At 71.5% G+C, this 57,671-nt stretch carries 44 protein-coding genes, 1 tRNA gene and 1 pseudogene (2 of these 46 cut by a window edge); 21 read left to right on the forward strand and 25 right to left on the reverse strand.

Annotation, left to right across the window (positions count from 1 at the left end; genetic code table 11):
* Both thiC and IG78_RS0103920 read left to right on the forward strand, forming a co-directional pair.
* A protein-coding gene (thiC, locus tag IG78_RS0103915) for a phosphomethylpyrimidine synthase ThiC (RefSeq protein ID WP_030559746.1) crosses the window boundary here: on the forward strand, positions 1–1,721 show its 3' portion. The gene continues 67 nt to the left of window position 1, outside the view; only the last 1,721 of its 1,788 coding nucleotides appear in the window; the start codon falls outside the window, past its left edge; its stop codon occupies positions 1,719–1,721.
* Between the two features lie 112 nt (positions 1,722–1,833).
* A complete protein-coding gene (locus IG78_RS0103920; RefSeq protein ID WP_030559748.1) occupies positions 1,834–3,297 on the forward strand; it encodes a VWA domain-containing protein in 1,464 nt (487 codons plus the stop codon).
* Positions 3,298–3,507: 210 nt separating this feature from the next.
* Here IG78_RS0103920 and IG78_RS0103930 read toward each other — a convergent pair whose 3' ends face one another.
* The 3 genes from IG78_RS0103930 to IG78_RS0103945 form a co-directional block, all read right to left on the reverse strand.
* Positions 3,508–4,395: a hypothetical protein gene (locus IG78_RS0103930; RefSeq protein ID WP_030559749.1), complete on the reverse strand. Its 888-nt coding sequence runs from the start codon at positions 4,393–4,395 to the stop codon at positions 3,508–3,510.
* Between the two features lie 193 nt (positions 4,396–4,588).
* Positions 4,589–5,695: a metallophosphoesterase gene (locus IG78_RS41680; protein WP_078964790.1), complete on the reverse strand. Its 1,107-nt coding sequence runs from the start codon at positions 5,693–5,695 to the stop codon at positions 4,589–4,591.
* A 664-nt stretch (positions 5,696–6,359) separates the two neighbouring features.
* Complete coding sequence (locus tag IG78_RS0103945) at positions 6,360–7,481, reverse strand: LacI family DNA-binding transcriptional regulator (protein ID WP_030559753.1); 1,122 nt, start codon at positions 7,479–7,481, stop codon at positions 6,360–6,362.
* A gap of 488 nt (positions 7,482–7,969) precedes the next feature.
* Here IG78_RS0103945 and hisC point away from each other — a divergent pair, with 488 nt between their 5' ends.
* The 6 genes and pseudogenes from hisC (at position 7,970) to IG78_RS0103975 (ending at position 19,334) form a co-directional block, all read left to right on the forward strand.
* Entirely contained in the window at positions 7,970–9,049 is a 1,080-nt protein-coding gene (gene hisC, locus IG78_RS0103950; RefSeq protein ID WP_030559754.1) for a histidinol-phosphate transaminase, read from the forward strand.
* Positions 9,050–9,486: 437 nt separating this feature from the next.
* Entirely contained in the window at positions 9,487–11,031 is a 1,545-nt protein-coding gene (locus IG78_RS0103955; RefSeq protein WP_030559756.1) for a cytochrome ubiquinol oxidase subunit I, read from the forward strand.
* 32 nt (positions 11,032–11,063) lie between these two features.
* Positions 11,064–12,065 (forward strand): annotated as a pseudogene (cydB, locus tag IG78_RS0103960) (cytochrome d ubiquinol oxidase subunit II); the annotation flags it as partial.
* 265 nt (positions 12,066–12,330) lie between these two features.
* Positions 12,331–16,125 carry a thiol reductant ABC exporter subunit CydD gene (gene cydD, locus IG78_RS41685; RefSeq protein WP_037685041.1) on the forward strand — a complete coding sequence of 1,265 codons (3,795 nt, stop codon included), beginning with the start codon at positions 12,331–12,333 and terminating at the stop codon, positions 16,123–16,125.
* 294 nt (positions 16,126–16,419) lie between these two features.
* Positions 16,420–18,153, forward strand: a complete 1,734-nt coding sequence (locus tag IG78_RS0103970; RefSeq protein ID WP_030559760.1) for a GAF domain-containing sensor histidine kinase — start codon at positions 16,420–16,422, stop codon at positions 18,151–18,153.
* Positions 18,154–18,263: 110 nt separating this feature from the next.
* Entirely contained in the window at positions 18,264–19,334 is a 1,071-nt protein-coding gene (locus tag IG78_RS0103975; RefSeq protein ID WP_030559761.1) for a murein hydrolase activator EnvC family protein, read from the forward strand.
* A 404-nt stretch (positions 19,335–19,738) separates the two neighbouring features.
* Here the strand turns inward: IG78_RS0103975 and IG78_RS0103980 are convergent, their stop codons facing one another.
* From IG78_RS0103980 to IG78_RS0104005, 6 genes are all read right to left on the reverse strand, one after another.
* Positions 19,739–20,605 carry an HAD hydrolase family protein gene (locus IG78_RS0103980; protein WP_030559762.1) on the reverse strand — a complete coding sequence of 289 codons (867 nt, stop codon included), beginning with the start codon at positions 20,603–20,605 and terminating at the stop codon, positions 19,739–19,741.
* Between the two features lie 105 nt (positions 20,606–20,710).
* A complete protein-coding gene (locus tag IG78_RS0103985; protein WP_030559764.1) occupies positions 20,711–21,613 on the reverse strand; it encodes an LLM class flavin-dependent oxidoreductase in 903 nt (300 codons plus the stop codon).
* A gap of 220 nt (positions 21,614–21,833) precedes the next feature.
* On the reverse strand, positions 21,834–22,766 hold the full coding sequence (locus IG78_RS0103990; RefSeq protein WP_037685092.1) for a MerR family transcriptional regulator: 933 nt from the start codon (positions 22,764–22,766) through the stop codon (positions 21,834–21,836).
* A gap of 59 nt (positions 22,767–22,825) precedes the next feature.
* Positions 22,826–23,416 (reverse strand): metal-dependent hydrolase, encoded by a 591-nt coding sequence (locus IG78_RS0103995; protein WP_030559766.1) that lies wholly within the window; start codon positions 23,414–23,416, stop codon positions 22,826–22,828.
* The gene (locus IG78_RS0104000) at positions 23,413–25,194 is read right to left on the reverse strand and encodes an SDR family oxidoreductase (protein ID WP_030559768.1); all 1,782 of its coding nucleotides are present in this window, start codon (positions 25,192–25,194) and stop codon (positions 23,413–23,415) included. The genes IG78_RS0103995 and IG78_RS0104000 overlap by 4 nt, the downstream gene beginning before the upstream one ends.
* Positions 25,191–26,054 carry a M24 family metallopeptidase gene (locus IG78_RS0104005; protein ID WP_030559769.1) on the reverse strand — a complete coding sequence of 288 codons (864 nt, stop codon included), beginning with the start codon at positions 26,052–26,054 and terminating at the stop codon, positions 25,191–25,193. The genes IG78_RS0104000 and IG78_RS0104005 overlap by 4 nt, the downstream gene beginning before the upstream one ends.
* A 322-nt stretch (positions 26,055–26,376) precedes the next feature.
* On the opposite strand from IG78_RS0104005, the gene IG78_RS0104010 reads away from it, so the two are divergent.
* Genes IG78_RS0104010 through IG78_RS0104025 form a run of 4 tightly spaced genes read left to right on the forward strand, consistent with a single transcriptional unit; the run spans position 26,377 to position 30,020 of the window.
* A complete protein-coding gene (locus tag IG78_RS0104010; protein WP_037685043.1) occupies positions 26,377–27,450 on the forward strand; it encodes an ABC transporter ATP-binding protein in 1,074 nt (357 codons plus the stop codon).
* Positions 27,440–28,321 carry an ABC transporter permease gene (locus IG78_RS0104015; protein ID WP_030559771.1) on the forward strand — a complete coding sequence of 294 codons (882 nt, stop codon included), beginning with the start codon at positions 27,440–27,442 and terminating at the stop codon, positions 28,319–28,321. The genes IG78_RS0104010 and IG78_RS0104015 overlap by 11 nt, the downstream gene beginning before the upstream one ends.
* A gap of 53 nt (positions 28,322–28,374) precedes the next feature.
* The gene (locus IG78_RS0104020) at positions 28,375–29,286 is read left to right on the forward strand and encodes an ABC transporter ATP-binding protein (RefSeq protein ID WP_030559773.1); all 912 of its coding nucleotides are present in this window, start codon (positions 28,375–28,377) and stop codon (positions 29,284–29,286) included.
* Between the two features lie 11 nt (positions 29,287–29,297).
* On the forward strand, positions 29,298–30,020 hold the full coding sequence (locus IG78_RS0104025) for an ABC transporter permease (protein WP_030559774.1): 723 nt from the start codon (positions 29,298–29,300) through the stop codon (positions 30,018–30,020).
* 464 nt (positions 30,021–30,484) lie between these two features.
* Here IG78_RS0104025 and IG78_RS0104030 read toward each other — a convergent pair whose 3' ends face one another.
* From IG78_RS0104030 to IG78_RS0104070, 9 genes are all read right to left on the reverse strand, one after another.
* Complete coding sequence (locus IG78_RS0104030; protein WP_030559775.1) at positions 30,485–31,324, reverse strand: HAD family hydrolase; 840 nt, start codon at positions 31,322–31,324, stop codon at positions 30,485–30,487.
* Positions 31,321–32,610, reverse strand: a complete 1,290-nt coding sequence (gene serS, locus IG78_RS0104035; RefSeq protein WP_030559776.1) for a serine--tRNA ligase — start codon at positions 32,608–32,610, stop codon at positions 31,321–31,323. The genes IG78_RS0104030 and serS overlap by 4 nt, the downstream gene beginning before the upstream one ends.
* A gap of 615 nt (positions 32,611–33,225) precedes the next feature.
* Positions 33,226–34,161, reverse strand: coding sequence for a prephenate dehydratase (gene pheA, locus IG78_RS0104040; protein WP_030559777.1), 936 nt, complete (start codon positions 34,159–34,161; stop codon positions 33,226–33,228).
* A gap of 125 nt (positions 34,162–34,286) precedes the next feature.
* The gene (gene efeB / locus IG78_RS0104045; RefSeq protein ID WP_030559779.1) at positions 34,287–35,546 is read right to left on the reverse strand and encodes an iron uptake transporter deferrochelatase/peroxidase subunit; all 1,260 of its coding nucleotides are present in this window, start codon (positions 35,544–35,546) and stop codon (positions 34,287–34,289) included.
* A 4-nt stretch (positions 35,547–35,550) separates the two neighbouring features.
* Positions 35,551–37,776 (reverse strand): copper resistance CopC/CopD family protein, encoded by a 2,226-nt coding sequence (locus tag IG78_RS0104050; RefSeq protein ID WP_063760697.1) that lies wholly within the window; start codon positions 37,774–37,776, stop codon positions 35,551–35,553.
* Positions 37,777–37,792: 16 nt separating this feature from the next.
* Positions 37,793–38,443: a copper chaperone PCu(A)C gene (locus IG78_RS0104055; RefSeq protein WP_051852340.1), complete on the reverse strand. Its 651-nt coding sequence runs from the start codon at positions 38,441–38,443 to the stop codon at positions 37,793–37,795.
* Entirely contained in the window at positions 38,440–39,144 is a 705-nt protein-coding gene (locus IG78_RS0104060; RefSeq protein WP_051852341.1) for an SCO family protein, read from the reverse strand. Before IG78_RS0104060 ends, IG78_RS0104055 begins: the two co-directional genes overlap by 4 nt.
* 90 nt (positions 39,145–39,234) lie before the next feature.
* Positions 39,235–39,981 carry a YcnI family copper-binding membrane protein gene (locus IG78_RS0104065; protein ID WP_030559784.1) on the reverse strand — a complete coding sequence of 249 codons (747 nt, stop codon included), beginning with the start codon at positions 39,979–39,981 and terminating at the stop codon, positions 39,235–39,237.
* Between the two features lie 179 nt (positions 39,982–40,160).
* Positions 40,161–41,057, reverse strand: a complete 897-nt coding sequence (locus IG78_RS0104070) for a hypothetical protein (protein WP_030559785.1) — start codon at positions 41,055–41,057, stop codon at positions 40,161–40,163.
* Between the two features lie 204 nt (positions 41,058–41,261).
* On the opposite strand from IG78_RS0104070, the gene IG78_RS0104075 reads away from it, so the two are divergent.
* Positions 41,262–41,774 carry an ATP-binding protein gene (locus IG78_RS0104075; protein ID WP_030559786.1) on the forward strand — a complete coding sequence of 171 codons (513 nt, stop codon included), beginning with the start codon at positions 41,262–41,264 and terminating at the stop codon, positions 41,772–41,774.
* Positions 41,775–42,010: 236 nt separating this feature from the next.
* On the opposite strand, the gene pdxR is transcribed toward IG78_RS0104075, so the two are convergent.
* Positions 42,011–43,468 carry a MocR-like pyridoxine biosynthesis transcription factor PdxR gene (pdxR, locus tag IG78_RS0104085; RefSeq protein ID WP_030559789.1) on the reverse strand — a complete coding sequence of 486 codons (1,458 nt, stop codon included), beginning with the start codon at positions 43,466–43,468 and terminating at the stop codon, positions 42,011–42,013.
* Between the two features lie 131 nt (positions 43,469–43,599).
* On the opposite strand from pdxR, the gene IG78_RS0104090 reads away from it, so the two are divergent.
* The gene (locus tag IG78_RS0104090) at positions 43,600–44,106 is read left to right on the forward strand and encodes a carboxymuconolactone decarboxylase family protein (protein ID WP_030559790.1); all 507 of its coding nucleotides are present in this window, start codon (positions 43,600–43,602) and stop codon (positions 44,104–44,106) included.
* A gap of 174 nt (positions 44,107–44,280) precedes the next feature.
* Here IG78_RS0104090 and IG78_RS0104095 read toward each other — a convergent pair whose 3' ends face one another.
* Together IG78_RS0104095 and IG78_RS0104100 are read right to left on the reverse strand one after the other, a co-directional pair.
* On the reverse strand, positions 44,281–45,750 hold the full coding sequence (locus IG78_RS0104095) for an aminopeptidase P family protein (protein ID WP_030559791.1): 1,470 nt from the start codon (positions 45,748–45,750) through the stop codon (positions 44,281–44,283).
* A 194-nt stretch (positions 45,751–45,944) separates the two neighbouring features.
* Positions 45,945–47,423, reverse strand: a complete 1,479-nt coding sequence (locus IG78_RS0104100; protein ID WP_037685045.1) for a PP2C family protein-serine/threonine phosphatase — start codon at positions 47,421–47,423, stop codon at positions 45,945–45,947.
* A 624-nt stretch (positions 47,424–48,047) separates the two neighbouring features.
* On the opposite strand from IG78_RS0104100, the gene IG78_RS0104105 reads away from it, so the two are divergent.
* Both IG78_RS0104105 and IG78_RS0104110 read left to right on the forward strand, forming a co-directional pair.
* Positions 48,048–48,866 (forward strand): bifunctional DNA primase/polymerase, encoded by an 819-nt coding sequence (locus IG78_RS0104105; RefSeq protein WP_030559793.1) that lies wholly within the window; start codon positions 48,048–48,050, stop codon positions 48,864–48,866.
* Between the two features lie 55 nt (positions 48,867–48,921).
* Positions 48,922–49,524: a hypothetical protein gene (locus IG78_RS0104110; RefSeq protein ID WP_078964792.1), complete on the forward strand. Its 603-nt coding sequence runs from the start codon at positions 48,922–48,924 to the stop codon at positions 49,522–49,524.
* Between the two features lie 464 nt (positions 49,525–49,988).
* Here the strand turns inward: IG78_RS0104110 and IG78_RS0104115 are convergent, their stop codons facing one another.
* The 3 genes from IG78_RS0104115 to IG78_RS0104125 form a co-directional block, all read right to left on the reverse strand.
* Positions 49,989–50,972 carry a DUF5926 family protein gene (locus IG78_RS0104115; RefSeq protein ID WP_030559795.1) on the reverse strand — a complete coding sequence of 328 codons (984 nt, stop codon included), beginning with the start codon at positions 50,970–50,972 and terminating at the stop codon, positions 49,989–49,991.
* 492 nt (positions 50,973–51,464) lie between these two features.
* Positions 51,465–52,103, reverse strand: coding sequence for an ATP-binding protein (locus IG78_RS0104120; protein ID WP_078964793.1), 639 nt, complete (start codon positions 52,101–52,103; stop codon positions 51,465–51,467).
* A 53-nt stretch (positions 52,104–52,156) separates the two neighbouring features.
* Positions 52,157–53,029: a glycerophosphodiester phosphodiesterase gene (locus IG78_RS0104125; protein ID WP_030559798.1), complete on the reverse strand. Its 873-nt coding sequence runs from the start codon at positions 53,027–53,029 to the stop codon at positions 52,157–52,159.
* Positions 53,030–53,275: 246 nt separating this feature from the next.
* Here IG78_RS0104125 and IG78_RS0104130 point away from each other — a divergent pair, with 246 nt between their 5' ends.
* From IG78_RS0104130 to IG78_RS49030, 3 genes are all read left to right on the forward strand, one after another.
* On the forward strand, positions 53,276–54,871 hold the full coding sequence (locus IG78_RS0104130) for a S1C family serine protease (RefSeq protein ID WP_030559799.1): 1,596 nt from the start codon (positions 53,276–53,278) through the stop codon (positions 54,869–54,871).
* 48 nt (positions 54,872–54,919) lie between these two features.
* Positions 54,920–55,004: transfer RNA gene (locus tag IG78_RS0104135), tRNA-Ser, on the forward strand.
* A gap of 248 nt (positions 55,005–55,252) precedes the next feature.
* A complete protein-coding gene (locus IG78_RS49030; RefSeq protein ID WP_157855750.1) occupies positions 55,253–55,390 on the forward strand; it encodes a hypothetical protein in 138 nt (45 codons plus the stop codon).
* Positions 55,391–55,595: 205 nt separating this feature from the next.
* Here the strand turns inward: IG78_RS49030 and IG78_RS0104145 are convergent, their stop codons facing one another.
* The gene (locus IG78_RS0104145; RefSeq protein ID WP_078964794.1) at positions 55,596–56,597 is read right to left on the reverse strand and encodes a bifunctional DNA primase/polymerase; all 1,002 of its coding nucleotides are present in this window, start codon (positions 56,595–56,597) and stop codon (positions 55,596–55,598) included.
* 372 nt (positions 56,598–56,969) lie between these two features.
* On the opposite strand from IG78_RS0104145, the gene IG78_RS0104150 reads away from it, so the two are divergent.
* A complete protein-coding gene (locus IG78_RS0104150) occupies positions 56,970–57,281 on the forward strand; it encodes a hypothetical protein (RefSeq protein WP_030559802.1) in 312 nt (103 codons plus the stop codon).
* Positions 57,282–57,576: 295 nt separating this feature from the next.
* Positions 57,577–57,671: the 5' portion of a Zn-ribbon domain-containing OB-fold protein gene (locus IG78_RS0104155; protein WP_078964795.1), read on the forward strand. Its footprint extends 952 nt past the window's final position; only the first 95 of its 1,047 coding nucleotides appear in the window; it begins with the start codon at positions 57,577–57,579; its stop codon lies beyond the right edge, outside the window.

A 57,671-nucleotide genomic window follows, 5' to 3' on the forward strand; every position in this document is an offset into this window, starting at 1 on the left:
GCTGGCACAAGGCATACGTGACGGGCCCGGAGGGCTCGCGCACGGATCTGCGGGTGCCGGTCCGCCAGGTGCACCTCACCAACGGCAAGGCCGTGACGCTGTACGACACCTCGGGTCCGTACACCGACCCCGACATCGACACCGACGTCCGCCGGGGCCTCGCACCGCTCCGGGAGAACTGGATCATCGCCCGCGGCGACACGGAGGAGTACGCGGGCCGTCCGGTCCGCCCCGAGGACGACGGCATCAAGCACACCTCACCCCGCGGCGGCCTCAGGAACCTCGACGCGGTCTTCCCCGGCCGCCCGCGCCAGCCGCGCCGGGGTCGCGCGGGCCAGGCGGTGACGCAGCTCGCGTACGCGCGGCGCGGGGAGATCACGCCGGAGATGGAGTACGTGGCCATCCGGGAGAACATGGCGCCCGAGGTGGTGCGGGACGAGATCGCCGCGGGGCGGGCCGTACTGCCCGCGAACGTGAACCACCCGGAGATCGAGCCGATGGTCATCGGCAAGAAGTTCCTGGTGAAGGTCAACGCCAACATCGGTAACTCCGCGGTCACGTCCTCCATCGAGGAGGAGGTGGACAAGATGACGTGGGCCACCCAGTGGGGCGCCGACACGGTCATGGACCTGTCCACCGGCCGGAACATCCACACGACCCGCGAGTGGGTCCTGCGCAACTCCCCCGTGCCGATCGGCACGGTGCCGCTGTACCAGGCCTTGGAGAAGGTCGACGGCCGGGCCGAGGAGCTGAGCTGGGAGATCTACAAGGACACGGTCATCGAACAGGCCGAGCAGGGCGTGGACTACATGACGGTGCACGCGGGCGTGCGCCTTCCGTTCGTGCCGCTGACCGCGAACCGCAAGACCGGCATCGTCTCGCGCGGTGGTTCGATCATGGCGGCGTGGTGCCTGGCGCACCACAAGGAGAGCTTCCTCTACGAGCACTTCGAGGAGCTGTGCGAGATCCTCGCCGCGTACGACGTGACGTACTCGCTCGGCGACGGCCTCAGGCCCGGGTCGATCGCGGACGCCAACGACGAGGCGCAGTTCGCGGAGTTGCGCACGCTCGGGGAACTCAACCGGATCGCCAAGCGTCATCACGTACAGACGATGATCGAGGGCCCCGGTCACGTCCCGATGCACAAGATCAAGGAGAACATCGACCTCCAGCAGGAGATCTGCGAGGAGGCGCCGTTCTACACGCTCGGCCCGCTGACCACAGACATCGCGCCTGCCTACGACCACATCACCTCCGGCATCGGAGCCGCGATGATCGGCTGGTGGGGCACGGCGATGCTCTGCTACGTCACGCCGAAGGAGCACCTCGGCCTGCCCAACCGCGACGACGTGAAGACCGGTGTCATCACGTACAAGATCGCGGCGCATGCGGCGGACCTCGCCAAGGGGCATCCGGGGGCGCAGGACTGGGACGACGCGCTCTCGGACGCCCGCTTCGAGTTCCGGTGGGAGGACCAGTTCAATCTGGCCCTCGACCCGGTCACCGCACGGGAGTTCCACGACGAGTCGCTGCCCGCCGAGCCGGCGAAGACGGCGCACTTCTGCTCGATGTGCGGGCCGAAGTTCTGCTCGATGAAGATCTCGCAGGACATCCGGCGTGAGCACGGCACGACACAGACGGAGATCGAGGAGGGCATGCAGCAGAAGTCGGAGGAGTTCGCGGCGGCGGGGAACCGGGTCTATCTGCCCTTGGCGGACTGAGCCCACAGCCACGGGGCAGGAACACAGGGCAGGAGCACGGGACAGGAGCACGGGACAGGATGGAAGGCGGAAGACGGTACCCTCGCGCCGCGGGGCTGGGCAGACTGGCCGCATGACTGCCAGTTCCCTGAGCAAGGGTGCCAACCTTCCCGTCGCCTCTCCCGCGGTACGCGCCGAGCTCGCCTGGTCCGACGGACCGGGCGTGCCGGCCGCCGACGCCTCCGCGCTGCTGCTCACCGCGGCCGGACGCGTGCGTGACGACGGCGACTTCGTGTTCTACAACCAGCCGCGGCACGCGTCCGACGCCGTACGCCACCTGGGGAAAAAGAGTGCCGACGGCGTCACGACGGACACGGTCGAGGTGGACCTGCGTGCCCTGGAGGGTGCGGTCGAGCGGGTGTTGCTCTGTGCCTCCGCCGACGGCGGGACGTTCGGCCAACTGACCGGGCTCACGCTGCGGCTCCGGGACGCGGCGACGCACGCCGAGATCGCGCGCTTCGAGATGACGGCCACCACGGAGACGGCCTTCATAGGCGGGGAGCTGTATCTGCGCGGCGGGCAGTGGAAGTTCCGCGCGGTGGGGCAGGGGTATGCCTCCGGACTCGCCGGGCTCGCCACGGACTTCGGCATCACCGTGGACGACGACCCGGCCCCGGCGCAGGCCTCCCCGCAGCCCGCCCCCGCCCCGGCGGCTCCCCCGCAAGCGACCGCCACGTTGGCTCCCCCGCAGCGGCCCGCCCGGCAGGCCGCCCCGGCGGGCGCCCCCCAGCCGTCCGCCCCGCCCGCACCCCCCGCGCCCCCGGGACCCCGTCTCAGCAAGGGCGAGGAGCGGCTCCCCGTCGACATGCGCAAGCGGCTCTCACTGCGCAAGGAGCAGGTGGCGGTCAGCCTGCGCAAGCACGGCGCGGAGGGCGTCACCGCGCGCGTGATCCTGGTGCTCGACGCCTCCGGGTCCATGTCGTTCCTGTACTCCAAGGGCATCGTCGCCGATGTGGTGGAGCGCATGGCCGCCGTCGCGGCGCAGTTGGACGACGACGGGGAGATGCAGGCCTGGACGTTCGCCTCGAACCCGGCGCGGTTGCCGGACCTGCTCATCGGGGAGCTGCCGGACTGGCTGCGGCTGCACGTCCGGGTCGGCGAGGTGGGTGTCTTCTACCGGCCCGGCAAGCGCAAGAAGGGGCTGCGGGACGATCAGGTGGACATGCGGGCCGTAGGCATCCAGAACGAGGAACAGAAGGTGATCGCCGAAGTACGGGCCTATGTACGGGAGAACCCGACCGCCGCCCCCACGCTGGTCCTGTTCTTCTCCGACGGGGGCGTCTACCGCAACGACGAGATCGAGCGGCAGCTCAGGGACGCGGTGGAGGAACCGGTCTTCTGGCAGTTCGTGGGCCTGGGGAAGTCCAACTACGGGGTCCTTGAACGGTTCGACACGCTGCCCGGCCGTCGCGTCGACAACGTCGGGTTCTTCGCGGTGGACGACATCAGCACCGTCCCCGACACGGAGCTGTACGACCGGCTGCTCTCGGAGTTCCCGGACTGGATGGCCGCCGCCCGTCGTGCGGGAATCCTCTGACCGGACGGGCTGAGGGGGGGGCAGGGGCGCACGAAAGGCGGCAACACCGTGCTGGGGCGGGCTTTCGCGCCGCCGCCCGCCGACAGCGGCGCGACGAAGCCCCTGGCGTCCGGGTGAACCGGGAGGCGATCCCGGTCGATCCCGGAAGCGACCCCGGTCGATCCCGGAGGCGACCCCGGTCGAACCCCGGACCGGTCCCGGTCGATCCGGTCAGTCCGGCTGGTGCTCGGGTCCGCCGTAGTCCGGGCTGGAGAAGTCCGGACTGGAGTAGCTCGGACGGGTCCCGGTGGTCGAGCCGCTCTCCGGGCTGCTGAATCCCGGCCTGTGGTAGCCGAGTTGCGGCATGCGCCCGGCAGGTCCCGGCGACGGCGTGCGGGTCGTGGACGCCGCTGTGGTGTCCGGGTCCGCGAGCGCCTCGCGCAGGAAGGGCAGGAGGCCCCGCTCGAGGAGCGCCTGGCACCAGGCTTCCCTGGCCCGTTCCACCGCCTCGTCCCGCTCATGGTGCGAGCCTGCCTGGAGAGAGGTGGAGCCGTTGCGCAGGGCGGTGAGGAGCAGACCGACCGCGGCGACCAGGATGGCGCCCGCCGTGAGCGCGCCGAACAACCACCCGGCGGTGAGCAGGGTGTCCGCGAAGGCGGGCTCGGGGTCGAGCATCTTCAGGATGTAGCCGACGAGCAGGAAGATCGCGGCGGCCGTCCCGGCGAGGACGGGCGCGAGCACCGCGACCACGGCGACCAGACCGGCGCCCGCGGTTTCGGTGACCTCGCCCATGGTGGTGGCGAGGCCTATACCGCCGGAGCCCGACTCGGACGAGTCGGATCCGGATCCGCTCCTTTCACGCATCGTTGTCGCGGATGAGGGCCTGGGGTCGCGCAGTTCCTCCCGGGCCTTCACATAGTGGTGGTACTCGGTCGCGGCGGCGGCCGTGATCAGTGCGGTGGCGTTGAGAGCCATGGTGCGCAACTGCTCGGGGTTGAGTCGCTGGCCCACCGCGGCCAGCTCCGGGCGGTTCGGTGCGGTGCGCAGCGCCTCATCGAGGACCCGCTCGTACTGGGGGCGGTCCTCATTGAGCAGGTGTGGAGCGCTGTTCATGTGCATCCCCCGATGCTCCGTAGGGCTTGGGGCTCGCATGGTTACGAGCCGTCGGGCAGAAACGGAGGGGAGCCTGCTACGGATAAGGCGATGGTAGAGCGGTGACGGCACGCGGTGACAGGGGTTATCAAGAATTGGCCCTCTGGCCAGCGAGATCCTGTAAGGCGGCACGTGCCCCGTGAACGTTCGGAATGAACGTTCAGTTCCCCAGAGGAAGTTGGCAGACCAGTAGCTTTCCGGCCATGGTCACACCGCCGTCCATGGCGATGGCCAGGCCGTCCGCGTAGATGTGCGGGCCCTCGATGACCGGGCGCCCGTCGTCGTCCCCGTCGTACTCGGAGCCGACCTCGCCGAGGAGGTAGGGGATGGGGCTGTGGCCGTGGACGATGCGGCTGCCGCCGTAGACGTCGAGGAGTTCGCGTACGGCGGCGGGGCCCGAGTCGTCGCGGAAGGCGAAGCGCTTGGTGAACTTGCGGAACAGGTCCCAGTACTCGTCCGCGTCGTTGCGGGTGAGCGCCTCGCGGATGGTGTCGTTGACCTCTTCGATCGAGTCGCCGTAGTCGAGGTAGGCGGTCGTGTCGGAGTGCACGAGCAGATGCCCGTCCTCCTCCTCGATGGCGTCGAGGCGGGCCATCCACTGCAGGTGGTGGTCCTCCAGGCGCTCCATGTCGGCCCGCTGGCCGCCGTTGAGGAGCCAGGCGGCCTGGAACGTGGCGGTGCCCGCGCCGGAGTTGACCGGGGTGTCCCCGAACTTCTTGGCGCCGATGAGCAGCAGTTCATGGTTGCCCATGAGCGCCTTGCAGTAACCGCCCGCGGCCGCGGCCTCCGCGGAAAGCCGCATCACCAGGTCGATGACGCCGATGCCGTCGGGGCCGCGGTCGGTGAAGTCCCCGAGGAACCACAGGCGCGTGTTGCCCGCGGACCAGGTGCCGTCGGCGTCGATCAGCCCCTCGGCCGCGAGGGCGGTGATGAGCTCGTCCAAGTAGCCGTGCACGTCTCCGACGACGTACAGCGGGCCCATGCCGTCGCCATCCGGGGCGGGCGGCGGCTCCGGCATCTCCTGCACCTCGACCTGCAGGGTGTCACCGCGGTTGATGACCGGGAGGTCGCGCTCGGTGGGCGTGTAGCCCTCCGGGACCTCATCGGCGGATCCGGGGTGTGCGGAGGCCTGCGTCTCGGTCCGCGCCTCGGCCTGCGGGGCAACCCCTACCTCCGTCTGCGGGGCAACCCCGACTTCGGCCTGCGGGGTGACCCGTACCTCGGCCTGCGGGGCGGCCTGCGCCTCGGCCTGCGGCGCGATCCGCATCTCTGGCGGCGCCACGGGGGGCGCCTGCTGCGGGTTCACGGGGGGCTGCTGCGGCTGGACCGCGTGCGGCACTGGGAGCGGCTGCTGGGGCTGTACGGACGCTTGCTGGGCCTGTACGGGCGCTACGGGCGCTTGCGGGACCCGTACGGGGGGCTGCTGAGGTGGCACGGACGCCTGCTGCGGCGGTACAGGCGCCTGCTGAGCCTGCGCGGGCGGAACCTGCCCCTGCCCGAGCCCCTCAGCGGGCGGAACCTGCGCGAAGCCCTGGTCAGGAGCAAACCCCTGGTCAGGGGCGGGCTCTGGCGTACCGTCCTGCCCCTGCGTGGCGGGCAGGTCGGTCTCGCGGACGCCTTCATAGACGTACGCGGGCACGCGGAAGTCGCGCAGCGTCGCCGTCCGCACCTCGGGTCCCTGACCGGCCCCCTGAGTCATCGACCCCTCCACCACCATTGCGCCGCATCTGCACCGGGATCGGACTGCCTGGTCGCAGCGGCCCGCGGTGTCGTCCGCCCATCATAGGAATGCGGCTGTCGCTGTGTGGCGCACCAGGGGTGGTGAATCGGTGCGCGAAACCGGTTCACTGCGGTTTTCTCCCGAATTGGCCCGAGGTTTCCCCCTGCTTTCCCGCAGGTGGCGGGCCCCGGGCCGGTCGGAGGGAGCGGGGTCAGCTCTGGCCCGGTGACCGCGGCGGGCTGACCGTCGTACGTGGCGGACGTCGCTCGGACGAGGTGCGCACGATCAGTTCGGTCGGTATCACCTGCTCGACGGGTCGTCCGGTGTCGAGCCCCTCGATGGCGTCGATGAGGAGCTGGACGACGGCGGTGCCGATGCGCCGTGGCTTCAGCGAGAGCGTGGTGATGGGCGGTTCGGTGGTGGCGTACACGGTGGACTCGCTGCAGCACACGAGCAGCAGGTCGTCGGGTACGCGCAGGCCGTAACGGCGGGCGGCGGCGAGCAGGTCGGTGCCGTTCGGGTCGAACAGGCCGTACACCGCGTCCGGCCGGTCCGGGCGGGCGAGCAACCGGTCGGCCGCGACGGCGCCCGCACAGGGGTCGTGCGCGGGGTAGGACTCGTACACCGGGTCCTGGCCGACGCGCTCGCACCAGCGCAGATAGGCGGTGGTGGAGAGATGGGTGTAGGTGTCCGTGGTGGTGCCGGTGAGCAGGCCGATGCGGCGTGCGCCGGCCGCAGCGAGGTGTTCGAGGATCTCCAGGACGGCGGCCTCGTGGTCGTTGTCGACCCAGGCCGTGACCGGGAGCGAACCGGCGGGGCGGCCGTCGGAGACCACCGGAAGACCCTGCCGCACCAACTCGCTGACCACCGGGTCGTGGTCGGAGGGGTCGACGACGACGGTGCCGTCGAGGGCGACGTTCGACCACACGTCGACGGGGCTGCGGCGCGAGGTGGCGGGGAGGATGACCAGGGCATAGCCCCGGGCGAGCGCGGCCGAGGTCGCGGCTCTCGCCATCTCCGCGAAGTACGCGAATTCCGTGAAGGTGAAAGGTTCATCCCCGTACGTCGTCACGGTGAGGCCGATGAGGCCCGACTTACCGGTACGGAGGGTTCGGGCCGCGGCCGACGGGCGGTAACCCAGGCGGTCGGCGACCTCTCGGACATGGCGTCGCGTGGCGTCGGGCAGTCTCCCCTTGCCGTTGAGGGCGTCTGAGACAGTCGTGATGGAGACACCGGCTGCTGCGGCGACGTCTCTGATACCCGCTCGGCTTTGCCGGTTGGCCCGGCGGGAGGTCTCCGCTCGGCTCACCTGGTGCTTCCCTGCTGCTGTCATGGCGAGCCGATAGTAGGGCTCATGGGGGTGGGTAGTGCGGACGCATATGCACCCGTTGACAGGCACGTTTCTGCATGGTGGAAGTTGCGCAATGACCTTGGAAACCCAGGGAGTTGGCCGCATAGTGAGGCATCGGTACCTTGTCGTCGTGCAAGGGCCTGCCAAATGGCCCAGGTCTCGAAGAGGTCTCAACTCACCTTCACGGGTGATGCGCGCCACGGAGTGAGCCACCGGCGCGTGCCAGAGCGGGACGCGCTCCCCCTTGCGCCGCGCGCTGCCGCCCCCAGGACGATCCCCCTGCGCTGCGCGCTGCCGCCCTCCAGGACGGGCCTCCAGGACGTCCCCCAGGACGGGCCCCTTGGGTGGGTGCTCCCCGGGCGTGGGTCGGTGCCGTTGTCCGGACCGAGACCGACAGCCCATTCGCAGCGGCGCCGAATCCTCATAAGGTGAGAATCATTGAAGTTCGGATGATCACGAGGAGGACCGCGGTGAGCGAGACGAGCCCGAGGCTGCGCGCCGAGCTGGAGGGTATCCCCACCTACAAGCCGGGCAAGCCCGCCGCGGCCGGCGGCCCGGTGGCCTACAAGCTGTCCTCGAACGAGAACCCCTACCCGCCGCTGCCCGGCGTCATGGAGAGTGTGCTCGCCACGGCAGGAAGCTTCAACCGCTACCCCGACATGGCCTGCACCGGCCTGATGAGCGAGCTGGCCGACCACTTCGGCGTGCCCGTCTCGCACCTCGCCACCGGCACCGGTTCCGTCGGCGTCGCCCAGCAACTGGTGCAGGCGACCGCGGGTCCGGGTGACGAGGTGATCTACGCGTGGCGCTCCTTCGAGGCGTACCCGATCATCACGCAGGTCAGCGGTGCCACGTCGATACGGGTGCCGCTGACGACGGGCGAGGTGCACGACCTGGACGCGATGGCCGCCGCGATCACCGACCGCACGCGCCTCATCTTCGTCTGCAACCCCAACAACCCCACCGGCACGGTGGTGCGCCGCGCCGAGCTCGAACGTTTCCTGGACCGGGTGCCGGGCGACGTCCTCGTCGTACTCGACGAGGCGTACCGGGAGTTCATCCGCGATCCCGAGGTACCGGACGGCCTGGAGATCTACCGTGACCGGCCGAACGTCTGCGTGCTGCGTACGTTCTCCAAGGCCTACGGCCTCGCGGGCCTGCGGGTCGGCTTCGCGGTCGGCCACGAGCCGGTGGCCGCCGCGCTGCGCAAGACGGCGGTGCCCTTCGGCGTGAGCCAGTTGGCACAGGACGCGGCGGTGGCCTCGCTGCGTGCCGAGGACGAGCTGATGGAGCGGGTCGGCGCGCTGGTGGGCGAGCGCACACGGGTGGTCGACGCGCTGCGCGCTCAGGGCTGGACGGTCCCGGAGACGCAGGCGAACTTCGTGTGGCTGCGCCTGGACGACCGTACGGTCGACTTCGCGGCGGCCTGTGAGAAGGCCGGGGTGGTCGTGCGGCCGTTCGCGGGCGAGGGGGCGCGGATCACGATCGGGGAGACCGAGGCCAACGACATCTTCCTCCAGGCCGCGGAGACGTTCCGCAAGGAGCTGTAGCCGGAGCGGCCCGATCCCGGAGCTGCCGGACCCTTAGCGGCCCGATCCCGGAGCTGCCGGACCCGGAGCTGCCGGACCCGGAGCCTCCGGACCCGGAGCGGGCCGCACCTCGAAGTGGCCTGAACCAGAGCCGGACCGGAGCCGGACCGAAGCCGGACCGAAGCCGGACCGAAGCCGGACCGAAGCCGAGCCGAAGGGGCCGACGGCAGGAGACTGTGCCGTCGGCCCCTTCGGCGTGCCCGCTCCCGGGCGCCCGCGCAGCCGCCCACCTCGTTCCCCGCGGTAAGGGGGACCCCCAGTTCGGAGATCGTCCGCTCGTACGACATAATGCTTGTGAATGTGAACGCGTTCACAAGCGTGTCCTACTTGCTCCGAAGATGTCCCTGACAAAAGGAGCAAAACGCCGGTTCGGCCACGGCATGTAAGGAGAAGTCGACGTGGACCTGGCTCTGGCGCCGGAAACCCTGGCGCGATGGCAGTTCGGCATCACCACCGTCTACCACTTCCTCTTCGTCCCCCTGACGATCTCCCTGGCCGCCCTCACGGCGATCCTTGAGACGGCCTGGGTGCGGACGGGCAAGGAGCACTACCTCAGAGCCACCAAATTCTGGGGCAAGCTGTTCCTGATCAACATCGCGATGGGCGTCGTCACGGGCATCGTGCAGGAGTTCCAGTTCGGCATGAACTGGTCCGACTACTCGCGCTTCGTCGGTGACGTCTTCGGTGCCCCGCTGGCCTTCGAGGCGCTGATCGCCTTCTTCTTCGAGTCGACCTTCATCGGCCTGTGGATCTTCGGCTGGGACAAGCTCCCGAAGAAGCTGCACTGCGCCACCATCTGGATGGTGTCGATCGGCACCATCCTGTCGGCGTACTTCATCATCGCCGCGAACGCCTTTATGCAGCACCCGGTCGGCTACAAGATCACGGAGCGGGACGGCAAGAACCGCGCCGAGCTGACCGACTTCTCCAAGGTGCTGTTCCAGGAGACGGCGCTCGTCAACTTCTTCCATGTGATCGCCGCGTCGATCCTGGTCGGCGGCGCCTTCATGACCGGCATCGCGATCTTCCACCTGCGCAAGAAGCAGCACATCCGCACCATGCGGATGTCGCTGCGTCTCGGCCTGGTCACCGCGTTCGCCGGCACCCTGCTCACCGTCATCAGCGCCGACACCCTCGGCAAGGTGATGTACGAGCAGCAGCCGATGAAGATGTCGGCCGCCGAGGCCCTGTGGGAGTCCGAGAAGCCCGCACCGTTCTCGATCTTCGCGTACGGGGATGTCGCGGAGGGCCACAACAAGGTCGCCATCGAGGTGCCGGGCATCCTGTCCTTCCTCGCCAAGAACGACTTCAGCTCCGAGATCCCCGGCATCAACGACCTCAACCGGGAGGCGCAGGAGAAGTTCGGCCCCGGCGACTACCGGCCGAACATCCCCACCGCGTACTGGTCCTACCGCTGGATGATCGGCTTCGGCGGCGTCTCCATGGCCCTGTGCACCGCCGGGCTCTGGCTCACCCGGCGCAGGTTCTGGCTCGCCCCGGAGCACCGCACCGGCGCGGACGACATACCCAAGCTGATGCTCACCAAGAACAAGGAGCTGGCGCCCAGGATCGGCATCTGGTGGTGGCGTCTTTCGCAGTGGACGCTGATCTTCCCGCTCATCGGCACCGCCTGGGGCTGGATCTTCACCGAGACCGGCAGGCAGCCCTGGGTCGTCTACGGCGTCCTGCGCACCGAGGACGCGGTCTCCCCCGGCGTCTCGCAGGGCGAGGTGCTCACCTCGCTGATCGTCTTCACCCTCATCTACGCGATCCTCGCCGTCATCGAGGTCCGGCTGCTGCTCAAGTACGTACGCCAGGGACCGCCGCAGCTCACCGAGGCCGACCTCAACCCGCCCACCAAGATCGGCGGCCCGCCCGGTGGAGCGGGTGCGGACACCGACGCCGAGGCCGAGGCCGACCGGCCCATGGCCTTCTCGTACTGATGGCCTGCTCGTACTGAAGGAGAACAGGCGACATGGAACTTCACGACGTCTGGTTCGTGCTCATAGCCGTCCTGTGGATCGGCTACTTCTTCCTCGAGGGCTTCGACTTCGGAGTCGGCGTCCTCACCAAACTGCTCGCCCGTGACCGCACCGAGAAGCGGGTGCTCATCAACACCATCGGCCCGGTCTGGGACGGCAACGAGGTGTGGCTGCTCACGGCGGGCGGCGCGACCTTCGCCGCCTTCCCCGAGTGGTACGCGACGCTGTTCTCCGGCTTCTATCTGCCGCTGCTGATCATCCTGCTCTGCCTGATCGTGCGCGGTGTCGCCTTCGAGTACCGCGCGAAGCGCCCCGAGGAGCGCTGGCAGACCAACTGGGAACACGCGATCTTCTGGACCTCGCTGCTCCCGGCGTTCCTGTGGGGCGTGGCCTTCGGCAACATCGTGCGTGGCGTCAAGATCGACGCGCGGAAGGAGTACGTGGGCAACCTCTGGGACCTGCTCAACCCGTACTCGCTCCTGGGTGGCCTGGTCACCCTGTCGCTGTTCACCTTCCACGGCACGGTGTTCACGGCCCTGAAGACGGTCGGCGACATCCGGATGCGGGCACGGAAGCTGGCGCTCGCCCTGGGCCTGGTCACCGCGGTGCTCGCGCTCGGCTTCCTCCTCTGGACGCAGGCCGACAACGGCGACGGCAAGAGCCTGGCCGCGATGGTCGTGGCGGTGGTGGCCCTGGCCGCGGCCGTCGTGGCGATCAAACTCGGGCGCGAGGGCTGGTCATTCGCCCTCTCGGGCGTCACGATCGTCGCCGCCTTCGCGATGCTCTTCCTGACGCTGTTCCCGAACGTCATGCCGTCGTCGCTGAACGAGGACTGGAGCCTCACGGTCACCAACGCCTCGTCGACCCCCTACACCCTGAAGATCATGACCTGGTGCGCGGGCGTCGCGACGCCGATCGTGCTGCTCTACCAGTCGTGGACGTACTGGGTGTTCCGCAAGCGGATCGGTACGCAGCACATCGCGCCGGACCCGCACGCGCCGAGCCCCCGGACACCCGGACCGCACCCGACCGGCCCGCACGAGCCCGGGCCGCACGAGCCCGAGCCGCACGCGGTCGACGCCGCACGCTGACGACTTCGTGGCGAGGTCGTGCGTGGAGGTGACGAGGTAACGCGAGACTTCCGTGACGATGCCGCGCGTACAGCTAAGGTGACGAGACTGTGCACAGAGCTTGCGTGGCGAGGCCAAGTACTGACCCAACTCGACTGACGCACAAGCTCCTTGGGAGGGTGTGTTTCACGTGAAACCGATCGACCCGCGCCTGTTCCGGTACGCGCGTGCCACCCGGTTCTTCCTCACCGCCGTGGTGGTCCTCGGCCTGGCCGGCGCGGGCCTTGTCGTCGCCCAGGCGATGCTGATCGCCGAGATCGTGGTGGGCGGCTTCCAGGACGGGCTCGACGCCGGTGACCTGAGTAAGCCGCTGCTTCTGCTGGCGGTCGTCGCGGTGGGCCGGGCGCTGGTGGCATGGCTCACCGAACTCGCCGCGCACCGGGCGAGCGCGGCGGTCAAGTCGGAGCTGCGCGGTCGGCTCCTGGAGAGGGCGGGGGAGCTCGGTCCCAGTTGGCTGACCGGCCAGCGGACGGGCTCGCTGATCACGCTGGCGACCCGGGGTGTGGACGCGCTCGACGACTACTTCTCCCGCTATCTGCCGCAACTGGGCCTCGCGGTGGTGGTCCCGGCCGCGGTGCTCCTGCGTGTGGTCACCGAGGACTGGGTGTCCGCGGCGATCATCGTCGCGACGCTGCCGCTGATCCCCGTCTTCATGATGCTGATCGGCTGGGCCACGCAGGCGCGGATGGACCGCCAGTGGCAGCTCCTTTCCCGTCTCTCCGGCCACTTCCTGGACGTCGTCGCGGGTCTGCCGACGCTGAAGGTGTTCGGCCGCGCCAAGGCACAGGCCGAGTCGATCCGGAACATCACCGGGGAGTACCGGCGCGCGACGATGCGCACCCTGCGCATCGCGTTCCTGTCGTCGTTCGCCCTGGAACTCCTCGCCACCATCTCGGTGGCGCTCGTCGCCGTCACCATCGGCATGCGGCTCGTCCATGGCGACATGGAGCTGTACGACGGTCTTGTCGTCCTGATCCTCGCGCCCGAGGCGTATCTGCCGCTGCGGCAGGTCGGGGCGCGGTACCACGCGGCGGCGGAAGGGCTTGCCGCGGCGGAGGAGATCTTCGGGGTCCTGGAGACCCCGGTTCCGGCCGGGGGGACAGGGCCGGTGCCCGGGCGGGGCGGGCTGCGGGTGGACGACCTCACCGTGCGGTACCCGGGGCGGGCGGAGGACGCCGTCCGCGGGGCGTCGTTCTCGGTCGCGGACGGGGAGACGGTGGCCCTTGTGGGGCCGAGCGGCTGCGGTAAGTCGACCGTGCTGAATGTTCTGTTGGGCTTCGTCCGGCCTACGCGGGGACGGGTGCTGGTCGGTGACGGCGAGCTGGGTGCCAGTGATCTCGGTGACGTCGATCTGGAGCGGTGGCGGGAGCAGGTCTCCTGGGTGCCGCAGCGGCCGCACCTGTTCGCGGGGAGCATCGCGGACAACGTCCGGTTGGCTCGCCCCGGGGCGGACGACGCGGACGTGGCCGACGCGCTGCGTGCGGCGGGGGCCTGGGAGTTCGTGACCGGGTTGCCCCAGGGCGTCGAGACCGTCCTGGGGGAGGACGGGGTCGGGCTTTCCGCCGGGCAGCGGCAGCGGGTCGCTCTGGCGCGGGCGTTTCTGGCCGACCGGCCCGTGGTGCTGCTGGACGAGCCCACTGCCGCGTTGGACGGGGAGACCGAGGCGGGAGTTGTCGCGGCGGTCCGGAGGTTGGCCGTCGGGCGAACCGTGGTCCTTGTCGTCCACCGGCCTGCGTTGCTTGCTGTGGCCGACAGGGTGGTACGGGTGGGCGCCGACGTTGACGGTGCCCGGGGGGTTGGGCTGTGCCCACCCGTCCCACCCTGCGGGACGATCGCCCGTAGCGGGGGCGAGGTGGTTGCCCGCAGTGGGGGCGGCGGGGGCGAGGTAGTTGCTCGCAGCGCTCGTGGGAGCGGGGGCTTTGTTCGTGAGGGGAGTGAAGGGGTCGGCTCCGAGGGCGCGGGTGCCTGGGGGGAGTCGGAGCGTGGGGTGCTCGCTCGGGTCAGGGAAGCGGCGCGGGAGCGCAAGGGGCGGCTGGCGCTGGCGCTGCTGCTGGGAAGTCTCGCCCTCGGGAGTGCCGTGGGGCTCATGGCCACCTCCGGGTGGCTGATCTCGCGGGCCTCGGAGCAGCCCCCGGTGATGTACCTGATGATCGCCGTCACGGCGACCCGCGCCTTCGGCATCGGGCGGGCCTGCTTCCGCTATGCCGAGCGGCTGGTGTCGCACGACGCGGTCCTTCGGATGCTCGCCGATACCAGGGTCGCCGTGTTCCGGCGCCTGGAACGCCTCGCCCCCGCGGGTCTGCGGACGACCCGCCGCGGTGACCTGCTGTCCCGCCTCGTCGCCGACGTGGACGCCCTCCAGGACTACTGGCTGCGCTGGCTGCTGCCCGCAGGCGCCGCGGCCCTCGTCAGCGTCGGCGCCGTCGGATTCACCGCGTGGCTGCTCCCGGAGGCGGGGGCCGTCCTGGCGGTGGGGCTGCTGGCCGCCGGTGTCGGCGTGCCCCTCGTCAGCGGGGCCGTCGCCCGGCGCGCCGAACGCAGGCTGGCCCCCGCGCGTGGTGTGCTCGCCACCAGGGTGTCCGACCTGCTCACCGGCACCGCCGAGCTGACGGTCGCGGGCGCCCTGCGCGGCCGTACCGACCGGGCGAAGGCCGCCGACGCGGAGCTGACCCGGATCGCCGCGCGGACGGCGGGTGCCACCGCGCTCGGCGACGGGCTCGGCGCCCTGGCCATGGGCCTGACCGTGGCGGCGGCCGCACTCGTCGGCGTCCAGGGCGTGCACGACGGCCGGCTCAGTGGCGTGGCGCTCGCCGTGGTCGTCCTCACCCCTCTCGCCGCGTTCGAGGCGGTGACCGGGCTGCCGCTCGCTGTCCAGTACCGCCAGCGCGTCAAGAAGAGCGCCGAGCGGGTCCACGAGGTCCTCGACGCTCCGGAGCCCGTACCGGCTCCTGCCGCCCCCGCGCGGGGCGAGGCGACCGCCGCCCTCGCGCCGGGCCGGGCGGCAACCGAAGCCCCCGTGCCGGGCCAGGTGACCGGAGTCCTGGCGTCGGGCGAGGTGACCGGAGTCCCGGCGCCGGGCGAGGTGACCGGAGTCCCGGCGTCGGGCGAGGTGACCGGAGTCACGGCGCCGGGCCTGGCAACCGAAGTCACGGCGCCGGACCCGCGGGCACCCTTCCCCCTGCGGCTCCAAGCGGTGCACGCCCGCTACGACGGGCAGGACCGCGATGCCCTGGCGGACGTCTCGCTCACCCTGGAGCGCGGCCACCGCGTCGCCGTCGTGGGCCCGTCCGGATCCGGCAAGACGACGCTCGCCCATGTGCTGCTGCGCTTCCTCGGCACCGCGGGCGGGACGTACACGCTGGGCGGCACGGACGTGGCGGCGCTCGACGGCGACGCCGTGCGCCGCTCCGTCGGGCTGTGCGCCCAGGACGCGCACGTCTTCGACAGCACCGTGCGCGAGAACCTGCTGCTCGCCCGCAAGAACGCGGACGACGGCGAGCTGTACGCGGCGCTCGCGGCGGCACGCCTCGACGGCTGGGTGCGGTCCCTGCCCGACGGGCTCGACACGCCGGTCGGCGAGCACGGCGCCCGGCTCTCCGGCGGACAGCGGCAGCGCCTCGCGCTCGCTCGCGCGCTGCTGGCCGACTTCCCCGTCCTCGTGCTCGACGAGCCCGCCGAACACCTCGACCTGCCGACCGCCGACGCGCTCACCGCCGATCTGCTGGCGGCCACCGAAGGGCGCACCACGGTGCTCATCACGCACCGTCTCGTCGGACTCGACGAAGTTGACGAGGTGCTCGTCCTGGACGCCGGGCAGGTGGTGCAGCGCGGGACGTACGACGAGCTCCTGTCCGTCGACGGGCCGCTGCGGCGGATGCAGGAACGGGAATCGGCGGCGGACCTGCTGACCGCCGTGGGCGGCTGAGCGCCTGCGGTCGCGTGCCGGTAGCTGCGTGCCTGCGGCTGCGTGCCTGCGGTTGCGTGCCTGCGGTTGCGAGCCCGCGTCCGCGAACCGGCGGTTGCGAGCCCGCGTCCGCGAACCGGCGGTTGCGAGCCCGCCACCGCGAACCGGCGGTTGCGAGCCCGCCACCGCGAATCGACGGCTGCGAGCCCGCCTCAGCGATCCGCCTCCGCGAACCGCAGCCCAAGCAGATCGGTGGCTCACGGGCCGGTAAGGGCTCGACTTTCCCCGGCAAAACGGACTTACTACTCTCAAGGCATGCCCGTCCCCCCGGCCTCCACCCCCGCCCCGCCCCCCGACGGCGCCCCGGACCCGGCGAAGGCGGCGGCCCGGGCGACCCACGGTCCCCCGGGGCTTTCCACCGAGCTGACCGCGCGCGTACCGCAGCTCCTGGAGGCGATGCGTTCCGTCGGCACCGGGCTCGAACTGCACACCACCCTGGACCGCATCTGTGAGACCGCGGCCGAGCTGACGGACGCCCGTTACGCGGCGATCGGCGTCGTCTCCGAAGACGGCGACGGGCTCTGCGACTTCGTCTTCACCGGCATCGACGAGGCCACCGCCCGGCGCATCGGCCGACTACCCGACGGCCACCGCGGGCTCCTCGGTGCGCTCATCCACCAACCGGAGACGCTGCGCCTCGCCGACCTCGCCGGAGACCGGCGCTCCTGCGGCTTTCCCGCCCACCACCCGCCGATGAGCAGCTTCCTCGGGGTGCCGATCCGCGTGCAGGGCGAGATCTTCGGGAACCTCTACCTCACCGAGAAGCGCGACGGCGAGTTCAACGACTACGACGTGCACATGGTGCGCGTACTGGCCACGGAGGCCGGGATCGCGATCGGCAACGCGCGCCTGTACGAGGCCGCCAAGCAGCGCGAGCGGTGGATCGACGGGTCCGTGGCCGTCACCACGGCGCTGCTTTCGGGTTCCGACGCCGACGAAGCGCTCGCGGTCGTCGCGGAGCAGGCGCGCCAGTTGGCGGACTCGGCCGCGGGCATCGTGCTGCTGCCCGACGAGGAGGGCGGCATGGAGATTGTCGCCGTGTCCTCGGACCGGCCGAGCGCGGCCCTCGGCGTGACCGTGCCCCCGGAGAGCCGCATCGTCGCCGATCTGCTCGACGGGCGGGCCGTGTTCATCGACGACGCGGCCACGGACCCGCGCATCATGACCGACCTCGCGCGCGGCTACGGACCCGCCATGATGCTGCCGCTGCAGAGCGACGGCCGGGTCCTCGGGACGCTCGTCACGCCCCGCGCGCGGGGGGCACGGCCGTTCACGGAGGCGGAGCGGACCCTCGCCACCCAGTTCGCCTCGCAGGCCGCGCTCGCCCTGATGATGGCCGAGGCGCAGCGGGACCGGGAACGGCTGGCCGTCTACGAGGACCGCGACCGCATCGCCCGCGATCTGCACGACCTGGTCATCCAGCGGCTCTTCGCCACCGGGATGATGCTGGAGGGCGCCCAACGGCGGTCCCTCGTGCCGGAGGTCCAGCAGGGCGTCGGCAAGGCCGTGGACGAGCTTGACGTGACGATCCAGGAGATCCGCACGGCGATCTTCGCGCTCCAGCAGGGGCCCGCGGAGGCCCCCGCGGGACTGCGCACCCGGGTCCTGCGCGAGATCAACATGGCGGCGGTACCGCTCGGTTTCAAGCCCTCGCACCACTTCGCGGGCGCCGTGGACGCGCTCGTCGGCGAACTCACCGGCAAGAACCTCATCGCGGCACTGCGCGAGGCCCTGTCGAACGCGTTCCGGCACGCTCAGGCCGACCGTATCGACGTCGTCGTCGACGCCACGGTGCTCCTTCCCGACGGACAGCGGGGCGTACGCCTGACCGTCGCCGACGACGGCGTCGGCATCAAGGAGGGCGGTCGCCGCAGCGGCCTGAGGAACCTCAAGCGGCGCGCGGAGTCCCTCGGCGGCGACAGTTGGTACGGCCCTGGCATCGGTGCGCACGGGGGCGGCGCGACCGTGGTGTGGCAGGCACCGCACTGAGGGCCCACCCCTGTTCGGCGGTACGGGCGTGCCCCGTACGGGTCACGAGGTCCCCCGCGCGTACGAGTCGGCAGGATCGCCGGCCGTGCGTAGGGGCAACGATCCGGGACATGCGTCCATCGTCCTGCCGCCCGCTCGTCGTCCCGCTCCTGCTGTGCGCGTCGGCCGTCCTGACCGCCCTGTGCATGCCACCGTCGGCGGCCGCGGACGGCGACGACGGCGCCGCGGGCCCTGACGTCCCCACCGCGGGTGCCGCGGTGACCCACCTCTACGAAGAGGCGCAGGCGGCAACCGTGCGCTACGAAGAGGGCGAACGCGCGGCCGACGCCCAGCGCGCCCGCGTCCGGCGCCTTGACCGGCTCCTCGCCGAGGAGCAGCACGCGGTCGCCGTGTTGCACGAGGACCTGGGGCGGATGGCGAGCGCCCAGTACCGCACCGGGGGCGGGCTGCCGCTCACGGCCCGGCTGCTGCTCGCGGACGACCCCGAGCAGTTGCTGCGCGGCAGGCGCGTGGTCGGCCAGGCGGACCTGGCCGTCACCAACGCCGTCGAGAGGACACAGCGAGCCGTGGCCCGGCTCGGCGTCGCCAAGCGGTCCGCCGACCGCGCCCGCCACGTCCTCGACCGTCGCACGGCACACCTCGGGCGCCTGAAACGGGACATCGAGGAGAAGCTGGAGTCGGCGCGGTGGCAGTTGCAGGGCGAGGCGGACCGGTCGGCAGCGGCGGGCCGGTGCCGGGGCGCCGTGCGGCACGCCCAGCCGCCGTCGTCGTCCACGCGCGCGTGGGTGTCGCCCGTGGAGTCGTACGAGCTGTCCGCGGGCTTCGACAGCGTGGGCGAGCGGTGGGCGGGCCGGCACACCGGGCAGGACTTCGCCGTGGGCATCGGCGCTCCGGTGCGGTCGGTGGGCGACGGCCGGGTGGTGCGGGTGGCTTGCGGCGGCGGCTTCGGCATCGAGGTCGTGGTGCGGCACGAGGACGACTCGTACACGCAATACGCGCACCTGGCATCCGCCGCTGTCGACCAGGGGGAGCTGGTGCGCGTCGGCCAATGGATCGGGCAGGTCGGCACCACCGGCAACTCGACAGGGCCCCATCTGCACTTCGAGGCTCGCCGCACGCCCCACCACGGCTCGGCCGTGGACCCGGTGGAGTGGCTGGCGGAACGGGGAGTCGACCTCTAGCCGCCTCGGGGCCCTTCGGCCTGTGTGGGGCTCCCTGGTCCGCTGCCGGGCAGTCTGGTCCACTGCCGGGCCACGTCCGGTCCGCCACCCGCCCGCGTCCGGCCCGCCGCCGGTCCCTCCGGTCCGCCACTTTCCCGCGTCCGGCCCGCCGCCGGGCCCTCCGGTCCGCCACCCGGCCGTCTGTCCGCCGCCGGGCAGCGTCTGGTCCCCCTGCCGGGCAGTCCGTCCCGCTGCCGGGCAGTCCGGTCCGCCGCCGGTCCCTCCGGTCCGCCACCCGCCCGCGTCCGGTCCGCCACCGGTCCCTCCGGTCCGCCGCCCGGCCTTCTGTCCGCCGCCGGGCAGTCCGTCCCGCTGCCGGGCCGCGTCCGGTCCGCCACCCGCCCGCGTCCAGCCCGCCGCCGGGCCTACCGCTGCGCCAGGATGCGTTCGATGACGACCGCCACGCCGTCCTCGTTGTTGGCCACCGTGCGGCCGGACGCGGCGGCGATCACGTCCGCGTGGGCGTTGCCCATCGCGTACGAGTTACCGGCCCAGGTGAGCATCTCGATGTCGTTCGGCATGTCTCCGAAGGCGACGACTTCCTCGTGGCTGATGCCGCGCTCGGCGCAGCACAGGGCGAGCGTGCTGGCCTTGGAGACGCCCGGGCCGCTGATCTCCAGGAGGGCGGTCGGGCTGGACCGGGTGACCTCCACGAGGCTGCCCACGGCGATCCGGGCGAGCGTCAGGAAGGCGTCCGGGAGGATCTCGGGGTGATGGGCGAGGACCTTCAGTACGGGCTGGTCGGCGCCGTCGGACTCGGCCGCGAGCAGCTTCTCCGCGGGTGCCACGCCGGCGGCGGGGTCCAGGTGCAGCGGCGGGTAGGCAGGCTCGTGGTGCACCCCGCCGGTCCGCTCGATCGCGAACGACGTGCCGGGCGCCGCCGCGCGCAGGATGCCGACGACTTCCAGGGCCGTCGCGGGCGCCACGTCCCGCACCTTCACGAAACGGTGGCTGCCGGGGCCGCCGTGCAGGTCGACGACCGCCGCGCCGTTCCCGCAGATCGCCAGGCCGTGGCCGTGCACGTGGTCGCTGACGACGTCCATCCAGCGGGCCGGGCGTCCGGTCACGAAGAAGACCTCGATGCCCGCGGCCTCGGCGGCGGCCAGCGCGGCCACGGTGCGCTCCGACACGGATTTGTCGTCGCGCAGCAGGGTGCCGTCCAGGTCCGTGGCGATCAGCCGGGGCGGGACGGAGGGGGCCGAGGGCCGGGGCCGGGGGGTGGTTGAGGTCACGTACGCGATTGTCCCGCATATGCGCGCACGGCTGTGTGGCGGGGCGCACATCTGAGTACGCCACACACCCATGCACCCCTGCCGCCCCTCACGCCGAGCGTCCGCTCAGAGCTGGGCGAGCGCCTCCGTGGCGATGCGCTCGAAGAGCTTCTCGTCCGCGGCGAAGTCCGTGCCGGGCAGCGGCCAGTGCAGCACGATCTCGTCGATGCCGAGGGCGGCGTGGCTGCCCGCGAAGTCGACGAAGGCGTCGAAGGAGTCGAGCGGGCGGTCCGGGGTGAAGCCGGTGAGCAGCACCTTGCCGAGCTCGTCGACGTCACGGCCGAGCTCCGCGCAGGCCGCGCCGAGCCTGCCGACCTGGCCGCGGATGGCCTCCAGGGACTGCTCCGGGGTACCCGACTCGGAGATCTTCGGGTCGCCCGTGGTCACCCACGCCCGCCCGTGCCGCGCGGCGAGCCGCAGACCGCGCGGGCCGGTGGCGGCCACGGCGAACGGCAGCCGGGGGCGCTGCACACAGCCAGGGATGTTCCGCGCCTCGTACGCCGCGTACCGCTCGCCCTCGTACGTCACCGAGTCCTCGGTGAGGAGACGGTCCAGCAGCGGCAGGAACTCTCCGAAGTGGTCCGCGCGTTCACGGGGTGTCCAGGGCTCCTCGCCGGTCCTGCGCAGCGTGCTCGCGTCGAAGCCGTTGCCGCCCGCGCCGATGCCCAGCGTGATCCGTCCGTCGGAGACGTCGTCGAGCGTGATCAGCTCCTTGGCGAGCGTCACGGGGTGCCGGAAGTTCGGCGAGGTGACGAGCGTGCCCAGGCGTATGCGCTCGGTCACCGCCGCGGCCGCGGTCAGGGTGGGCACCGCGCCGAACCACGGCCCGTCGCGGAAGGTCCGCCAGGACAGGTGGTCGTAGGTGTACGCGGTGTGGAAACCGAGGTCCTCCGCGCGCTGCCAGCGCTCCTTGCCGCCGTCGTGCCAGCGGCGTACGGGAAGGATCACGGTGCTCAGACGCAGACTCATGGCTCCGAGGGTACGGCGGCGCCCGCCGTGACCACGGACCGGCTCCGGCCGGGCCCCAGGGTATGAGCGAGATCATACGGGCGAGCCGCCCGGGACGGCTTGTTCTCCGGGCACTCGATTTCGCGCCACCCACTCTTCATCCATGGAATTCGAGCAGGAGGTTTGATCCACAACCAACTCCAGTTATCCACAGGCTCGTTGATGATTCTGTGGATAACTGCTACTCAAATTGCGGCTTTTGGGCAACTGGCTGTTTATCGCCCTTACTTGCGGCCAACGCGTCCAATGTCCTGCTCTGTACCTCCCGTTCAGCGGCAGCCGCGATGAAGGCTGCGGCGTTCTCCACACCAACAAGGCTGTGCACGGCGCGCATTGTGTGGGCAGGCAGGGCGACATTCTGCGGCTCGTCGCTCGGCTGCGCGGCTTCCTCCGGGGTGAGGTGGCGGCGCAGGTACCGGGTCGCGAACGTCCTCATGGCGCGCGCCAGTTCGGCGTCGACCGACTGCTGGGCCAGCGGCCGCAGACGCCGGACGAGCGAGGCCGCCTCCGCGGCGTCCGCCTCGCTCGGCGGGCTGTTGCCGAGATAGCGCGCGAAGACGTGCTCGTTGGTGAACTCCAGGAAACGCGCGGCGATGTGCTCCACCTGCCCCCTCAACTCCCGCAGATGAGCCGCTATCGCCGACAGCGGCACCCCCGCCGCGTGCAACTCCGCCGCCACCGCGAGCTCTTGCGGGCTCGGCACCAGGAACTCGTCGTCGCGTCCCGGCAGCGGTTCGAGCACACCGAGCGCGACCGCGTCCGCGACCGCCGCGTCGTCCGGATCGCCGCCGAACGCCGCGTCCAGCTCCGCCCGCGTGATCCGGTCGGCCTTCTCGTCCGTCCAGGGGCCGTCGACCTCGGCGACCAGACCCAGCACACCCCCGAGGCCGCGGCCCGTGTCCCAGGCCTCCAGGAGCTCCTTGATGGACGCCAGGGTGTAGCCCCGGTCGAGCAGGTCGGCGATCTGGCGCAGCCGGGCCAGATGCGCGTCCCCGTACACATTGGACCGGCCCCGCCGCTCGGGGCGGGGGAGCAGACCGCGGTCCTGGTAGGCCCGGATGGTGCGCACCGTGGCGCCGCTGTGATGCGCGAGGTCCTCTATGCGGTACTCCACCCGCGGCTCACCCGGGGCGGGCACCGACTCCTCGGCGACTGCCGGCCGTTCCTCCACGCTCAAGACCTTCCCGACGCTCCGTACCGCTGGGCGATGGCCGCGCGGGCCGCCACCGCCGCCGCGGCCCGCGCCGCGGGCGACTGCGCCAGATACGCGACGGCCTTGCGCAGCGATCCTTCCTGCGACGGATGGTACGACCGCCGCAGATAGCGGGGTACGGCCGCGCCGAGCTCCCGCCAGGCGGGCAACAGGCCCCTGCCGACCGCTCTGTTGTACTGCCCTAGGGACAGCCGCAGTTGTCCGGCCAGGCGCGGGTCGTGCCGGATCAGATAGGTGCTGCCCCAGATCCACAGGTAGTCGGCCGTCTCCAGGCGTTGCGCCGTCAGGTGGTCGAGGACGTGCGCGTGCTGCACGCTGTGCGTGGCCTCCTGGCCCATGAAGCCCTTCACGTCCGTCAGCAGGACCGGGTCGGTGACCAGCGGCAGGCCCTCCTTGAACACCTTCACGAACCACCGCTCCCCCGCAGGGAGCAGCAGGTGCAGGACGTTGATGACGTGCGTGGCCGTGGGCTCGTCGGGTATCCAGTGCAGCGGTGTCCCGTCCCAGTCGAACGAGACGCGGCGGGGCACTATCGCGTGGTGATCGCTCACAGTGGTGGCTCCAGTCGGGCTATCGCGCGCAGGGCCTTGGGTGTGAAGCGGGACATCAGATGGGCGCCGCGTGCCTCCGGGGTGACGGGCACGACGGCCTGATTGCGGACGACGGCGCGCAGCACGGCGTCGGCGACTTTCTCCGGCGGGTAGTTCCGCAGGCCGTAGAGGCGGCTGGACTTCTTCTGGCGGCGCTTCTCCTCGTCGGCGGAGACACCGGCGAAGCGGGTGGTCGCCGTGATGTTCGTGTTCACGAAGCCCGGGCAGATCGCCGAGACGCCGATGCCCTGCCCGGCGAGCTCGGCGCGCAGGCACTCGCTGAGCATCAGGACCGCGGCCTTCGACGTGCTGTACGCGGGGAGGGCCTTGGAGGGCTGGAAGGCCGCGGCGGACGCCGTGTTCACGATGTGGCCGCCCTGACCGCGCTCGGCCATCTGCCGCCCGAAGAGGCGGCAGCCGTGGATCACACCCCACAGATTGACGTCGAGGACCTTCTTCCAGTCCTCGGTGCTGGTGTCGAGAAACGAACCGGAGAGGCCGATGCCCGCGTTGTTCACCAGGACGTCCACCACGCCGTACTCCGTGGCGACCTTCTCGGCGAGTTTCTCCATGGCCTGCTCGTCGCTGACGTCGACCGTCTCGGGCCAGGCCGCCGGGGCGCCGACGAGGCGGGACAGCTCCGCGGTGCGCGCGGCGGCCTCCGCGTCCCGGTCGACGGCGACCACCCGCGCGCCCGCCTCGGCGAACGCGAACGCCGTGGCCCGCCCGATGCCGCTGCCCGCGCCCGTGACGAGGACCAGTTGGCCCGCGAACCGCTCGGCGTGCCTGCCGGGAGCCGGGGCCGCCGCGCTCGCCGGGACGGCGGGACCGCCGTCCTCGTGCGCCGTGACGAACTCCGTGATCCACGCGGTGAGCTGGTCCGGGCGGGTGCGCGGCACCCAGTGCTTGGCGGGGAGCGTGCGCCGGGTCAACCGCGGTGCCCATCGGCCGAGGTCGTCGTAGAGCCTCTCGGAGAGAAAGATGTCGCCGGACGGGACGATGAGCTGCACGGGGGCGTGGGCGTACGCGTCGGGGCGCGGCCTGCGCAGCCGGGAACGAACGTTGTCGCGGTAGAGCCAGGCGCCGTGTGCCGCGTCCGACGGCAGCGACAGCGTGGGATAGCCGTCCGCGGGGACCTTCTCCAGGCGCCGCAGGAGCTTCGGCCAGCGCTTGCCGAGCGGGCCGCGCCAGGCCAGTTCGGGAAGGACGGGGGTGTGCAGCATGTACACGTACCAGGACTTGGCGCCCTGGTTGATGAGCTGGGCGGCCCTGCGCGGTGTGGGCCGGGACACACGCTTCTTGATCCAGTGCCCGAAGTGATCGAGGGAAGGGCCCGACATCGACGTGAAGGAGGCGATGCGCCCCTGCGTCCGCTCGACCGTCACGAACTCCCAGCCCTGCACCGAACCCCAGTCGTGGCCCACCAGATGCACCGGCTCGTCGGGGCTGACGGCGTCGGCGACGGCGAGGAAGTCGTCGGTCAGCTTCTCCAGCGTGAAGCCGCCCCGCAGCGGCTTCGGCGCCGTCGAGCTGCCGTGCCCGCGCACGTCGTACAACACCACGTGGAAGCGGTCCGCGAGGCGGACGGCGACCTCGGACCACACCTCCTTGGAGTCCGGATAGCCGTGCACAAGCAGCACCGTGGGCCGCGTGGCGTCCCCCAGCTCGGCGACGCACAGCTCCACGCCGCCCGTACGCACCCAGCGCTCACGCGCACCCAGAAGATCGACGGTGGTCATGCGGCAGCCCTTTCCTCGGCCCAGCGCCGCACATGCGGCAGATCGTCGTCCAGCCAGAAGGCGCTCTGCTCGGGGTCCGCGGAGTCGGTGACGACCAGGATCTCCTCGAACTTCGCGCCCGTACCGCGGAATCCCAGATGGGGCTCGACCGCCCAGAGGCCGGGCCGCGGCGGGTGGTCGGAGAACTTGTACGGCGACCACAGCGGGGACCAGCCGTCCCGGTGGCCGTGCAGCGCGTCGCTCGCCAGGCCCTTCAGGGACTGCGTGCCGAACCCGAAGACGTGCGGCGAGAGGCGGCGCTCCTTGACGCGGTCCACCTTGTGCGCGATGACGCCGAAGGGATACGCGCGATGGCGGTTGGCATACCCCTGGCGGACCATGAGGCGGTCCACGCTCTCGTAGATCTCCCGGAGCGGGCGGCGCTCGCGCACCTCCCGCAGGATCAGCTCGCGGTGCGCCTCCAGGTCCGCGAGCAGCTTGTCGTGCAGGGGATTCAGACCGAGGCAGCCGGCATAGCCGATGTCCGCCGTGAAGCCGTCGAGGACCGGCGCCATGTCGAGGATGAAGGGCATCCCCGGTTCGAGGCGGCGGTTGGTCGGGAAGAACTGGAGCGGTATGCGGAAGTTCACGAAGGCCGTGCGGTCCCCGAACCAGGCGAAGGGCAGATGGAACCAGTCCCGCACGCCCCGCGCACGCAGCCACTCGCGCTGCATCCGCGCCGCCTCGCGCTCCGTCACCCCCGGCTTGAGCTGGGCGGCTACCGCTTCCGCACATGCGTACGCGAGGGTCTGCACCCGCTGGAACCCCCGCAGCTCCGCTGAGAGCTCACCGTTCACCGCACCCTCCACCGCTGAGGTCATGCCACCGTCCGTCCGCCGTCTCCGCCATGCCGGGCCGCCGCACACCGCTGTGCCGACGTCCGTCTCCGTACGCGTTCGTAACTTGACACTGATGAATGTGACAATGCCTGGCGGCTGCGTCAATAGGTCTGCGCGACATGTGCGCGACCCTGCGGGACAGATCCGGGAGTTCCCTGAGGGAGCCTGGGGACTCGACTTCCGTCGGCCTCGGGGTCGACTTCCGGACGACCCCTACGGGCCCGTAATACTCGAGAGTGACGTCGGACCGGGTCTCAGGGCTGACGCCCGCTGTGGCCCGCGCCACTAGGTTCGAAACGTGACTGTGATCGCGACCGAAAGCCTGAGCAAGCGGTTCCCGAGGGTGACCGCGCTTGACCGGCTCTCCATGGATATCGGGCCCGGTGTGACCGGACTCGTCGGAGCCAACGGAGCCGGCAAGTCCACACTGATCAAGATCCTGCTGGGTCTGTCCCCCGCCACGGAGGGCCACGCGGCCGTGCTCGGCCTCGACGTCGCCACCAGCGGCGGCCAGATCCGCGAGCGCGTCGGCTACATGCCCGAACACGACTGCCTGCCGCCCGACGTCTCGGCCACCGAGTTCGTCGTCCACATGGCGCGCATGTCGGGCCTGCCGCCGGCCGCCGCGCGCGAGCGCACCGCGGACACCCTGCGCCACGTCGGTCTCTACGAAGAGCGCTACCGCCCCATCGGCGGCTACTCGACCGGCATGAAGCAGCGCGTGAAGCTCGCCCAGGCCCTCGTCCACGACCCGCAGTTGGTCTTCCTCGACGAGCCCACCAACGGCCTCGACCCGGCGGGCCGCGACGAGATGCTCGGCCTGATCCGGCGCGTGCACACCGACTTCGGGATCTCGGTTCTCGTCACCTCGCACCTCCTGGGCGAACTGGAGCGCACCTGCGACCACGTCGTCGTCATCGACGGCGGCAAGCTCCTGCGCTCCAGCTCCACCACGGACTTCACCCAGAGCACCACGACGGTGGCCGTGGAGGTCACCGACAACGACACCCACCCCGACGGCACCACCGCCCTCCGCGAGGCCCTGGCGGCCCGCGGCGTGGCCACGCACGACGACGGCGGCGGACTGCCCGGCGCCGGACACACCGTGCTGCTCGAAGCGGAGAGCGAGGAGACCTACGACCTGCTGCGGGACGTGGTGGCCGAACTCGGCCTCGGTCTCGTGCGGATGGAACAGCGCAGGCACCACATAGCGGAGGTCTTCCGCGCCCACGACGAACAGGCCGCACAGGGCGAGCCGGAGGCGGCCCCCGGCGCGGCCCCCGAGCCCGCCGCCAGGAACGCCACCGCGGCGACCGCGGCGGCACCGGCCACCGCGGCGGCCGCCGAGCAGACGGGAGGCGGCCGCGATGCCCGCTGACTCCACCCAGATCCACAACATCGGCTACCGCCACTACGACGGCCAGCGCCTCGGCCGCGCCTACGCCACCCGCTCCCTGTTCTCACAGAGCCTGCGCGGCGCCTACGGGCTCGGCCGCTCGGCCAAGTCCAAGGTCCTGCCGATGATCCTCTTCGGGGTCATGTGCGCCCCCGCGCTGATCATGGTCGCGGTCGCGGTGGCCACCAAGGCCAACGACCTGCCCGTGGACTACACGCGCTACGCCATCGTCCTCCAGGCCGTCATCAGCCTCTACCTGGCCGCCCAGGCCCCACAGACCGTCTCCAGGGACCTGCGGTTCAAGACCGTGCCCCTGTACTTCTCCCGACCCATCGAACGCGTCGACTACGTACGCGCGAAGTTCGCGGCACTCTCCAGCGCGCTGTTCATCCTGACGGCCGCGCCCCTGATCGTGCTCTACGTAGGAGCACTGCTCGCCAAACTGGACTTCGCCGACCAGACGAAGGGATTCGCCCAAGGACTGGTCTCCGTGGCTCTGCTCTCCGTGCTGTTCTCCGGGATCGCGCTGCTCATCTCGGCGGTCACCCCGCGCCGCGGCCTCGGCATCGCCGCCGTCATCGCCGTTCTGACCATCACCTTCGGGGCGGTGTCCACCGTCCAGGCGATCGCGCACGAACAGGGCAGCGACAGCGCCATCAGTTGGCTCGGCCTGTTCTCGCCGATCACTCTCATCGACGGCGTGCAGACCGCCTTCCTCGGAGCCACGTCCGCCTTCCCGGGGCAGGAGGGCCCCTCGGCCGGCACGGGCGTCGTGTACGTCCTCGTCGTCCTCGCCCTCATCGCGGGCAGCTACGCGGGCCTGATGCGCCGCTACCGGAAGGCAGGGCTCTGAGCCATGGCCCACCCGTCGCCCACCACCACCCTTCCAAGGAACGGGCTGCGCCCATGAGTTCTCTCACCATCGACCACGTCTCCCGCTGGTTCGGCAACGTCGTGGCGGTCAACGACATCACCATGACCATCAGCCCCGGAGTCACCGGTCTGCTCGGCCCGAACGGTGCGGGGAAGTCCACCCTCATCAGCATGATGGGTGGTTTCCTCGCCCCCTCCACGGGCAGCGTCACCCTCGACGGCCGGCCGACCTGGCGCAACGAGACGATCTACAAGCACCTCGGCATCGTCCCCGAGCGTGAGGGGATGTACGACTTCCTCACCGGCCGCGAGTTCGTCGTGGCCAACGCCGAGTTGCACGGCCTGGGCAAGAAGGCCGCCCAGCACGCCCTCGCCACGGTGGAGATGGAGTACGCGCAGGACCGCAAGATCTCGACGTACTCCAAGGGCATGCGGCAGCGCGTGAAGATGGCCTCCGCCCTCGTCCACGAACCGTCCGTGCTGCTGCTCGACGAGCCCTTCAACGGCATGGACCCGCGCCAGCGCATGCAGCTCATGGAGCTCCTGCGCACCATGGGCGAAGAGGGCCGCACCGTGCTCTTCTCCTCGCACATCCTCGAAGAGGTCGAACAACTCGCCTCCCACATCGAGGTGATCGTCGCCGGGCGCCACGCGGCCAGCGGCGACTTCCGCAGGATCCGCCGCCTGATGACGGACCGGCCGCACCGCTACCTGGTGCGCTCCAGCGACGACCGCGCGCTCGCCGCCGTCCTCATCGCCGACCCGTCGACCGCGGGCATCGAAGTCGACCTCGAAGAGGGCGCACTGCGCGTCCAGGCCGTCGACTTCGGCCGCTTCACCACCCTGTTGCCACGCATCGCCCGCGAACACGGCATCCGGCTCCTGACCGTCTCGCCCTCGGACGAGTCGCTCGAGTCGGTCTTCTCCTACCTCGTCGCGGCCTGAAGGGAGCCATCGTGTACGACCCCACTGTCGCCCGGCTCACCTACCGGGCCCTGCTCGGCCGCCGCCGGGCCCTCATCCTCTTCGCCCTGCCCCTGCTGCTCATCGTCATCTCCGTGGCGGTACGTGCCCTCAGCGGCGCCGACGACCAGGTCGCGTCCGACCTGCTCGGCGGCTTCGCCCTCGCCACGATGGTGCCGATCATCGGCGTCATCGCGGGCACCGGCGCGATCGGTCCCGAGATCGACGACGGCTCGGTGCTCTATCTGCTGTCCAAGCCGGTCAAACGGCCCACGATCATCGTCACCAAGCTGACCGTCGCGGTCGCCGTCACCATGGCGTTCTCGGCGCTCCCGACCTTCGTCGCGGGCATGATCCTGAACGGCAACGGCCAGCAGGTCGCCGTCGCCTACACCATCGCCGCCCTGGTCTCGTCCATCGCGTACGCGGCGATCTTCCTGCTGCTCGGCACCATCACCCGGCACGCGGTGGTCTTCGGCCTCGTCTACGCCCTGGTGTGGGAGGCGCTCTTCGGGTCCCTCGTCGCCGGTGCCCGCACGCTGAGCGTCCAGCAGTGGTCCCTCGCCGTCGCCCACAAGGCCGCGGACGGTGGTGACCTGGTCACCTCGGACGTGGGGCTGCCCGCCGCGGTGATCCTCCTGGCCGTGGTCACGGCCGGTGCCACCTGGTACGCGGGGCAGAAGCTGCGGACGCTGACGCTGGCCGGGGAGGAATAGGCCGCTCCACCGGCGTTCACGGGGGTGGGGGCCCGGCCCCGGGGCGGGTGTGTGCGGGTGCTGCTGTCGGCTAAATTCGGTGGCGGTTCGCCGTGGGGGTCGGCAGAGTTGGGGGTGTCACCGCGCCGGGTTCGTCCCGGTGCTCACCTTCTGGGAGTGGAGCCGACGGCGTCCCTTCGACGGTTCGTCGCGCTTCCGGCAGGGCGGTTCGGGGCGTGCTCCGGGGTAGTTAGTCACTCCGTGCGAGCGCGCTACGGGGGATCGCCCGGGGCGGCCGCTTCGAGCGCGCATCTTCGCTGCGCGGGCCGCCCACCCAACGTTGCGCCGGGCCGGGCCCGGGTCGCGGGAACGTTCCCGTGACCCCGGGCCCGGCCCTTGCGCGCGTCCACATCACGGGTGCCGTAGGCAGGGGCTGTGCCCACAGGGGGCAGGGGCCGCCCGCCGTCGTGGGCTGAAAGGCCGTGTTACGGCAGGAGGCGTTCCAGGACCCGTGCGATGCCGTCCTCCTCGTTGGAGGACGTCACCTCGTCGGCCACAGCCTTGAGGTCCTCGTGGGCGTTGGCCATGGCCACGCCGTGTGCGGCCCAGGCGAACATCGGGATGTCGTTGGGCATGTCGCCGAAGGCGATGGTGCCCGCGGCCTGCACGCCGAGGCGGCGGGCCGCGATGGACAGGCCCGTCGCCTTCGTCAGGCCGAGCGGCAGGAGTTCCACTATTCCCTCGCCCGCCATCGTCACGCCGACGAGATCACCGGCGGTCTCCCGCGCCACGGCCGCCAGGGCGTCGTCGTCGAGCCCGGGATGCTGGACGTACACCTTGTTGAGCGGAGCGGCCCACAGATCCGCCACGTCCGTGAACGGGACGAAGGGGAGCGGGCCCTCCTGCACCACGTACCCGGGGCCGACCAGGACCTTGCCGTCCAGGCCGTCGCGGCTCGCGGCCAGCGCCAGCGGGCCGACCTCCGCCTCGATCTTGGCGAGGGCGAGCCCGGCGAGCTGCCGGTCCAGGGTCACGGAGGTCAGCAGGCGGTGCTCGCCCGCGTGATAGACCTGCGCGCCCTGCCCGCACACCGCGATCCCGCGGTAGCCGAGGTCGTCCAGGATGTGCCGGGTCCAGGCGACGGAGCGGCCGGTCACGACGATGTGGGCCGCGCCCGCCGCGGTGGCCGCGGCGAGCGCGTCCCGGGTGCGCGCCGAGATCGTGTCGTCGGGGGACAGGAGCGTCCCGTCGAGGTCGGTCGCGACGAGCGGATACGGAAAGGCCGGTCCTGCGGTGCCGGTCGGGGCGGCGGGGGCGGTGCTCACTTGGCGAGGGGCTCCAGGATCTCCCGGCCGCCCAGATACGGCCGCAGGACCTCGGGGACGCGCACGGAACCGTCGGCGAGCTGGTGGTTCTCCAGGAGCGCCACGATCGTGCGGGGCACCGCGCACAGCGTGCCGTTCAGCGTGGCGAGCGGCTGCACGGCCTTCTTGCCTTCGCTCTCCGCACGCATGCGCACCGAGAGCCGGCGGGCCTGGAAGCTGTCGCAGTTCGACGCCGACGTCAGCTCGCGGTACTTGCCCTGGGTGGGGATCCAGGCCTCGCAGTCGTACTTGCGCGAGGCCGAGGCGCCCAGGTCGGCGCTGGCCACGTCGATCACCTGGAAGGGCAGTTCGAGGCCGGTCAGCCACTGCTTCTCCCAGTCGAGGAGGCGCTTGTGCTCGTTCTCCGCGTCCTCCGGGTCGACGTACGAGAACATCTCGACCTTGTCGAACTGGTGCACCCGGAAGATGCCGCGGGTGTCCTTGCCGTACGTACCGGCCTCGCGGCGGAAGCAGGGGGAGAACCCGGCATACCGCAGCGGGAGCTTGTCGGCGTCGATGATCTCGTCCATGTGGTACGCCGCGAGCGGGACCTCGGAGGTGCCGACCAGGTAGTAGTCGTCCTTCTCCAGGTGGTACACGTTCTCGGCGGCCTGGCCGAGGAAGCCGGTGCCCTCCATGGCGCGCGGGCGCACCAGGGCGGGGGTGAGCATCGGGGTGAACCCGGCCTCGGTGGCCTGCGCGATCGCCGCGTTGACCAGCGCGAGCTCGAGCAGCGCGCCGACGCCCGTCAGGTAGTAGAAGCGGGATCCGGAGACCTTCGCGCCGCGCTCGACGTCGATGGCGCCGAGGGCCTCGCCGAGCTCCAGGTGGTCCTTGGGCTCGAAGCCCTCGGCGGCGAAGTCACGGATCGTGCCGTGCGTCTCCAGGACGACGAAGTCCTCCTCGCCGCCCACCGGCACGTCCTCGTGCACGAGGTTGCCGAGGCGCATGAGCAGGCGCTTGGTCTCCTCGTCGGCGTCGTCCTGCTCGGCGTTCGCGGCCTTGACCGCGGCGGCGAGCTCGCCCGCCTTCTTCAGGAGCCCGGCCTTCTCGTCGCCGGCCGCCTTGGGGATGAGTTTGCCGAGTGCCTTCTGCTCGGAGCGCAGCTCGTCGAAGCGGAGCCCGGACGACCTGCGCCGCTCGTCGGCGGAGAGCAGGGCGTCGACAAGATCGACGTCCTCTCCACGGGCGCGCTGCGAAGCGCGAACACGGTCGGGGTCCTCACGGAGCAGGCGAAGGTCAATCACCCCTCAAGGCTACCGTCGCGTGGTTGCGGCCCACGAATCGATATTCTCGCTGTGTACCTTATGCCCGTTTTGCCGGATTGGCTTCGCGATCACCCCGGGTCTCGCGGGTCACTTCCGGCGTCGGTCGGGATGGCCGGAGATCGCCCCGCGTCGACCCGCATCGACCGGTTCGCGCAAGGTCAATAAAGCGGACACCATTCCCCGAAACGGGGCACAGGCCCCTTGTCGCCTTGACCGGATCGCCTTGTGCGCAACGGGACTTGGGGGCGCGGTTGTCCACAGGAGCGGGGGTTCCCGAAAAGTTATCCACAGGCTGTGCGAAAGATCTGTGGACGCCGGAATGGGGAGTTCCAAATACTCCTCCCGCGCCACTGGATTCCTCCCCCAAACCCCCTCCCGGCCAACTTTCGAGTGGAAATGGTTAACTCCAAAGAGTTGATCAATACAAAAGGGTGGACGAGGGGTGACGTGCGGGGGTGTGGACACAAGTGGGGGCCGAGTGCCGCTTTGTCGACGATGTCGCACTTCGTTGTCGACTTGTCCCCAGATCGAGAAGGGCACCTGTGGATAACTTCTGTGGACAACGTAAATCTGCAGGTAGGACCGCAGTAGCGCTCAGAATCGGCCGTCCTGGCACTGCGTGAGCCAGTCCGCCGCCGCCATGAATTCCCTGTCGGACGTGCCAGGACGCAGCGGTCGCACATCCTCGAGCGCCACACCGGCACGCGGGTAGGACCCGAGGAAGCGCAGCTTCGGGCAGATCCGCTTCAGGCCCATCAGGGCCTCGCCCACGCGACGCTCCGTGATGTGGCCCTCGGTGTCGACGCTGAAGCAGTAGTTGCCGATGCCCTGTCCTGTCGGCCGGGACTCGATGCGTACGAGGTTGACGCCGCGCACCGCGAACTCCTGGAGCAGTTCGAGGAGCGCACCGGGGTGGTCGTCGCCCAGCCAGATCACCAGCGAGGTCTTGTCCGCACCGGTCGGCGCGGCGGGCCGGGCGGGGCGGCCCACGAGCACGAACCGGGTCGCCGCGTTCTGCGCGTCGTGGATGTCGGTGACCAGGGGCTGCAGACCGTACGTCGCCGCCGCGAACTCACCGGCGAAGGCCGCGTCGTACCGGCCCTCCTGCACGAGCCGCGCGCCGTCCGCGTTCGACGCCGCCGACTCCCACACGGCGTGCGGCAGGTGCTTGGCGAGCCAGTTGCGCACCTGCGGCTGGGCCACCGGGTGGCCGGTCACCGTCTTGATGTCCTTGAGCTTGGTGCCGGGGCGTACGAGCAGCGCGAAGGTGATCGGCAGGACGACCTCGCGGTAGATCATCAACGGCTCGCCCTTGGCGAGCTCGTCGACGGTCGTGGTGACACCGCCCTCCACCGAGTTCTCGATGGGTACGAGCGCTGCCGCGGCCTCCCCGCTGCGCACCGCGTCCAGGGTGGCAGGCACGGACACCATCGGGACCAGCTCACGGGTGGCCGCTTCGGGCAGGGTGCGCAGGGCAGCTTCGGTGAAGGTGCCCTCGGGGCCGAGGTAGGTATATCGCGTCGCCGACATGCCGTCACACTAATGCGCCAGGTGGGACGGATGGCGTACGGCGACCGCGACAGCAGGGCGACGGCCACTGTTGACGCCGCCTCGCTCGACGCGACGCGCCTCGCCCGCAGCGAACCCCGGCCGCGTCACCCCTCCAGGAGCCGCTGCCCCACGTACTCCCCGGCCCCCGCCCCGCCCGGCACCGCGAACAGACCGCTCGCCTCGTGGCGGATGAACGCGGAGAGGGCGTCGCCGCGGTCGAGCTTGCGCTGTACGGGGACGAAGCCGTGCAGGGGGTTCGCCTGCCAGCAGACGAACAGGAGCCCGGCGTCGGGATCGCCCTTGGCGTCGAAGCCGTCGTGGTACGAGAAGGGCCGCCGCAGCATCGCGGCGCCACCGTTCTGGTCCGGCCGCGAGATACGGGCGTGAGCGTTGAGAGGGACCACGAGGTCACCGCCGGGGCCGGTCTTCTCCAACTGCATCTCGGTGGTCTCCGTGCCCCCGGTGAGGGGCGCGCCGTCGGACTTGCGGCGGCCGATGACCTCTTCCTGGGCGCGCGTGGACAGCTCGTCCCAGTCGTCGAGGAGCATCCGGATACGGCGTACGACGACATAGGAGCCGTCGGCCATCCAGGCCGGATCCGTGCCGTCCGGTCGGCCGGGCACGAAGATCCGCTTGTTGAAGTCGTCGTCGGACGGCTGGGGATTGTTCGTGCCGTCGATCTGGCCCATGAGGTTGCGGGTGGTCATGGGGCGGGTGGTGGCGCCGGGTGAGCGGTTGAAGCCGTTCATCTGCCAGCGCACCTTGGCCGCCGAACCGGCGAGGCGTTGCAGGGCGCGCAGCGCGTGGAAGGCGACGAGCGGGTCGTTCGCACCGATCTGTACCCAGAGGTCACCGTTGCTGCGGGCCTTGTCGAGGTGGTCGGAGGAGAAGTCCGGCAGCGGGTCGAGGGCGGCGGGGCGCTGCTTCTCCAGGCCGGTGCGGCCGAAGAAGCTGTGGCCGAAGCCGAAGGTGACGGTGAGCGCGGAAGGACCGGCGTCGCGCGCGATGTCCGTGTCCGGGCCCGCGCCGTTCACCGGCCTGCCCGCCATCAGTTGCTCGGCGGCCGTCGACCAGCGGCGCAGCAGGGCCGCCGCCTCTTTGCGCCCGGCGCCCGCGGCGAGGTCGAAGGCGACCAGATGGCCGCGGGACTGCGGGGGCGTGGTGATCCCCGGCTGATGTTTCCCGTGAAACATCACCTCGTCCGTGCCGAGCGTCGTCAGGGCCGCCCCGGACTCGCCGGAGCCGTCGGCGGAGTCCGAGGACGCGACCGCGTATCCGGCGGCGCTGCCCGCCGCGCCGAGGGCGAGGCCGGTGGCGCCTGCCGTGCCGAGCAGGCGCCGTCGCGAAATGGTGTGGTCCGCCATGAGGTCAGCCGATCTGCACGTTCTTGTCGAGGGTCACCTGGTCGATGTCGGAGGTGCGCACGGTCAGCTTGACCTGCCACTTTCCTGCCATCGGGAGCTGTACGCCGCTCGCGCTCCAGTGTCCGGTCGCGATGCGGTCGGGGGCGACGGGCAGCGGGCCGACGTCCTTGGCCTTGAGGGTGAAGGCGACCTTCACCTCGGGCAGGTCGAAGGCGCTGCCGTTGGGCCGGTTCGCGAAGACGTGCAGGTCGTTGCTGCCGGTGCGGCCCGGTGTGAGCTCCAGGCGCACGGTGCCCTTGCCGTCCTGGCCACCGGTGTCGAAGGGGATCTTGAGCTTGACGGGGCCTGTGGGCTGCTGCGCGGAGACCGAGGAGGCGTTCTTGGCCTCCTCCTCGGTGCGGCCGGGTTCGGTGCTGGTCAGAAGCGTGGTGACGGCGAGCACGACCACGGCGATGCCCGCCTCGACGAAGACCGTGCGCCGCAGGCCCGATCGGTGCGGGTCGGCGTCGCGGAGCCGCTTCTCGCGGGCGGCGTCCACGGCGGCCTGCTGCCGGGCGAGCTGCGCGGACCGCTTGTCCTGGCCGGGGGCCTTGCTACCGGTCCCCTTGCCGCCGCCGACTCCACTGCCGTGGCTGCCGACACCACTGCCGCTGCTGCCGCGCTTGCTGCCGCCGGTGCTGTCGGCCCCGCCGCGCTTGCTGCCGCCGGTGCTGTCGGCCCCGCCGCGCTTGCTGCCGCCGGTGCTGTCGGCCCCGCCGCGCTTGCCGCCGCCGCTGTCGTCGGTCCCGCCGCGCTTGCCGTTGCTGCCGTCGTCCTCGGCCTCCGTCGCCTCGACGCGGGCCGAGACCCCCGTCTTCGAGCTGTGCGCCACGGCGACGGGCTTCCTCCTCTTGGTCGTGCCCGTCGTGCCCGTGGTGCCCGTCCGCTGCTCCACGACCGCCGTGGCCGCCGCCTCGGGCGTCAGGCTTCCGGCCTCCGCGAGGATCCGGCCGGTCCAGCGCCGCGACATCGACGCGACGCTAACGAGGACGACGACGAGCCCGACCTTGACGAGCAGCAGTTGCCCGTACCCGGTCCCGGCGAGCGCGGACCACGAGCCGACCTGCCGCCACGACTGGTACAGGCCGGTCGCCACCAGGGCCACCACACTGCCGAATGCGACACGGGAGAAGCGCCGCACGGCATCGGTGTCGACGAACGGCGCGCGGTACAGGCACAGCAGGAGCGCGGCGAGCCCGCCGAGCCAGGCGGCGACGGCGAGCAGGTGCAGGACGTCGACGGGCATGGCGATCCCGGGCTGGATACCGGTGGACGCGTGCTCGGCGAGCGCCCAGGTCGCCGCGATACCGATGGCGACGACGCTGCCGCCGACGGCGAGGCCGAAGGCGAGGTCCCGCTTCTCCTTGGGGTCCTCGCGCCGCTCGTACGCGCCGAAGAGCACGGCGATGAACAGCGCGGCGGCCGCGAGCAGCAGCAGCCGCGAGACAAGGGCCGCACCGGTCTTGGTCTGGAGCACGTCGCCGAGCTTGGCCAGGTCGAAGGCATCGCCGAGCTTGCCGGAGCCGGTGTAGGGGGCGCGAAGCAGCAGCGTGACCAGGGTGGCGCCGGTGAGCGCGAGCCAGCCGCCGACCACGAGCCGCTGCAGCGCACGTACGCCGGCACCGCGCTGCCAGCAGCCGAGCACGAACGCGGCACCGCCGACGACGACGGTGAATCCGGCGTACGCGATGTAGCGGGCGAAGTCGTAGAGGCTGCCGACGAGTCCGCCGCCGACCTCCTGGTCGGACAGCGACACCTTGGTGGCCGACGGCGCGCCGATGGAGAAGGTGAAGGCTCCGGCGATGGGGTGGCTGTCGGCGGAGACGACCTGGTAGGCGACGGTGAAGGTGCCGTCGGGCAGCCCCGGCTTGAGCTTCACGCCGTAGGCGTGCGCGCCCAGGTCGCTGGTCCTGCCGGTGTCGACGCGCTTCCCGGCCGGGTCGAGGACCCGTACCGAACCGTCGGACATGGCGACCTTCTCGGAGAAGGTCAGTGACACCTGCCGGGGTGCCTCGTCGACCACCGCTCCCTGCTTGGGGTCGCTCCCGGTGAGCGCGGCGTGCGCGTCGGCGGGTGCCGCTGTGGCGAGCAGGGAGCCGAGGACGGCGCCGATCAGGGCGACGGCGACGATCAGCAGGCGCCCGTACCCGGTCAGGAAGGCCGGCCCCGGGCGGGGAGCGGTGGTCCGCATCAACTCTTCAGTCCCCTCAGTGCGACGCGTGCATGTCGGTCGGCTCGTCGGCCGCCGCGTGCTTGTCGGTGGTGGAGTGGGTCTTGGTGTTGCCGGAGTCGTGCTTCTCCGCGGCGCCGGAGGGGTGCTTCGCCGTGGCGCCGGAGTCGTGCTCGGCGCCCGCGTCCGGGTTGTACGTCGCGGCCCGCACCGCCATCGTGACGGTGATCGGCTTCGACTTCTCGAAGCGGAGGGTGACCTCGACCTTGTCGCCCTGCTTCGGCTTGTGCTTCAGCCTTTCGAGCATGATGTGGTTGCCGCCGCGGGCGAAGTCGAGCTCGCCGTTCGCGGGCACGTCGAAGGACTTCCGCTCCTTCATCGTGGAGCCGACGGTGGCGTGCAGGGTGACGCTGCCCGCGAGCGGGCTGGAGGCCGAGACGAGCTTGTCGGCCGCACCCTTGTTGGTGATTTTGAAGAAGCCACCGGCCATGTCGTCCATGGCGGGGGCGGGGATGTAGGCGCCGCTGACGGCAAGTTCGGGCTTCTTCGCGGCATTGGAGGAGGCGGAGGCCGAGCCGGAGTCGGAGGAGCCGGAGTCGTCGCCGCAACCAGCGAGGACGAGGACCGCGGTCAGCGCGAGGGCGCCGCCGCCAAGGAGACGGCGACGGCGGGTGGTGCGGTGGTTCACGGGTTCTGTCCCTCGATGATCTTGGGGAGGTCCTGCTCGTAGTCCTTGGCCGTCGCGTCCTTGCCGTTGTAGACGACGTAGCCGGTGTCGGACTTCGGCGAGAAGGCGATGACCTGTGTGCCGTGCATCGACTCGATCTTGCCGTTCTTGAGCTTCTTGGACGGCTCGATGCTGATGCCGACGGTGCGGGCGCTGCCCTGGATGGTCGGGAAGTCACCGGTCAGGCCGATGAACTCGGGGTCCTGGGCCTTCAGCCACTTGCCGAGTTCCTTGGCGGTGTCCCGCTTCGGGTCGGTGGTGACGAAGACGACCTGGAGCTTGTCGAGCTCCGCCTTCGTGACGGTCATCTTCTGCAGCAGGCTCTTCTTGGCGACCGCGATGTTGCTCATCGTCAGCGGACAGACGTCGGGGCAGTTGGTGTAGCCGTAGTAGAGGAGCACCGGCTTGCCCTTGGTCTGCTCGCGCAGGTCGTACTTCTTGCCTTGGGTGTCCTTCAGGACCAGGTCCGGCTTCTTGAACGGCTTGTCGAGGACGGTCGCCGCCCGCTTCGTCTCGGACTCCATCGACACGTCGGCGACCGGCTGGTCCTTCTTGCCGTCGCCCGAACCGCACGCCGTCAGGGTGAGGGCGGCCGCGGCGAGGAACGCGGCGGCGGTGAGCGTCTTCGTGGTCTGCTTGCTCGACTTGCTCGACTTGCTCAATTTGCTCAACTTGCGCATACGAAAATGTCCCAGATGTGAGGGGGCCGGGACGCGCCGGGGCCGGGGCCCGCGGCGCGTCCCGCGGGCGGCTCAGCTATTGGCGCGGCGACGTCCCGCGAGCACCCCGAAGGCCACGCCCGCGGCGCCGACGACGATGCCGACGATGCCGAGGGTCCGGGCGGTGGTGTCGCTGCTGTCGCTGTCGGACGCCTTCGAGGAGGCGGTCTCCTCGCCGTCCTTCACTCCGGTGGCCTTGGCGTCGTCGTCGGACGCGGCACCGCCGCCGTGGTGGTCGCCGGCGGCGCTCAGCGCGAGGGCGGGCGCCGGGAAGTCCGGCTCCTTCGCGCCCTTCTGCTGCGGCTCGATCCAGCGGACGACTTCCTTGTTGCTGTACGTCTGGAGGGCCTTGAAGACCATCTGGTCGGCGTCCTCGGGGAGCTGGCCGACGGACAGCGGGAACTTCTGGAAGGTGCCCGGCTCGATGCCCTTGCCGTCGGCGGTCCAGGTGACCTTGGAGACGGCCTCGTCGATCTTCTCGCCGTGGATCTCGATCGGCTTCTTCAGCTTGGTCTTGGTGACCTTCGCCTTCCAGCCCGGCACGGGCTGGGTCATCACCGAGGCGAGCGGCTGGTCGGCGGGGAAGGTGACCTCGAGCTTGGTCGTCGAGGCGTCGTCGCGCTCGTTGGGGACCTTGAAGTTGACGGTCGCGTAGCCGCCCTTGGCGGCCACGCCCTCGGCGGTGACGCTCACGTGCGCGAACGCCGGGACGGCGGAGAGCAGCAGGACGGCGGAGGCGGCGGTGCCGGCGACGACGGAGACGCGGGTCAGGGACTTCATGGCGGAGTGCTCCAGTTTCAGCAGGCGGGCACGGGGTCGTGTCCGTGATGAACGGTGAATACGGCCGTACGCACTGTGGTGTTCGGAAGGGGACGCGGCGGCGGGCCTTACGGCCACGCGGGCGCGTGTGGATGCGCGACGCGGCACCCCTCCGGGTCGTACGGGAGGAGCAGTCCGCGTCAGGCGGCGAGAGTGAGTGCGGCGGGTGCGGGCGGGCCCCGCCGGATCACCGTGTCCTCGAGCGCTGCGGTCCTGGGCCGCGGCGGTACGAGGGTGTGGGCGGCCCGCACCGGGCCTGCCGTGGGTGCGCCGGTGAGCCCGGCGCGCAGGACTCGTACCAGCGCGAGGGCGGCCCGCAGGGACCGCATGAGCGCCGCCTCGGTGACTCCGTACGCCCCCTGGGCGGAGAGCCGCACCAGGCGGGTGAGCGCGAGGTCGCCGCGGCGCAGCAGCCAGCCCGCGGCGAGCGCCGCGAGGAGGTGCGCGAGCAGCATCGGCAGGGACGGCAGCAGGGCGGCCGCGGTGCCGGTCTCCATCGAAGGCCCCATCGAAGGCCCCATCGGCTGCGGGGGAGCCGCCGTGGCCCCGGCGTGGGCGTGCGCCGCGTGCGCGCCGCCCGCCGGGCCGAGCCCCGCGCCCTCCAAGATCTGCCGGGCCTGGAGGGGGGTGATGGTCGCGCCGCCCGCACCGCACACGATGCGGGCGGCACGCTCGACGAGCGAACCGGTGTCCTGGCCGCCGCCCGCGGAGGCCGCGGCCATCGCTGTGCCGTGCTGCTGGCCGAGGCCGAACAGGGCGTGCAGCGCGAGCTGGCCCGCGGCGAGCGCGGCCGCGATCCCCGGCAGCGTCCGCTCGCGCCCGGCGAGGGGCACGGCGAAGGCGAGGACCGCGAGGAAGGCCACGGCCAGCGTCCACAGCGGTACGGCGGCACACGAGGCGAGCACATGGCCCCCGGCGGACAGCGCGACGCAGACCGCGGCGAACGTCGCGGCCCGCAGCAGCCGGAGGTCGACTCCGGCCCGCAGCAGCCGGAGGTCGGCTCCGGTGCGCGCGTGGCGCTGGTGGGGGGCAGTCATGGCCGGGCCATCATCGCACCAGGCTCCCCCCGCGCCTACGGCAGGTCGACAGGCTTCCTCCGCGCAGAACGGGTACTCGACTACACCGGGCGGGGTTGCCACCGCGTCCGCCGTATGGGCGGCATCACGTCAAGAGGGCGCTTATTCGCGGGTGCGCGCGGCAATACGTATCGGTATGTCGAGCCGCAGCCAGGAGGCTGGAGCATGAGCATCTGGTGGTCACTCCATTTGCGGCGCGAAGCTGCGAGCGTCCCGCTCGCCCGGCGCCTGCTGATGGGCACGATGGAGAGCGCGGGGGTGCACCCCGACGACTCCTACGACTTGTCGCTGGCGCTCACCGAGGCCTGTGCCAACGCCGTGGAGCACGGTGGGGCCGCGACTCCCGACGCGCCCGGCGGCGCCTACCGGGTCACGGCGTATCTCGACGGCGAGAAGTGCCGCATCGAGGTCGCCGACTCCGGCCCCGGGTTCCCGCCGAGCCGCGTGCACGTGTCCGCCGGGCGCCGGGGGCGGCGCCGCACCCGGCGCCCCGCTCCCGCTCCCGCCCCCGCGCTCACCCTGCCTTCAGAGACGTCCGAGAGCGGGCGTGGCCTGTGTCTCATCCGGGAGCTCGCCGACCACGTGGACTACGGCAACAAGCCTGGGCGCGGCGGCGCGGTGATCAGTTTCGACAAGGTCCTCAAGTGGCGTGAGGACGCGCCGCTTGTCACTGCGTGAGGCTTTGGCGGTTGGGGGTGCGGGGGGTTCTGCGGGGGGTTGTCGCGGCCTTCGGCCTGGCTCGTCCTCAAACGCCGGACGGGCTTGATCTGTCCTCATGCACCCACCTGTTGAAGGCCCTCGCGGACTGGTCGATCGCGCACCGCCCGGTCATCGCGGCGGCACGGGAGGCGTACGACGGGCGGAGCGCCGCCGACCCGGTGTGACGGCCCCGGCTCGCTCCCGGCGCCGCCCCGTCACGCTTCCGGCCCGCCCGAGGGCGGCGGCAGCACCCGGCACAGGGCCTCGACCGCCGCCGCGTACGCGTGCTCGGGCGGTGTCGCGTACCCGACGACCAGGCCGTCCGGTGCCCGGTTCGGCGCGGCGGGGTGCCGGTAGTCGGCCAGGCCCTCCACGCCGACCCCCTGCCACGCGGCGGCCTTCACGGCGGACGCCTCCGTGCCGGGCGGCAGCCGCAGCACGGCGTGCAGACCTGCCGCGATGCCGGTGACGGTGATGTGCGGGGCGCTCTCGGCGAGGGCGGCGACGAGGTGGTCGCGACGGCGCCGGTAGCGCTGCCGCATACGGCGGACGTGCCGGTCGTAGTGGCCGGAGTCGATCAGGTCGGCGAGGGTGAGCTGGTCGGGGACGCTCGCCCACGCCTCCCGCTCGCCCTTGGCGGTGACGGCGGCGTCGGCCAGATGCTCCGGAAGGACCATCCAGCCGAGCCGCACGGCGGGCGACAGGCTCTTGCTCACCGAGCCGATGTAGACGACGCGTTCGGGGTCGAGGCCCTGGACCGCGCCGACGGGTTCGCGGTCGTAGCGGAACTCACCGTCGTAGTCGTCCTCCAGGATCAGGCCGCCGCGGGTGCGGGCCCAGTCGACGGCGGCGCTGCGGCGCCCGGGGTGCAGCGGTCCGCCGGTCGGGAACTGGTGCGCGGGCGTCAGGAGCAGTGCCCGTACGGGTCCCGACAGGTCCGCCAACTCCTCGACGCGAGCACCGTGTTCGTCGAGGGGCAGTGGCAGGGTCCGCGCCTTCGCGGCGTCGAGCAGCGAGCGGTGGAAGCCGAGTCCGTACGCCTCCACGGCGACGGGCCCGCGCAGCACCCCGCCGCTCGCGCCACCGCCAGGCCCGCCGAACAGCAGCCGCAGCGCGTGCGCGAAGCCGGAGCACACCACGATCCGCTCCGGGGTGGTACGCACCCCGCGCGCCCGCGCCAGATACCCGGCGAGCGCCCGGCGCAGCTCGATGCGCCCCTGCGGATCGCCGGGCCCGAAGGCCTCGTTGGGCGCGGCGGTGAGGGCGCGCCGGGCGGCGGCGAGCCAGGCGGTGCGGGGGAAGGAGCCGGTGTCCGGCTGGCCCTGGACGAGGTTGTGCGCGGGGCGCGCGGCCGCGGCGGAGCGCTTGGGCACGCGCACGCCGGGCGGTGGGGCGGCCCGTTCGGCGACCCGGGTGCCTGAGCCCTGCCTGGCGGTCAGCCAGCCCTCGGCGACGAGTTCGGCGTAGGCGTCGGCGACGGTGTTGCGGGCGACGCCGAGGTCGGCGGCGAGGGAGCGGTACGGGGGGAGCCGGGTGCCGGGGGTGAGCCTGCCGTCCTGGACCGCCGCGCGCAGGGCGCGGATGACCGCGGCTCTGCGGCTGCCGCCGCCGGAGAGGTCCAGGTGCAGGTCACTGCCGATGCGCTCCGCCGAATTGACCCACGATTCCGCCATGAGAATGCACCCTACCCGCGGTCTTTCCGGGTCGTAGATTCATGGTCATGACGAACAACACGAACAACACGAACACCACGAACGACATGAACACCACTAACAACACGAACAACACGAACACCACGAACGACATGAACACCACTAACAACACGAACAACACGATGGACACCGCGGCCACCGGCCCCGTCGCCCGCATCGACTTCGCCAGGACCGCCCCGAAGGTCTTCAAGGCCGTCATCGGCCTGGACGCCGCCGCACGCGAGGGCCTCGACCCGGCCCTGGTCGAGCTGATCCAGATCCGCGCCTCGCACCTCAACGGCTGCGCGTACTGCCTGCACATGCACACCAACGACGCGCGCAAGGCGGGCGAGAGCGAGGACCGGCTGCACATGGTGGCCGTCTGGCGCGAGGCCCGGAACTTCTTCACCGCCAAGGAGCAGGCCGCGCTCGTCCTGACGGACGCGGTGACCCGCGTCGCGGACGCGGGGGTGCCGGACTCCGCGTACGCGGAGGCCGCGGCGCAGTTCGAGGAGGAGGAGCTGGCGCGGGTCCTCGCTCTGATCCTCGCGATCAATACGTGGAACCGGATCGCCCTCGCCACGGCGAAGGTTGCCGGGACGGATGAGCGCCGGGGCTGACCCCGGCGCCCCCTCCCGGCCTGGCCGTCTGCGGCCCGTTCCCTGCCGGGGTTCAAGAATCGGCCTTCGGCCTCGTCCTCAAACGCCGGACGGGCTGAAACCATCCAGCCCGTCCGGCTGTTTCGAGGATGAGGCCGTAGGCCGACAAGACGGCACACCCGGGTGCCGCCGCGGTCAAGCCTTCAGCGCGGCCATCCACGCCTCGACCTCGTCGGACCGGCGAGGCAACGCGGCCGAGAGGTTTCGGTTGCCGTCCTCGGTGACGAGGATGTCGTCCTCGATGCGCACACCGATCCCGCGGTACTCCTCCGGCACGGTCAGGTCGTCCGCCTGGAAGTACAGACCCGGCTCGACGGTCAGGCACATGCCCGGCTCCAGGGTGCCGTCGGCGTACGACTCGCGGCGGGCGGCGGCGCAGTCGTGGACGTCCATGCCGAGCATGTGACCGGTGCCGTGCAGCGTCCAGCGGCGCTGGAGCCCCAGCTCGACGACCCGCTCGACCGGGCCCTCGACCAGACCCCACTCGACGAGCTTCTCGGCGAGCACGCGCTGCGAGGCGTCGTGGAAGTCACGGAACTTGCCGCCCGGCTTGACCGCCGCGATCCCGGCCTCCTGGGCCTCGTACACGGCGTCGTAGATCTTTTTCTGCAGCTCGTTGAAGCGGCCGTTGATCGGCAGGGTGCGGGTGATGTCCGCCGTGTAGTACGTGTGCGTCTCGACGCCCGCGTCGAGCAGGAGCAGCTCGCCGGAGCGGACGGCGCCGTCGTTGCGCACCCAGTGCAGGGTGGTGGCGTGCGGGCCCGCGGCGCAGATCGAGCCGTAGCCGATGTCGTTGCCCTCGACGCGGGCGCGCAGGAAGAACGTGCCCTCGATGTAGCGCTCGCTGGTGGCCTCCGCCTTGTCGAGGACCTTCACCACGTCCTCGAAGCCGCGCACCGTGGAGTCCACGGCCTTCTGCAGCTCGCCGACCTCGAACTCGTCCTTGACCAGGCGGGCCTCGGAGAGGAAGACGCGCAGCTCCTCGTCGCGCTCGGCGGTGACCTTGTCGGTCAGGGCCGCCTCGATCCCGGCGTCGTACCCGCGCACGACACGGACCGGTCCTGTGCCCTCGCGCAGCGCGCCCGCGAGCTCGCGGACGTCGGAGGCGGGGATGCCGTACAGCTTCTCGGCCTCGGTGAGGGAGTGGCGGCGGCCGACCCACAGCTCGCCCTGGCCGTCCAGCCAGAACTCGCCGTTCTCGCGGTTGGAGCGCGGCAGCAGATAGATGGTCGCCTCGTGGCCGTCGGCCGTGGGCTCCAGGACGAGGACGCCGTCCTCCGTCTGGTTGCCGGTGAGGTAGGCGTACTCGACGGAGGCGCGGAAGGCGTACTCCGTGTCGTTGGAGCGGGTCTTCAGGTTGCCCGCGGGCACGACGAGACGCTCACCGGGGAAGCGTGCGGAGAGCGCGGCGCGCCGGGCGGCGGTCTCGGCGGCCTGCGGGACGGGCCGCAGGTCGTACAGCTCGGTGTCGGCCCACCCGGACTTCATGTTCTCGGCGAGCTCGTCGGAGACATCGGGGTAGAGGCCGTTCTTGCGCTGCTTGATCGGCTCTTCTTCGGTCTCCACCAGCTCTTCCGGGGTCTCCGGGTTGAGGGCGTCCGACACGGTCTGCCTCCTGTTTTCACGGCTGTGTACGTCACTGGAGCCCCTCCATCGTACGGTCGTACGGAAGGGGGCCCAGGGCCGGAAGACCCGTTACAGCAGGCTTACGCGGAGTACCCGGTTCCTTACTCGAAGCGCGCCGCGAGTTCTTACCCGAAGCGCACAGCGAGTTCTCACTCGGAGCGCACCGCGAGTTCTTACTCGAAGCGCACCGCGAGAAGCACCACATCCTCCTCGCTGTCCGCGCCGTGCACGCTGTTCGGGGCGTCCGGACCCTCCGGCAGCATCGTGCGCAGGACGTGGTCGGCGATCGCGCCGGGGTCCTCGCGGGCCGCCTTCGGAACGCCGACCGCCGCCGCGTGCAGGCGGGCGAAGGCGCGGTCCATCGCGTCACCGGTGCGGTGAAGGAGCCCGTCCGTATAGAGCAGCACCGTTTCTCCAGGCTCCGGGTTGAGCTGCACGGAGGGCGCCTCCCAGCAGGCGAGCATGCCGAGCGGCGCCGACAGGGAGGTCTCCACGAACTCCGTGCGCCGCTCGCCGATGATCAGCGGCGGGCTGTGCCCGGCCCCGGCGAGCACGATCTTGCGCAGCGCGGGTTCGCAGTACGCGAAGAGTGCCGTCGCCGAGCGCGCGGGTTCCGTCAGGCGGAGCAGCAGCTCCAGGTCGGACAGGACGGCGACCGGGTCCTCGCCCTCCATCACCGCGTACGCCCGCAGCGACGCCCGCAGTCGCCCCATCGCGGCGACCGCGCTCGGCCCGGACCCGGTGACGGAGCCGACCGCGAGGCCGAGCGCCGCCTCGGGCAGCGGCAGCGCGTCGAACCAGTCGCCGCCGCCGCGCGGTCCCGCGTGGTGCCGGGCGGCGAGCTGCACGCCGGCCACGCGCGGAAGCCGCGGGGGCAGCAGTTCCTCGCGCAGGGTCGCGGTGGTCGAGCGGGCGCGGTCCAGCTCCACCAGGCGCGCCAGGTGCTCGGTCGCGTACTGGACGTAGCGGCCGACCACACGCCGTCGGCGCTCGGCGGGCTCGGCGGGTTCGTCGTACAGCCAGACCACCGCGCCGACCCGCCCCGCCGCGTCGGTGACCAGCGGCAGCGCGTAGCTCGCGGCGTATCCGAGGCGGACGGCGACCTCGCGGTGGCGGGGGTCGAGGGTGTCGTCGGCGAAGAGGTCGGGCTGCACGATCTCGGTGACGGGCGGCCGGGGCGCGGGGGTGCCGTTGGTGGCCATGCCGGTGGTGTCCACCGCGTTCAGGGTGCTCGCTGCGTCGGCCGCGCCGGGGGCGTACGCGGCGGTGGCGTCGAGCAGTCGGCCGAACGACGTGGCGGTGCGCGGCACCGTCTCCAGATGGCCGAGGTCGGCGCGGGTGAGGCCGAGTCCGACCGTCGTGTCGGGGCCGCGGCCGTCGGTGGGCTCCAGGACGACGAGGCCGCGGCGGGCGCCGACCAGCGCGGCCCCGGCGCGCAGCAGTTCCTTGAGCGCCTCGTCGAGGGTGGCCGTTCGGGACAGGCGTTCGGCGAGTTCGTGCAGCGTGGTGAGGTCCGAGACCCAGCCGGCCAGACGGTCCTGGATCAGTGCCCCCGGCGCGCCCTGGGCGGTTGGGGCGGGCGAGGCAGTGTGGGCGGGCGAGGGAACAGTGGAATCGATTCCGGCCACTTTCGGAGGATGCGGGGCGTTCATGGCTGACGGCTTTCCGACCAGCGCGTATTGCTCGATAGCATCGCAAACCCCCTGTCATTCTGCGCCGCTGGCAATGTCTCCACATCTACACGCAGGGGAGCAGGGATGTCCAGCATTGTCCTGCGGGGATTCGTGGTGTCCAGGGGAGCGCGGGTGAATTCCGTGAACTGGAAGCGATCTTAAGAACTTGTCTGAAAACTGTTGCAGCGAACGGCATATTGCGGTCGACTGACATTGTTCGAAGGAGCGTCACAGCGGTCGCGTGGGGTACGTACTCGGTGATGGCCAGGGGCAGTTGTACGGTGCCCGGAACCTGGTGGCTGAGTCGAGCGTCTAAACCCACGGCGACCGTGCCCCATCCTCCCGTGGCACGGGCGGCATGAAATGCGCGGGACGGCAAACGCCAGGCGCCGCCACCCCTCGCCACGTTAACGCTCGGCCCATAGGGGAGCCCCATGCCGCAGGCTGGGGTGTGATGCGCCAGCTTGTACGCACCTGTACGCACCTGTACGCACTTGCATGCACCTAGTACGCGCACCTCGTACGCACGGCGATAGAGATCCACTCATGGTGTGATGTGGCCCGAAGTGTCCCTCTGCGTGTAACGGAAAGGAACGAGCGCTCATGCGCGAGATCCTCGGAAGGCGACGCAGGCTCCTGTCCTGGCGAGTCGGTAGGAAGCCTGACCAGAGTCCTGCTCTGCTCGCGGCGCTGACCTTCGCGACAGCATGGCGCTGGCCCGTGCTGCCGGGTGTCGGTACGGACGACCAGGTCAGGCGGGGTCTCGACACCCTCGACACCCTCGGCGCGCGCACGGACCGGCAGGGCGACACACGCGGCAGGACCGGTAAGGCCGCCAGAAAGGCAGCCGCCAGAAAGGCAGCCAAGGGCACCGGTGCGTCCGCACTGCGCGGCACCACCGCGCGCTGCGCCTGTCCCGACCCCGACTGCGCCTTCCCCGGCGCCCACCCGCTCGACCCGGGCCTGCTCGCCGCGACCACCGACGAGCGCCTGGTGCGCTGGTGGTGGACCAACCGGCCCGGCGCACCGGTGCTCCTGGCCACCGGCGGACGCGCCCCGTGCGCCGTGAGCCTGCCCGCGGTGGCCGGCGCGCGCGCCCTGGCCGCGCTCGACAAGGCAGGCGTCCGACTCGGCCCCGTCGTCGCCACCCAGGCCCGTGTCTTCATCCTCGTCGCGCCGTACTCGATGGAGCAGTTGGGCGCGCTCCTGTACGCCAAGGACTGGGTCCCGGGCTCGCTGCGGTTCCACGGCGACGGCGGGTACGTCGCCCTGCCGCCGTCGGAGACCGGCCAGGGACAGGTGCGCTGGGAGCGTGCTCCGGCCCCGGGCTCCGCGAGTCCCTGGGTGCCCGACGTCCAGGCCGTCGTCGACGCGGTCGTCGACGCGCTCACTCGTACGGGTGTGAGCGCACCCGAGTTGTAGGGGTATTGGGCGCGGGGTGGACGGGCCGGGTCTCCCCGGTCGTTATCTTCGGCCCATGCACCCCCGCCCGGCAGTGAACCCCCGCCTGCTCGCGCTCCTGGGCGTCGTGGCCGTGGCGGTGCTGCTGCCGCTCGCCGGGGCGTCCGCGGGGCCCGTGCTCAGGCAGGACGCCAAGACCCCCGAACAACCTGTACTCCGCGACGACGCCAAGTCGCCCGAGCGGCCCGCGCGCGCCGCTGCCCCGGCCACCGATGCACCCGTTGCCCCGGCCACCGATGCACCCCCTGCCCCGGGCGACGTGCCGCCCCCGGCCGAGACCACCGCGCGCTGCGGCCCGGAACTCTCCTCGCCGAAAGGCGTCGAAGCCCAGACCTGTGTCCTGACCCAGGCCGGCGAGACCTGGGCGCGCACGTACTACCGCAACGCCACCGGCGAGTCGATCAAGGCCGTTCTCAGCCTCATGGGGCCCGCGGGGCGCACGCTGCGGATGCACTGCCCGGTGGGCGCGGAGGACGAGCCGACGGCCTGCGACACACCCCGGGAGCGCACGGCGGGCGCCGGGGCGCGGTACTCGGCGGTGGCGGAGTTCGCGGCGGAGCACAGCGACGCCCTGCTGCTGAGGTCGGGCAGCAACTCGGCCGCATCCACGGGCAGTTGAGCATGCGACCGTTCGCAGGGCACAGAAACGCCCGGTTGCTGGCGACGGGGGATGCACCAGCAACCGGGCTACCAGAACGGTAACAAGAGATCGGCGCTTGGCAAATTCGATCTCAGTTATCCGGACAGGGATTTACCTGCTTCCAACGGGAGTTGTGACAGGAGTCACGCATTCCGATCCGACTGACTGGTGGGTCAGTGAGGAGTCGCAGCCGACGGGGCGGTCCACCTGTCCCAAGCCCCGCAGCCGGGTGCGCACGGACCGGCCGCTGAGCGGGTCCCGACAGACGTCTGAAAGTGCCCCGGCAGACGGCCGCGCGGGTCCGGACGGGTGGCGTCCACGCAGCCCGGCGGTCGCGCCTACGCCACCCCGGCGGTCGCGCCTACGCCACCCGGCGGTCGGCTGAGGGCGCCCGGCCGGTCGGCGTCCGGGCACCCCGCGGTCAACTGCCGGTGTCTCGGCCCTCAGCTCAGGGTGACCTGGCGGTTGGTGAGGCCGCCGCGGGCCCTGCGCTCCTCCGGCGTCAGCGGCTCGGTGGCCGCGAGCGCCGTGGCCAGGCGCCCGGCGAACTCGGCGGCGGGTCCCTCGACGTCGGCGGCGCCCACGCCGCTCGGCAGGTCCCACACCGGCACGGTCAGGCCGTGCGCACGGAAGGAGCCGACCAGTCGGGTGCCGTCACCGAGGCTCGACGTACCGGCCGCGTGCAGCCGTGCGAGCGCGTCGAGGAGCTGCTCCTCGGGGTGCGGCATGACCCACCGCAGGTGGTTCTTCTCCGGCGTCTCGCACCAGTACGCGGCGTCCACGCCGGACAGCTTGACGGTCGGGATGGCGGCGGCGTTCGCACGCTCCAGGGAGGCGGACACCTCCGGCGTCGTGTTCTCCGCGTCCGGCACCCAGAACTCGAACCCGGAGTGCACGACCGGCTCGAACGCGCTCTTCTCGTCGATCAGGTCCTGCATCCGCGGCCCGTCGGCGGGCGCGCGGCGGCCGGGGACCGGCTTGCCCGGCTCGGTGGCGAGGGCACGCTGCAGGGTGTCGGCGAGGTCGCGGCTGATGTCGCCGGAGGAGGTTTCGTTCTGCAGGCCGAGCAGGACCGAGCCGTCGTCGCGGCGCAGCGCGGGCCAGGCCATCGGAAGGACGGTCGCCAGGGTCACCGAGGGCACGCCGTCGGGCAGCGCCTCCTTCAGCGTGAGCTCGACGGTCGCGGCGGGCACCAGCTCGCGCAGGGCCACCCAGTCGCACTCGCCGGGCAGACCTTCGAACGGGCGCTGCACCAGCTCGGTCACCGCGTGCGCGGCGGACCGGCCGTGACAGGCCTTGTAGCGGCGGCCCGAACCGCAGGGGCAGGGTTCCCGGGCGCCGACCACCGGGACCTCGTGGTCCTTGAGCTGCGACTGCTTGCCCTTGTTGCCCTGGTTGCCCTTGGTCTGCGGGCGCTTCTTGGCCATCGTGGGTGTCTCCCGGTTACGGCTCGCTTGCGTACGGGCGCGAGCCTAGCCGTTCGCCGCGGACCGGACTGAGCGTCCGTGCGCACCGGCGAGGGGGCGGTCGTGGCGGTGCGGGACCGGTGCGGGTCGTGCCGGCGGACCCGGGTGTGTCCCGTCACGGGACCGCCGCGGGTCGGCTCGCGGGTCCGGTGCGAAGCGCGCCGCGGGATCGGCGGCCGTCGTACCGGCGGCTCTTGTGCCCTCCCGCGGCGGGACCGGCCGGTGTGGTGCCCCCGGCTGCTGTCCGTCCCGCATTCGGCCCGGTACGGGTCATGCCGTTGGGCCGGTACGTGTCATGTCTTGGGACCAGTACGTCTCGTGCCGGGGGGCCGGGGCGGCACCGGGCCGCCGGGGCGCCGCACCTCGTACCGAAGGACTGGTGGGCGCCGCGCCGCCAGGCGTAGCACTCTCCGCCCGCCCGAAGCCCCCGTCGTTCCGTCGCCGGTTCCGTCGTCAGTCCCCGTCGTCGAACGGGTCGGCGTAGGCCAGCTCGGACCTCGTCGCCGCGGCGGCGGCCGGTGCCGCGACGCGCGTAGCGAAATCCTCGTGGCGGTGCCCGGACCGCACGAGAGCCCAGACGGTGACCTCACCGTGGATGTCGTCGCGGACCCCCCAGTTCTCGGCGAGAGCGGTGATGATGTTCAGTCCGCGGCCGCCGTGCGCCGTCACCGACGGGGTGGCGGGGGCCGGGCGGGTCGGTCCGCCGCCGTCCGTCACCTCGACCGTGAGCCGCCCCGTATTGTCGACGCGCCACGCCGCACGTACGTCTCCGTCGCTGTCGCCGTCGTCTTCATGGAACCCCTGGCCCAGCGGCCTGCCATGCCGACAGGCGTTGCTGAGAAGCTCGGACAGGATCAGTACGGCATCGTCGATGACCGTCTCCGACACCCCGCTGACGCGCAACTGATCACGCATCCGGTGTCTTGCTTCCCCCACGCCCGCAGGACCATGGGGTACGGCCATGCTCGACGACGCGGGCACCTCCCGTGCCACCACAAACGCCACCCCCGAGACCTCCTTTGCCCCACGCCACGGTGTGGATGCCCCAATGGCCTGGACCGGAAACCGGCCAACGCCGGGATGGTGACGCACTCGACACGGTCGAACACGCAGCGAACGCGCCGGTGCACTCCCCGTGACGGGGTCTAGTCGCGGCCCAGTTGGGAGAGCACCTGCTTGGGGCGGTTGGTGATGATCGCGTCGACTCCGAGCCGGGCGCAGAGCTCGACGTCCTCGGGCTCGTTCACGGTCCACACATGGACCTGGTGCCCGGCGCGTTTGAGCTTGGCCACGTACCCGGGATGGTTGCGCAGGATCCGGACGCTCGGGCCCGCGATCCGTACCCCGCGGGGCAGTCGTCCTTCGCGGTGGCGGGGCGAGACGAACTGCATCAGATAGACCGTCGGCAGGGTCGGCGACGCGGCTCGCACGCGCTGGAGGGAGCGCGCCGAGAAGCTCATGACGCGGATGGGCGAGGGGCCGTCGGCGGGCGGCGCGTCGAGGTCGAAACGCTTGAGCAGGTGCAGCAGCCGCTCCTCGACCTGACCGGCCCAGCGGGTGGGGTGCTTGGTCTCGACGGCCAGTTGCACCCGGCGGCCGGAGGCGTTGTTCTCGGCCACGAGTTCCAGAAGTCGCTCCAGGGTGAGGACCGATGTGTCCGCCGGGTCCGGCGCCACGTCCCAGTCGAGCCCTTCCTCGTCGAGGCCTCCGGCCGTGCCGCCGGACACGCCCCCGGCCGTGCCCCCGGCGCCGCCGTTCTTCCAGGAGCCGAAGTCGAGGGCGGCCAGATCGGCGAGTTCCAGGGCGGAGACGGCGCCGCGGCCGTTGGAGGTGCGGTTCACACGGCGGTCGTGGACGCACACCAGATGCCCGTCAGCGGTGAGCCGTACGTCGCATTCGAGGGCGTCCGCGCCGTCCTCGACCGCCTTCTTGTAGGCGGCCAGGGTGTGCTCGGGGGCGTCCTCGGACGCGCCGCGGTGGGCGACGACCTGGATGTGGTGCTGTCGTGCGTGGGTCACCGCGTCATCGTGCCATCGCTGCCCGCCGCGCCTGCCGTGTGGGTCGGGGCGGGTCGTAGTGGGCCGGAGTGGGCCTGTGTGGGGCGGGGCGTGCCGGTTTCGCCCGCCGTGAACGCACAGCCTCGGCTTATGGTGCCCTGACAGCCCATGGGAAAAGCTGACTACAGACGAATCTGAACCGATCTGATCGTTTGCTGCTCTCAGGCCGTGACCGAGTACGACAGCGTGGACCGAGGAGAAGAAGCTGTGAGCACCGAGAACGAGGGCACCGAAGTACCACCGGCCCCGTCCGCACCTCCTGTGCCGGTGGACACTCCCGCTGCTTCCGCCCCCGACGCGCCGGCGCAGCAGCCCCCGGAGCAGTCTGGGGGAGCCGCCGCGCAGTCCGGGGCGACTGCCGCCGGGGGTGAGCCGGCTTCACCAGGCCACGCTCCGGCGCAGGCCCCGGCGCCCCCTGCCCCGGCGCCGAGCGCTCCCGCCCCGAGCGTCCCGGACCCGTACGCCCACACGACCGCGCACCTGGGCGCGGGCCAGAGCCAGGCACACCACACAGGCGCGAGCCGGCCCACCACCGGCCAGAGCCCGGCCGGTGCGTGGCCGCCGCCTCCCCCGCCGGCGGTGCCGACGTACGCGCAGGGCGGCGGGCACGACGGCGGGGCCGGTTCCCACTGGGGCGCGTCCTGGACGGCGGAGCAGCCGTCGGCGCCGAAGCCGAGCGGCCGCCGGGGCGGTCTGGTCGCGGCGGTCCTCGCGGCGGCGCTGATCGCGGGCGGCGTCGGCGGCGGCCTCGGCTTCTGGGCGGCGGACCGCAACGACGACAGCGGCACGGACTCGACGCCCGTCTCCGCCTCGGACGCCCCCGCGGACCTCAAGCGGCAGCCGGGTTCGGTGGCGGACATCGCGAACAAGGCGCTGCCGAGCGTCGTCACGATCGAGGCCCAGAACGGCAGCGGCGAGGGCGGCACGGGCACGGGCTTCGTCTATGACACCCAGGGTCACATCCTCACAAACAACCACGTAGTGGCGTCCGCGGCCGAGGGCGGCAAGCTGTCGGCAACGTTCTCGAACGGAAAGAAGTACAGCGCCGAGGTCGTCGGCCGCGCCGAGGGCTACGACGTAGCGGTGATCAAGCTCAAGGACAAGCCGGCCAACCTCACGCCGATCCCGCTCGCCAACTCCGACAAGGTGGCCGTCGGGGACTCCACGATCGCCATCGGCGCCCCCTTCGGTCTGTCGAACACGGTCACGACGGGCATCGTCAGCGCCAAGAACCGCCCGGTGACCTCCAGCGACGGCGGCAACAAGAGCTCGTACATGAGCGCGCTGCAGACCGACGCCTCCATCAACCCGGGCAACTCCGGCGGCCCGCTCCTGGACGCGCGCGGCGCGGTCATCGGCATCAACTCCGCGATCAAGCCCGCCGACAGCGGCGGCGGCCTCGGCGGGGGCGGCCAGTCCGGCTCCATCGGCCTGGGCTTCGCGATCCCGGTGAACCAGGCGAAGAACGTCGCGCAGCAACTGATCAAGACGGGTGAGGCCACCTACCCCGTCATCGGCGCGTCGGTCGCCCTGGCGGAGACCTCGGACGGCGCGACCATCTCCGACCGCGGCGCCAGTGGCTCGGGCCCCGCGGTGGAGCCTGGCGGCCCCGCGGCCAAGGCGGGCCTCAAGTCCGGCGACGTCATCAAGAAGCTGGACGACATGGTCATCGACAGCGGCCCGACCCTGATCGGCCAGATCTGGACCCACAAGCCCGGCGACACCGTGAAGATCACCTACGAGCGCGACGGCAAGGAGCGCACGACCGACGTGGTCCTGGGCGCACGCAAGGGCGATAGCTGACCCGCTACTCTTGACCCCGCGCCACGGCCACATCGGCCGCGGGCGCGGGGTGGGTTGCCCGAGCGGCCTAAGGGAACGGTCTTGAAAACCGTCGTGGTTCACACCACCGTGGGTTCAAATCCCACACCCACCGCGGGAACTGGCCCGCAGCTCGCAGGTCAGCAGGGGGTGCCGCTCATGGGAGAGGCACCCCCTTCCGCATGGTTCTGTCGCACCCCTGCTCGTTCGGCTCGCCGGTTCGGTGAGCCGCCCGGGTGAGGGGGCGGTACCTCGCCGGGGTGCGGCGGCTCAGCGGTGGTGGCAGGGCTGGGGCATCGGTGCACGGTGCCCCAGGGGCGCGACCGTCGTGCCCGAGGGCGTGCTGCCGGAAAGGACACCGGCATGAGGATCGCTGAGGCGGTGGCGGGAGCCGTCGGGACGGTCATGGCCCTGGGGGCCCGGGGGGCGGCCGCCGCGCCTACCGCGGCCGCCGATGCGTCGCGGGAGAAGGGGTTGCAGATCGCGTCGATCATCGCGTAGGGCTCGTTCGACGGGGTGCCCGGCAAGGAGTTGGTCGTGGGGCTCGACGACGTTGCCTGAGTCGTGGTTCGGCGGTGCGGGTCACATCCCGGCGGTCGCACCCCAGGCGGTGGTGCCTCGCCGGTCTTCTCCCGCCGGTCGCGTCCCGTAAGGCGCATCCCGTAGGGCGCGACCCGTGGTGGTGCACCCGGTAAGGCGCGTCCCCTCAGGCGTGGCCCGTGAGGCGGGCCGCCGAGGTGATCGTCGAGTGGGCCTCGCGGAGGGTGAGGCCCACCTGGACGGCCGCGTCCGTGAGTGGGCCGGTGAGGGCCTCGCCGAGACCGTTCTCGTACGCGCGGCACGCGGCCCAGAACAGCCGCGTGTTGCGCTGCCCCTCGTGCGCGGCGAGGACGAACTGGACCAGGCCCTGCCCCTGTTGCGGGTCCGGCCGGCCGCCGCCGCCCGGCGGTGACGACCGGTGGCGGGGCCCCGGGGCAAGCAGCCGCAGCAGCGCGGCCGGGCAGGCGGCCGGCGGGAGGTGGGCCGTACCGGGCACGGTGCTGTAGACGCCGTGTTCGGTACGGGAACCCGGGCCGACCAGGTACCCGCCCGCCCCCCGGATGTCGATGCCGGGAGCCAGGCGGCCCGCGGAGTTGGGCACGACGGTGTCAGGTGGCCCCGACAACCAGATGTGCCGGCCACCGCTCGGCGTCGTCACGACGACCGTTTCCGGGATCGTGAACAGGTGCCGCAGCGCCAGTTCGCGCAGCGCGGCCGGGGCGTCGGTGCCGGACTTGGTGTCCAGGTCGATGCCGATCAGGTGGTACGGGGGAAGTCCGCACGCGATTCCGTAACCGGCGGCCCAGGGCGCGGCGGCGAACAGCTCGCGGATGCGGTGCGGGTCGGTCGACGCGTCGTACACGCCATGTCCCGTGCGACCGCACTCGCCCCGGCAGGGTGGCACCGACGACGGCGGAGGCCCGACCTGCGGGCGGTCGTGGTGCGGGCGGTCGTGGTGCGGGCGGTCGTGGTGTGGGGAGCGGAGCGCGGGGAGCTTGGTCCGGGAGAGCGGGATGACGGCGAGTCCGCGCTCGGCCGCGGACAGGGCGTGGGCGAGCGCGAGGGTGGCGGTGTGCCGGGCGGCGATCCGCTCGGGGTGCGGGGCCGGGCGCCTGGGGGTCTCGTCAGGGGGGTTGCGATCTGCGGCATGGCGGTCGGAGGAGGCCATGCCTCATTTTCGTACAGACGTTCGATGAAGGGAAGAGGGGTGGCCCTGGGTGGCGCGTTCCGCGGGCGTGGCGGGCCTTTTTTCCGGTGGTCGCCGGGGCGCTACTGCCCGTGCGGCGCCTCGCTTCCGGCGCTCGCGAGGTTGCCGTACGGAGCGTCTGCTGCTGCAAAGCACGTTTATCGACTTGTCCTCACGCTTGCGGGGGAACTGTGTCTTACGGGGTGGTTCCGAGGGGATTCGGTGGGCAACTCTGGAGTCGCGACGTCGTGCAGTGCAGATATCGAGGTGGTCGGCCAACCGCCTTGCTGCAAGCCCTAGTTGAGGTGATTCCGGCTTTCTGCCGGGGTGTATCTCCCGTTCTGGAGGAATGACATGGCAAGCATCCGTACCGCCCGTGCCCTCGCTGCTGTCGCGGCCCTGCCTCTCGCCGCCGCTCTCTTCTCCGGTGTGGCGACGGCCGACAACGGTTCGTTCGCGGACGACGGATCCAACGCGGGTGTGGCCACTGTTCTCGGCAGTGGCGTCGGCGACGACAACAACGGCAACTCGTCCACTACGCAGCAGCAGGCGGTCGGCAACGGCGCCGCGAACCAGAGCAACACCGCTCAGGTCAACGGCTCCGCGTTCACAGCCATCGAGCAGACGAACGCGAACGTCGCCGTCAACTTCAGCGAGCTCTGGTGACCCGGGGCCTCGTCGGGGAGTGATCCCCGGGGGCCGGCGCTGTGGGGTGATGTGATGCTGCGCGGCGGTGCTTCGGCACCGCCGCGCAGTCGTGTGCGGGGCCTTGACGGCCGGGTTGTGTCTGACGGACAGTCAGAAGACCTTGTCGGTGTCCTGCTGGGCCCTGCTGGTGCCCTGCTGGTGCCCTGCCGGTGCGCCGGGCCGACGCGCCTTGGGTCTGCCTGAAACTGGCCGAAGCGCATGCGCGCCGCGAGCGGCGTGAGGGTCTGTGCCGAATGTGCCGGAGGTGCCTGACGTGACGGATGACGGGTTGTACGCGCGGCTGAAGGAGTACGTGGGGAAGCCCGCCGCCGTCGCCGGGCGCGGCAAGGACCCGGTGAACGCTCCGAT

This window comes from Streptomyces aureocirculatus (assembly GCF_000720475.1).
In the GTDB taxonomy this organism is placed as follows: domain Bacteria; phylum Actinomycetota; class Actinomycetes; order Streptomycetales; family Streptomycetaceae; genus Streptomyces; species Streptomyces aureocirculatus.

Bases quoted from the DNA above. Each gene is read 5' to 3' on its own strand.
- IG78_RS0103920 (WP_030559748.1), top strand. From the start codon at position 1,834: ATGACTGCCAGTTCCCTGAGCAAGGGTGCCAACCTTCCCGTCGCCTCT.
- IG78_RS0103930 (WP_030559749.1), bottom strand. From the start codon at position 4,395: ATGCACATGAACAGCGCTCCACACCTGCTCAATGAGGACCGCCCCCAG.
- IG78_RS41680 (WP_078964790.1), bottom strand. From the start codon at position 5,695: ATGCGGATCGCGCCGCAGGCCGAGGCGCAGGCCGCCCCGCAGGCCGAG.
- IG78_RS0103945 (WP_030559753.1), bottom strand. From the start codon at position 7,481: ATGACAGCAGCAGGGAAGCACCAGGTGAGCCGAGCGGAGACCTCCCGC.
- IG78_RS0103970 (WP_030559760.1), top strand. From the start codon at position 16,420: ATGCCCGTCCCCCCGGCCTCCACCCCCGCCCCGCCCCCCGACGGCGCC.
- IG78_RS0103975 (WP_030559761.1), top strand. From the start codon at position 18,264: ATGCGTCCATCGTCCTGCCGCCCGCTCGTCGTCCCGCTCCTGCTGTGC.
- IG78_RS0103985 (WP_030559764.1), bottom strand. From the start codon at position 21,613: ATGAGTCTGCGTCTGAGCACCGTGATCCTTCCCGTACGCCGCTGGCAC.
- IG78_RS0104000 (WP_030559768.1), bottom strand. From the start codon at position 25,194: ATGACCACCGTCGATCTTCTGGGTGCGCGTGAGCGCTGGGTGCGTACG.
- IG78_RS0104005 (WP_030559769.1), bottom strand. From the start codon at position 26,054: ATGACCTCAGCGGTGGAGGGTGCGGTGAACGGTGAGCTCTCAGCGGAG.
- IG78_RS0104015 (WP_030559771.1), top strand. From the start codon at position 27,440: ATGCCCGCTGACTCCACCCAGATCCACAACATCGGCTACCGCCACTAC.
- IG78_RS0104020 (WP_030559773.1), top strand. From the start codon at position 28,375: ATGAGTTCTCTCACCATCGACCACGTCTCCCGCTGGTTCGGCAACGTC.
- pheA (WP_030559777.1), bottom strand. From the start codon at position 34,161: ATGTCGGCGACGCGATATACCTACCTCGGCCCCGAGGGCACCTTCACC.
- efeB (WP_030559779.1), bottom strand. From the start codon at position 35,546: ATGGCGGACCACACCATTTCGCGACGGCGCCTGCTCGGCACGGCAGGC.
- IG78_RS0104050 (WP_063760697.1), bottom strand. From the start codon at position 37,776: ATGCGGACCACCGCTCCCCGCCCGGGGCCGGCCTTCCTGACCGGGTAC.
- IG78_RS0104065 (WP_030559784.1), bottom strand. From the start codon at position 39,981: ATGAAGTCCCTGACCCGCGTCTCCGTCGTCGCCGGCACCGCCGCCTCC.
- IG78_RS0104070 (WP_030559785.1), bottom strand. From the start codon at position 41,057: ATGACTGCCCCCCACCAGCGCCACGCGCGCACCGGAGCCGACCTCCGG.
- IG78_RS0104075 (WP_030559786.1), top strand. From the start codon at position 41,262: ATGAGCATCTGGTGGTCACTCCATTTGCGGCGCGAAGCTGCGAGCGTC.
- pdxR (WP_030559789.1), bottom strand. From the start codon at position 43,468: ATGGCGGAATCGTGGGTCAATTCGGCGGAGCGCATCGGCAGTGACCTG.
- IG78_RS0104090 (WP_030559790.1), top strand. From the start codon at position 43,600: ATGAACACCACTAACAACACGAACAACACGATGGACACCGCGGCCACC.
- IG78_RS0104100 (WP_037685045.1), bottom strand. From the start codon at position 47,423: ATGAACGCCCCGCATCCTCCGAAAGTGGCCGGAATCGATTCCACTGTT.
- IG78_RS0104105 (WP_030559793.1), top strand. From the start codon at position 48,048: ATGCGCGAGATCCTCGGAAGGCGACGCAGGCTCCTGTCCTGGCGAGTC.
- IG78_RS0104110 (WP_078964792.1), top strand. From the start codon at position 48,922: ATGCACCCCCGCCCGGCAGTGAACCCCCGCCTGCTCGCGCTCCTGGGC.
- IG78_RS0104115 (WP_030559795.1), bottom strand. From the start codon at position 50,972: ATGGCCAAGAAGCGCCCGCAGACCAAGGGCAACCAGGGCAACAAGGGC.
- IG78_RS49030 (WP_157855750.1), top strand. From the start codon at position 55,253: ATGAGGATCGCTGAGGCGGTGGCGGGAGCCGTCGGGACGGTCATGGCC.
- IG78_RS0104145 (WP_078964794.1), bottom strand. From the start codon at position 56,597: ATGGCCTCCTCCGACCGCCATGCCGCAGATCGCAACCCCCCTGACGAG.
- IG78_RS0104150 (WP_030559802.1), top strand. From the start codon at position 56,970: ATGGCAAGCATCCGTACCGCCCGTGCCCTCGCTGCTGTCGCGGCCCTG.